This window comes from Mesorhizobium comanense (assembly GCF_005503535.1).
Classification (GTDB): Bacteria; Pseudomonadota; Alphaproteobacteria; order Rhizobiales; family Rhizobiaceae; genus Mesorhizobium; species Mesorhizobium comanense.
This window is the reverse complement of sequence record NZ_SCNN01000023.1, coordinates 1-57,145: the sequence shown is the minus strand read 5'-3', so window position 1 is coordinate 57,145 and position 57,145 is coordinate 1. Positions and strand designations below refer to the sequence as shown.

Annotated in this window: 52 protein-coding genes and 1 pseudogene (1 of these 53 cut by a window edge); 46 read left to right on the top strand and 7 right to left on the bottom strand. The window is 64.2% G+C overall.

From position 1 onward, the window contains the following. The 14 genes from FFS37_RS28635 to FFS37_RS28565 all read left to right on the top strand — a co-directional run. Positions 1-459 carry the 3' portion of an ABC transporter ATP-binding protein gene (locus FFS37_RS28635; RefSeq protein ID WP_137934330.1) on the top strand. 309 nt of this gene lie to the left of the window's left edge, so 459 of the gene's 768 nt are visible here — the last part of the coding sequence; the start codon falls outside the window, past its left edge; it ends in the stop codon at positions 457-459. Then, complete coding sequence (locus FFS37_RS28630; RefSeq protein WP_137934329.1) at positions 452-1,468, top strand: ABC transporter substrate-binding protein; 1,017 nt, start codon at positions 452-454, stop codon at positions 1,466-1,468. Before FFS37_RS28635 ends, FFS37_RS28630 begins: the two co-directional genes overlap by 8 nt. Positions 1,469-1,749: 281 nt before the next feature. Then, positions 1,750-2,361, top strand: coding sequence for a methyltransferase family protein (locus tag FFS37_RS28625; protein WP_232375797.1), 612 nt, complete (start codon positions 1,750-1,752; stop codon positions 2,359-2,361). Positions 2,362-2,854: 493 nt separating this feature from the next. Next, complete coding sequence (locus FFS37_RS28620; RefSeq protein WP_137934327.1) at positions 2,855-3,466, top strand: hypothetical protein; 612 nt, start codon at positions 2,855-2,857, stop codon at positions 3,464-3,466. Positions 3,467-3,836: 370 nt separating this feature from the next. After that, positions 3,837-4,001, top strand: coding sequence for a DUF3309 family protein (locus FFS37_RS28615; RefSeq protein ID WP_064983672.1), 165 nt, complete (start codon positions 3,837-3,839; stop codon positions 3,999-4,001). A gap of 409 nt (positions 4,002-4,410) precedes the next feature. Further along, complete coding sequence (locus FFS37_RS28610; RefSeq protein ID WP_137934326.1) at positions 4,411-5,136, top strand: GntR family transcriptional regulator; 726 nt, start codon at positions 4,411-4,413, stop codon at positions 5,134-5,136. A gap of 3 nt (positions 5,137-5,139) precedes the next feature. Further along, positions 5,140-6,183 carry an ADP-ribosylglycohydrolase family protein gene (locus FFS37_RS28605; RefSeq protein ID WP_137934325.1) on the top strand — a complete coding sequence of 348 codons (1,044 nt, stop codon included), beginning with the start codon at positions 5,140-5,142 and terminating at the stop codon, positions 6,181-6,183. Continuing rightward, the gene (locus tag FFS37_RS28600) at positions 6,180-7,163 is read left to right on the top strand and encodes a PfkB family carbohydrate kinase (protein WP_137934324.1); all 984 of its coding nucleotides are present in this window, start codon (positions 6,180-6,182) and stop codon (positions 7,161-7,163) included. The genes FFS37_RS28605 and FFS37_RS28600 overlap by 4 nt, the downstream gene beginning before the upstream one ends. Before the next feature lie 39 nt (positions 7,164-7,202). Then, positions 7,203-8,264, top strand: coding sequence for an ABC transporter substrate-binding protein (locus FFS37_RS28595; protein ID WP_137934323.1), 1,062 nt, complete (start codon positions 7,203-7,205; stop codon positions 8,262-8,264). 67 nt (positions 8,265-8,331) lie between these two features. Further along, entirely contained in the window at positions 8,332-9,198 is an 867-nt protein-coding gene (locus FFS37_RS28590; RefSeq protein WP_137934322.1) for an ABC transporter permease, read from the top strand. Next, the gene (locus tag FFS37_RS28585) at positions 9,198-9,986 is read left to right on the top strand and encodes an ABC transporter permease (RefSeq protein ID WP_137934321.1); all 789 of its coding nucleotides are present in this window, start codon (positions 9,198-9,200) and stop codon (positions 9,984-9,986) included. The genes FFS37_RS28590 and FFS37_RS28585 overlap by 1 nt, the downstream gene beginning before the upstream one ends. Continuing rightward, entirely contained in the window at positions 9,986-11,050 is a 1,065-nt protein-coding gene (locus FFS37_RS28580; RefSeq protein ID WP_137934320.1) for an ABC transporter ATP-binding protein, read from the top strand. Before FFS37_RS28585 ends, FFS37_RS28580 begins: the two co-directional genes overlap by 1 nt. Before the next feature lie 227 nt (positions 11,051-11,277). Beyond that, entirely contained in the window at positions 11,278-12,528 is a 1,251-nt protein-coding gene (locus FFS37_RS28570) for an aconitase X (protein ID WP_137934319.1), read from the top strand. Then, on the top strand, positions 12,525-12,959 hold the full coding sequence (locus tag FFS37_RS28565; RefSeq protein WP_137934318.1) for an aconitase X swivel domain-containing protein: 435 nt from the start codon (positions 12,525-12,527) through the stop codon (positions 12,957-12,959). The genes FFS37_RS28570 and FFS37_RS28565 overlap by 4 nt, the downstream gene beginning before the upstream one ends. Positions 12,960-13,194: 235 nt before the next feature. Here FFS37_RS28565 and FFS37_RS28560 read toward each other — a convergent pair whose 3' ends face one another. Both FFS37_RS28560 and FFS37_RS28555 read right to left on the bottom strand, forming a co-directional pair. Next, entirely contained in the window at positions 13,195-14,280 is a 1,086-nt protein-coding gene (locus FFS37_RS28560) for a siderophore-interacting protein (RefSeq protein ID WP_137934317.1), read from the bottom strand. Between the two features lie 2 nt (positions 14,281-14,282). Further along, on the bottom strand, positions 14,283-16,406 hold the full coding sequence (locus tag FFS37_RS28555) for a TonB-dependent hemoglobin/transferrin/lactoferrin family receptor (RefSeq protein WP_137934316.1): 2,124 nt from the start codon (positions 16,404-16,406) through the stop codon (positions 14,283-14,285). 181 nt (positions 16,407-16,587) lie between these two features. Between FFS37_RS28555 and FFS37_RS28550 the strand changes: the two genes are divergently transcribed. After that, positions 16,588-17,535, top strand: coding sequence for a heme/hemin ABC transporter substrate-binding protein (locus FFS37_RS28550; protein WP_137934315.1), 948 nt, complete (start codon positions 16,588-16,590; stop codon positions 17,533-17,535). 8 nt (positions 17,536-17,543) lie between these two features. On the opposite strand, the gene FFS37_RS28545 is transcribed toward FFS37_RS28550, so the two are convergent. Continuing rightward, entirely contained in the window at positions 17,544-18,572 is a 1,029-nt protein-coding gene (locus FFS37_RS28545) for a LacI family DNA-binding transcriptional regulator (protein WP_137934314.1), read from the bottom strand. 346 nt (positions 18,573-18,918) lie between these two features. Here FFS37_RS28545 and FFS37_RS28540 point away from each other — a divergent pair, with 346 nt between their 5' ends. The 14 genes from FFS37_RS28540 to FFS37_RS28470 all read left to right on the top strand — a co-directional run bounded on the left by FFS37_RS28540 (position 18,919) and on the right by FFS37_RS28470 (position 33,286). Continuing rightward, positions 18,919-20,532, top strand: a complete 1,614-nt coding sequence (locus FFS37_RS28540) for an extracellular solute-binding protein (RefSeq protein ID WP_137934313.1) — start codon at positions 18,919-18,921, stop codon at positions 20,530-20,532. Positions 20,533-20,613: 81 nt separating this feature from the next. Then, a complete protein-coding gene (locus FFS37_RS28535) occupies positions 20,614-21,474 on the top strand; it encodes a carbohydrate ABC transporter permease (protein WP_137934312.1) in 861 nt (286 codons plus the stop codon). Then, positions 21,471-22,427: a carbohydrate ABC transporter permease gene (locus FFS37_RS28530; protein WP_137934311.1), complete on the top strand. Its 957-nt coding sequence runs from the start codon at positions 21,471-21,473 to the stop codon at positions 22,425-22,427. Before FFS37_RS28535 ends, FFS37_RS28530 begins: the two co-directional genes overlap by 4 nt. Further along, positions 22,424-23,518 carry an ABC transporter ATP-binding protein gene (locus FFS37_RS28525; protein ID WP_137934310.1) on the top strand — a complete coding sequence of 365 codons (1,095 nt, stop codon included), beginning with the start codon at positions 22,424-22,426 and terminating at the stop codon, positions 23,516-23,518. The genes FFS37_RS28530 and FFS37_RS28525 overlap by 4 nt, the downstream gene beginning before the upstream one ends. 202 nt (positions 23,519-23,720) lie before the next feature. Continuing rightward, positions 23,721-24,797, top strand: a complete 1,077-nt coding sequence (locus tag FFS37_RS28515) for an ABC transporter ATP-binding protein (RefSeq protein WP_137934308.1) — start codon at positions 23,721-23,723, stop codon at positions 24,795-24,797. A gap of 35 nt (positions 24,798-24,832) precedes the next feature. Next, positions 24,833-25,918, top strand: a complete 1,086-nt coding sequence (locus FFS37_RS28510; RefSeq protein WP_137934307.1) for a Gfo/Idh/MocA family protein — start codon at positions 24,833-24,835, stop codon at positions 25,916-25,918. A gap of 55 nt (positions 25,919-25,973) precedes the next feature. Then, a complete protein-coding gene (locus FFS37_RS28505; protein ID WP_137934306.1) occupies positions 25,974-26,888 on the top strand; it encodes a sugar phosphate isomerase/epimerase family protein in 915 nt (304 codons plus the stop codon). Positions 26,889-26,940: 52 nt separating this feature from the next. Beyond that, positions 26,941-27,885, top strand: coding sequence for a sugar ABC transporter substrate-binding protein (locus FFS37_RS28500; RefSeq protein WP_137934305.1), 945 nt, complete (start codon positions 26,941-26,943; stop codon positions 27,883-27,885). Positions 27,886-27,928: 43 nt separating this feature from the next. After that, positions 27,929-28,948, top strand: coding sequence for an ABC transporter permease (locus FFS37_RS28495; protein ID WP_137934304.1), 1,020 nt, complete (start codon positions 27,929-27,931; stop codon positions 28,946-28,948). Then, on the top strand, positions 28,945-29,727 hold the full coding sequence (locus tag FFS37_RS28490; RefSeq protein WP_171026467.1) for an ATP-binding cassette domain-containing protein: 783 nt from the start codon (positions 28,945-28,947) through the stop codon (positions 29,725-29,727). The genes FFS37_RS28495 and FFS37_RS28490 overlap by 4 nt, the downstream gene beginning before the upstream one ends. Positions 29,728-29,737: 10 nt before the next feature. Further along, the gene (locus tag FFS37_RS28485) at positions 29,738-30,919 is read left to right on the top strand and encodes an aldose 1-epimerase family protein (RefSeq protein WP_137934302.1); all 1,182 of its coding nucleotides are present in this window, start codon (positions 29,738-29,740) and stop codon (positions 30,917-30,919) included. 82 nt (positions 30,920-31,001) lie between these two features. Continuing rightward, the gene (locus FFS37_RS28480) at positions 31,002-32,084 is read left to right on the top strand and encodes a fatty acid desaturase family protein (protein ID WP_137934370.1); all 1,083 of its coding nucleotides are present in this window, start codon (positions 31,002-31,004) and stop codon (positions 32,082-32,084) included. Positions 32,085-32,113: 29 nt separating this feature from the next. Continuing rightward, positions 32,114-32,425, top strand: coding sequence for a MocE family 2Fe-2S type ferredoxin (locus FFS37_RS28475; RefSeq protein ID WP_137934301.1), 312 nt, complete (start codon positions 32,114-32,116; stop codon positions 32,423-32,425). 60 nt (positions 32,426-32,485) lie between these two features. Next, positions 32,486-33,286: a 3-methyl-2-oxobutanoate hydroxymethyltransferase gene (locus FFS37_RS28470; protein ID WP_137934300.1), complete on the top strand. Its 801-nt coding sequence runs from the start codon at positions 32,486-32,488 to the stop codon at positions 33,284-33,286. 6 nt (positions 33,287-33,292) lie between these two features. Here FFS37_RS28470 and FFS37_RS28465 read toward each other — a convergent pair whose 3' ends face one another. Together FFS37_RS28465 and FFS37_RS28460 are read right to left on the bottom strand one after the other, a co-directional pair. Next, positions 33,293-34,228, bottom strand: a complete 936-nt coding sequence (locus FFS37_RS28465) for an ROK family protein (protein WP_171026462.1) — start codon at positions 34,226-34,228, stop codon at positions 33,293-33,295. 5 nt (positions 34,229-34,233) lie between these two features. Then, a complete protein-coding gene (locus FFS37_RS28460) occupies positions 34,234-35,091 on the bottom strand; it encodes a cupin domain-containing protein (protein WP_171026461.1) in 858 nt (285 codons plus the stop codon). A 105-nt stretch (positions 35,092-35,196) separates the two neighbouring features. Between FFS37_RS28460 and FFS37_RS28455 the strand changes: the two genes are divergently transcribed. From FFS37_RS28455 to FFS37_RS28435, 5 genes are read left to right on the top strand one after another with little or no spacing between them, the layout of a single operon-like run. Beyond that, positions 35,197-35,832: a TetR/AcrR family transcriptional regulator gene (locus FFS37_RS28455; RefSeq protein WP_137934297.1), complete on the top strand. Its 636-nt coding sequence runs from the start codon at positions 35,197-35,199 to the stop codon at positions 35,830-35,832. A 14-nt stretch (positions 35,833-35,846) separates the two neighbouring features. Beyond that, complete coding sequence (locus FFS37_RS28450) at positions 35,847-36,968, top strand: ABC transporter substrate-binding protein (protein WP_137934296.1); 1,122 nt, start codon at positions 35,847-35,849, stop codon at positions 36,966-36,968. Continuing rightward, complete coding sequence (locus FFS37_RS28445) at positions 36,965-38,065, top strand: ABC transporter ATP-binding protein (protein WP_137934295.1); 1,101 nt, start codon at positions 36,965-36,967, stop codon at positions 38,063-38,065. The genes FFS37_RS28450 and FFS37_RS28445 overlap by 4 nt, the downstream gene beginning before the upstream one ends. Then, complete coding sequence (locus FFS37_RS28440; protein ID WP_137934294.1) at positions 38,062-38,907, top strand: ABC transporter permease; 846 nt, start codon at positions 38,062-38,064, stop codon at positions 38,905-38,907. Before FFS37_RS28445 ends, FFS37_RS28440 begins: the two co-directional genes overlap by 4 nt. After that, positions 38,907-39,683, top strand: coding sequence for an ABC transporter permease (locus FFS37_RS28435; protein ID WP_171026460.1), 777 nt, complete (start codon positions 38,907-38,909; stop codon positions 39,681-39,683). The genes FFS37_RS28440 and FFS37_RS28435 overlap by 1 nt, the downstream gene beginning before the upstream one ends. A gap of 22 nt (positions 39,684-39,705) precedes the next feature. On the opposite strand, the gene FFS37_RS28430 is transcribed toward FFS37_RS28435, so the two are convergent. After that, positions 39,706-41,187, bottom strand: coding sequence for an HAL/PAL/TAL family ammonia-lyase (locus FFS37_RS28430; RefSeq protein WP_137934292.1), 1,482 nt, complete (start codon positions 41,185-41,187; stop codon positions 39,706-39,708). After that, entirely contained in the window at positions 41,184-42,185 is a 1,002-nt protein-coding gene (locus tag FFS37_RS28425; RefSeq protein WP_137934291.1) for an ornithine cyclodeaminase family protein, read from the bottom strand. The genes FFS37_RS28430 and FFS37_RS28425 overlap by 4 nt, the downstream gene beginning before the upstream one ends. 117 nt (positions 42,186-42,302) lie before the next feature. On the opposite strand from FFS37_RS28425, the gene FFS37_RS28420 reads away from it, so the two are divergent. From FFS37_RS28420 to FFS37_RS28365, 12 genes and pseudogenes are all read left to right on the top strand, one after another. After that, positions 42,303-43,751: a DHA2 family efflux MFS transporter permease subunit gene (locus FFS37_RS28420; protein ID WP_137934290.1), complete on the top strand. Its 1,449-nt coding sequence runs from the start codon at positions 42,303-42,305 to the stop codon at positions 43,749-43,751. A gap of 270 nt (positions 43,752-44,021) precedes the next feature. Beyond that, entirely contained in the window at positions 44,022-45,008 is a 987-nt protein-coding gene (locus FFS37_RS28415; protein WP_137934289.1) for an ABC transporter permease, read from the top strand. A gap of 87 nt (positions 45,009-45,095) precedes the next feature. Next, positions 45,096-46,121, top strand: a complete 1,026-nt coding sequence (locus FFS37_RS28410; RefSeq protein WP_137934288.1) for a sugar ABC transporter substrate-binding protein — start codon at positions 45,096-45,098, stop codon at positions 46,119-46,121. Positions 46,122-46,196: 75 nt separating this feature from the next. Continuing rightward, the gene (locus FFS37_RS28405) at positions 46,197-48,320 is read left to right on the top strand and encodes an ABC transporter permease (protein ID WP_137934287.1); all 2,124 of its coding nucleotides are present in this window, start codon (positions 46,197-46,199) and stop codon (positions 48,318-48,320) included. Beyond that, positions 48,317-49,363 carry an NHL repeat-containing protein gene (locus FFS37_RS28400; protein ID WP_137934286.1) on the top strand — a complete coding sequence of 349 codons (1,047 nt, stop codon included), beginning with the start codon at positions 48,317-48,319 and terminating at the stop codon, positions 49,361-49,363. Before FFS37_RS28405 ends, FFS37_RS28400 begins: the two co-directional genes overlap by 4 nt. Continuing rightward, positions 49,363-50,859, top strand: a complete 1,497-nt coding sequence (locus FFS37_RS28395) for a sugar ABC transporter ATP-binding protein (protein ID WP_137934285.1) — start codon at positions 49,363-49,365, stop codon at positions 50,857-50,859. Before FFS37_RS28400 ends, FFS37_RS28395 begins: the two co-directional genes overlap by 1 nt. A 401-nt stretch (positions 50,860-51,260) precedes the next feature. After that, positions 51,261-51,668 (top strand): carboxymuconolactone decarboxylase family protein, encoded by a 408-nt coding sequence (locus FFS37_RS28390; protein WP_137934284.1) that lies wholly within the window; start codon positions 51,261-51,263, stop codon positions 51,666-51,668. A gap of 159 nt (positions 51,669-51,827) precedes the next feature. Continuing rightward, entirely contained in the window at positions 51,828-52,664 is an 837-nt protein-coding gene (locus FFS37_RS28385; RefSeq protein WP_137934283.1) for a metallophosphoesterase family protein, read from the top strand. Beyond that, a pseudogene (locus tag FFS37_RS28380) lies at positions 52,661-53,848 on the top strand (ABC transporter ATP-binding protein); the annotation flags it as partial. The gene FFS37_RS28385 and the pseudogene FFS37_RS28380, both read left to right, overlap by 4 nt. Continuing rightward, entirely contained in the window at positions 53,812-54,735 is a 924-nt protein-coding gene (locus FFS37_RS28375) for a carbohydrate ABC transporter permease (RefSeq protein ID WP_137934282.1), read from the top strand. The pseudogene FFS37_RS28380 and the gene FFS37_RS28375, both read left to right, overlap by 37 nt. After that, positions 54,732-55,568, top strand: a complete 837-nt coding sequence (locus tag FFS37_RS28370) for a carbohydrate ABC transporter permease (protein WP_137934281.1) — start codon at positions 54,732-54,734, stop codon at positions 55,566-55,568. Before FFS37_RS28375 ends, FFS37_RS28370 begins: the two co-directional genes overlap by 4 nt. A 38-nt stretch (positions 55,569-55,606) precedes the next feature. Beyond that, the gene (locus tag FFS37_RS28365) at positions 55,607-56,872 is read left to right on the top strand and encodes an ABC transporter substrate-binding protein (RefSeq protein WP_137934280.1); all 1,266 of its coding nucleotides are present in this window, start codon (positions 55,607-55,609) and stop codon (positions 56,870-56,872) included. The last annotated feature ends 273 nt before the right edge of the window (positions 56,873-57,145 follow it).

The window sequence follows — 57,145 nt, the reverse complement described above, 5'->3', positions numbered from 1 at the left end:
AAGGCGGCACGGGCGCGCGTCGCACCGCTGTTCGCCGAGTTCGGGCTCGCCGGCTTCGAGCGGCATTTTCCCGCGCAGCTGTCGGGCGGCATGCGCCAGCGCGCGGCGCTGCTGCGCACCGTGGTGCAGGAGCGCGACATGCTGCTGCTCGATGAGCCTTTCGGCGCTCTCGATGCGCTGACCCGTGCGGCCCTGCAACGCTGGCTCGAACAGATGTGGCGGCACCATCGCTGGACGGCGCTGCTGATCACCCATGATGTGCGCGAGGCGCTGTACCTGTCGGACCGGATCTATGTGCTGTCGGCACGACCCGCCCGCATCGTGCGCGAAATCAGCGTGCCGCTGCCTCGACCGCGCGACCCGACCGCTGCCGCTTCGTCGCGGGCCAGCGCGCTCGAGGCGGAGATCCTCGACATCCTGCTCAATCCCCAACCATCCAAAGGACACGACCATGACTGAGATAACGCGTCGCCAGGCCCTGCTGTTTGCCCTTGCCGGCAGCCTGCCGCTGGTTGCCGGAGCGAAGCGCTCCTTCGCGGCGACGCCGAAGGTCACCGTCGCGCTGGATTGGACGGTCAACACCAACCACATCGGGCTGTTCGTCGCGCGCGACAAAGGCTTCTATCGCGAGGCCGGGATCGAGGTCGACATTCTTCCTTATAGCGACACCGGCGCCGGGACGCTTGTCGCCAACCATGTCGCCGACTTCGGCATCAACGGCACCATCAGCCTGTTTACCCAAAGAACCGGCGGGGCCGACTTGAAGGCTGTTTATGCCGTGGTGCAGTCCGAGACCGGCCGGCTAGTCTTCAATGCCGCGCGCAGCGATATCAAAAGCCCCAGGGATCTCGACGGCCTGACCTATGGCGGTTTCGGCAGTGCGTGGGAGAACGCGCTGATCTCGACCATCATCCGCCACGATGGCGGCAAGGGGAATTTCGAGACCGTGACCCTCGGCACCTCCGCCTATGAGGCGCTGGCCAACGGCTCCGTGGACTTCACCCTCGAGGTTTCGACCTGGGAGGGCGTGGAGGCGGAGCTCAAGGGCGTCAAGCAGCGCAGCTTCGTCTATGCCGATTATGGCGTACCGGACGAGCACACGACGCTGATCTCGTCGAGCGAGGCCTATCTGAAGGCAAATCCGGAGCTGGCGGCGGCTTTTGTCCAGGCAACGCGGCGCGGCTATCAGTTCGCCGTCGATCATGCCGGCGAGGCGGCGGCCCTGCTGATCGCCGCCAACAAGGATGCCTTGACCAATCCGGCGTTGATAGATGCCTCGCTGAAGGCGCTCGTCGACGGGCATTTCCTGCGCGGCAAGAGCGGTTCCATCGGCACCATGGATCCGGCCAAGATGGATGCGATCGGCTCCTACCTGTTTGCCACGGGCATCCTGCGCGACGCGGATGCCAAAGCTCTGACGCAACTGCCTGATTTTGGCGGATATTTCACCAACCAGTATCTGGCATGAGGCAGATCCGCGTAGCCCGGTGACAGATACCTTTGATGAGTGCGTCTGACGCCGGGCAGGCAGACACGAAACAGGAGGTTGCGCACGACCGGCGCCGACGCGGCACAGGCCATTTCCACGCGATAGTCGCGATCCGGTCTGCCGGTTAACCGGCCGGCAATGGTTGCGTGCAAAGGTCACTTCGAGGGGATCACGGGGTGCCTGCCTTGCTCACATCAAAAAGTGACGCGCTTTCGCATGCCGACGAAGGCGGAGTTTTCTCCGCCGCGCGAAAACGCGAAATGCTGATCGACCTGCGCGAAGGCTTTTTTCGCGTCTGCGCGCTGGCCTGCGCGGGACTGTTCGTCTACCGCGGCATGTACCAGGTGGTGGAGGATCCCACGCGGATCAATGCCGCACTGGTTGCGATTTCCGAGATACTCACCTTCACTTGGCTGCTTTTGTCGCGGCGCCCGGCAACGCGTGACTGGAATCCGCTTACGGTCATCGTCTCGGTGACGGCCAGTTTCGGGGTTGCCTTGATCAGCCTGAAGCCGGGCATCGCACTCATCCCCGTCTATGTCGCCGCGCCATTGCAGTTCCTGGCGCTCTGGTTCGTCATCTGGGGCAAGATATCGCTGGGTCGCTCCTTTGCCATCCTGCCTGCCAATCGCGGCGTGATGACGGGCGGCGCCTACCGGATTGTGCGTCACCCGATCTATGCCGGTTATCTTGCCGGCCACGTGCTGTTCCTGCTGTCGGCCTTCTCCTTCCACAACCTCGCGGTCTATGCGGTGATCACCTATCTGCAACTGTATCGCATCCTGCGCGAGGAAGCGCTGCTGGCCGCGGAGCCGGAATATCGCGCCTACATGGAACGCGTTCGCTACAGGCTGTTGCCTCGGGTGTTCTGAGAACACCCAGCATATTCTAGAACACCACGATCAAGACGCGGCGGCGATCCGGCTGGCTTCAGGTCAGCCAGCGGCGCATCGAATGGCCTGCTGCCGCGCAAACCCTCTTGCTCCTGCGAGATTTATCCAAAGCATCTCCTTGCGTCCTGTGCATTCTCTGGGATGCAAGGGTTATTGCTGCGTAATTTATGGCTACAATGGTTCTAGAAATGGACGTTGGAGTCGCCCAGCTTCAGCTGTTTCCGACTTTCTCATAAAAATCGTTTTTCCTTCTCAATTTCACATAATACCGATAATTCGGTATTTTCGGCCATAATATTTTTTACAGATATAATATATTTTTACTACTGTTGTTATTTCTGTATTTCTACAACGAATACCATCATTTTTACAATTGAGATCCGCATTGAAACTGAACCTCTTCTGTCGCGTATTTCAGTTCGCAATCGGCTGCATGCCGACTGCCTTAGCGCAACGACAACAGGAGAGTGTTATGGCTTCCATGATCAAAACAGTCGCCAGCGTGTTGGCCGGTAGTGCGATAATCGTCGTTCTTTCGATGCCCGCGAATGCTGCCGGCGGAATTGGCGTTGGTGTAGGCGCCTCCGTCGGCGGCAGCGGCGGCGTCAACGCCGGCGTCGGCGCCTCGGTGGGCGGCAGCGGTGGTGTCAGTGCCGGTGTCGGCGCCTCGGTCGGTGGCAGTGGCGGCGTCAATGCCGGGGCCGGCGCGAATGTCGGCGGCTCGGGCGGCGTCAGCGCCGGGCTCGGCGCCTCTGTCGGCGGCAGCAATGGTGTGAATGCGGGCCTGGGCGCGAATGTCGGCGGGTCGAACGGCATCAGCGCCGGCCTCGGCGCGAATGTCGGCGGCACGGGCGGACTTGGCGTCGGTGTCGGCGTGGGTGTCGGTGGCGGAACCAACCCCAGCAATCCGGGCAATCCGTCGAACCCGAGCAATCCTGGCCACCCGAATCTTCCGGGCGTCGTTGCCCAGATGTCGGGCAACCAGTTGGCCAGGATGAAGAAGCGTTGCGCCGACGTGCTCAGCAGCGAAGGCACCTATGATCGCGACCTGCGCCAGCTCTGCCTGCTGATCGCGCGCCGCTGAGGCCAAGGGTGCCGGAAGGGAAGTGCGGAAAACCAGCCGCGAGGCTTTGAAGCGCACTCTCCTGGCCTCCGGCCGGTTGGAAAGCCCGCCGTTCAGGCGGGCTTTCTGCTACGCCTCTGTTGCGCTTCCGCGACCTTGTTCTCACGCCTCTCTCAACCTGGATGCCGATGGCGGCTTGCCCGGCCGAGGGTATCGCGGGTTGCAATCTTCAAGCTTTTCATCTCGCGGGGCAGGGATTTCCTTTGCCGGCGAAATCGACACATGGCTCCATGACGATTGGAACGGCAGGGCTGCTCGGACGTTCTCGTTTTCGAACATCGCATCACGCGATGTCCAATCGGCGCACCAGCGCATACAGGAGCGGGAAATCATGAGCCTTGGAACAATCCTCATTATCATTCTTGTCATTGCGCTGCTTGGCGGCTTCAGTGGCCTGGGCGGCGGACCGTTCTACGGCACCGGCTATTATGGCGGTGGCGGGCTGGGGCTGGTGCTGCTGATCATCATCATTCTTGTCGTGCTCGGGCGCATCTAGCCGAGTGGTTGCCATGGGCGCTCGCGCTGTCGTGACCACGCGGATGCCGTCGCGCACCGGATCGTGATGAAAGCAGGCAGGCTTGTGATCCGCTGAAGGGCGAGACTCACCTATATTGAATGCGGTCCACACCCCCCGTGGAAACAAGAGGAGAGGGTCCCACCCCTTATCCTCCTCCAAGGCCCGCCCCGGCTTCCCGGAGCGGGCTTTCTTTTTGCCCTAGCATCACGTTGAGGTCCGGCCCGGGCCGGCGTACCCGGAACTCCAGTGAGGCTCCCTGGCTTCGGTTGAGGCTTCTGGCTTCGGTCGGCCGACGTCCATGCCACGCCAGCCTCCGCCACCTCGTTGACAGTGCCGTCTTGCCGATATATTGAACAGGACTATACAGGTTCACTGAACAGGTACGCATATGAAGCGGCGCGCGGTTCAATTGTCTCCCGGCACGGGCAAGCCCGAGCAGATCGCGACCGTTCTCGAACATGAAATCCGCTCCGGCGTTCTCGGCTTCGGCGATCGCCTGCAAAGCGAAAACGAGCTCGTCCAGCGCTTCTCCGTCAGCCGCAACACGGTCCGCAAGGGCCTCGAGGAACTGTCCAGCCGCGGGCTGATCACCACCAAGGTCGGCATTGGTTCCTTCGTCACTTTCGACGGCAAGCCTGTCGATGACGCCATCGGCTGGTCACGGGCGCTCGCCGATGCCGGCGCGAATGCCGAGACAAGGACGCTGCGGCTGGAGGTGATCGAGGATGCCGACCTGGCCGTTCTGCTCGGCATCGAAAGCCCGTTCTTCATCGCCGTCGACCGCGTGCGCACCAACGCCAGCGACGGCCATGCGATTTCCATCGAGCGCAGCCGGCTGCCGTTGTCGCCTGAACTGGAGGACGTGCCGCTGCGCGGCTTGCGTGAAGGCTCGTTGCACCAGACGCTGCGCGGGGCGGGGCTTGTGCCCGACCATGGCGAGGAATGGGTCGACATCGAGATGCTCGACGCCGGCGACGCCGCCATACTGGGATGCCCGCAAGGCACGCCGTTCCTGCGCGGCCGCCGGCTGACGCGCGCGGCTGACGAGCGGCCGATCGAATATGTCACCAGCCTGCTCAATCCCGCCCATTTCGCCCTGCATATGAGGTTTTGAGCGATGCCGGACAATGCAATGCTCGATCGCGCCAAGGGCGCGCTTGTCGGTGGCGCGCTGGGGGATGCGCTCGGCATGCCGACTCAGCTTCTGTCACCGGCCCGCATCGCCGAACTCTACGGCCATGTCGAGGATTTCGTCGCTCCTTTCGCCGAGCATCCGGTGTCGAAAGGCCTGCTGGCCGGAACCATAACCGACGACACCGAACAGGCGCTCTTGCTCGGCCGCATTCTTGTTGAATCGGGCGAGCGCTTCGACCATGCACGCTGGGTCAACGCGCTGCTCGACTGGGAGCGCGAGGTCAAGGCGCGCGGCAGTTACGATCTGCTGGGGCCGTCGACAAAGCGCGCCATCGACGCCATCAACAACGGCGTGCCGGCACAAGAGGCGGGGCGGGGCGGCGACACCAATGGCGCGGCCATGCGCATCGCGCCGGTCGGCATCATGATGCCGCCGGAGCCGTTCGACGCACTCGTCGCCAAGGTGGCGGAAACCTGCCGGGCGACGCACAACACGTCGATCGCGATTGCCTCCGCGAGCGCCGTCGCCGCCGCCGTCAGCCGCGGGGTCGCTGGCGGGGACTGGCGGGCCGCGTCCGACAGCGCGGTTGCCGCCGCAAGGCGAGGGGCAACGCTTGGCCATTGGGTGACCGGCGGCGACATCGCGGCCCGCATCGTGTGGGCGCGGGACCTGGTGCGCGGAAAGGTGGTGAAGGACGCGATCCGGCTGATCACTGACCTCGTCGGCACCGGGGTCGCCAGCCAGGAGTCCGTTCCGGCAGCCTTCGCGGTGCTGGAAGCTGCCGACGGCGATCCCTGGCAGGCCGCGATCATCAGCGCCAATCTCGGTGGCGACACCGATACGATCGGCGCCATCGCGGCCGGCATGGCCGGCGCCTGCACCGGGTTTTCACGCTTGCCGGGGGATCGCGTGGCCGGCCTCAAGGGCATCGACATGGCCGAGGTTCGCACGCTTGCCGCCGATCTTGTCGCGGCGCGGATGGCGACGGCCGGCAAGACGGGTTCTGGCAAGGACGCCGCGGCATGAACGGGCGCCTCGTCCATATCGGCAGCGCGGTGGTCGACTATGTCTACCGCATTGATGCCCTGCCGGCGTCCGGCACGGAAAAGACCGCATCGAGTTATGCGCAGGTCGCCGGCGGCGGTTTCAACATGATGGTCGCCGCGGCCCGCACCGGCATGACGGTGGTGTTCGGCGGCCAGCTTGGCGCCGGGCCGAACGGTGATTTCCTGCGCGCCGCGTTCGCGAGCGAAGGTATCGAGACGCTGACGCCGCCATCGCCTGTTATGGACAGCGGCAATTGCGTCGCCATGATCTCCAGCGATGCGGAACGCACCTTCGTGTCGTGGCCCGGCGCGGAGAGCATTCTCAGCCTCGCCATGATGGCGTCCGTCACGGTCGTGCAAGGCGATTGGGTGTTCGCGTCAGGCTATACGCTCAGCTATCCCGGCAGCCGTGATGCGCTCACCAGCTGGATAGAAGCGCTGCCGGCGGACGTTGCTTTCGTCTTCGATCCGACGCCGGTTGTTTCCGATATTCCGCGATCCATTCTGTCGCGCGTGCTTGCCCGCACCAATTGGCTGAGCTGCAACGCGACGGAGGCCGCCGAAATCGCCGGGCCTGGCGATGTCGAGAGCCTCGCGGCACGGCTTCTGGCCGACCATTGTCCGCAGGCTGCTGGTGTCGTCATCCGCTCGGCCGCCAAGGGTTGCCACATCAGGCTGGCCGGCGGCGCTCAGCAAACCATTCCCGGTTTCAAGGTCGAGGCTGTCGATACCAATGGCGCCGGCGATACCCATATCGGCGCGTTTGTCAGCGCCTTGTCGCGCGCAACGCAGCCGTTCGAGGCAGCGCGCTACGCCAATGCGGCGGCCGCGATTTCGGTGACGCGTCATGGCGGCTCATCGGCACCGACCGATGCGGAGATCCAGACTTTCCTGAGCCAGGCCGACGGTCCTTCGACCGATGTGCCCGGCCAGACACGGAAGGCCCATCAGACAGCCTGACAAAGCCCGGGAAGCGGGCAAACACAGAGAGGAACCAACATGCGCATGCCGAGACTGACTGCTCTCTTGACGGCGACCGCCGTCTTTACCACCGCGCTCACGCTGGCGGCGAGCGCCGCCGAAGTGCATGTGCTCAACTGGAAGGGTTATGGCGCCGACGAGCCCTGGGCAATCGCAGCCTTCGAGAAGGCGACCGGCAACAAGGTCGTCAACGACTTCTTCAATTCCGAACAGGAGATGCTGACCAAGCTCAGGACCAATCCCGGTCTCTACGACGTGGTCATGATCAACGCCGCCTTCAACGACCAGGCGATGTCCGAGAAGCTGATCCAGCCGATCGATACCTCCAAGCTGCCGAACTACGCCGATATCAGCAAGGACAAGGCGGGATCGCCCATGCTCGACCATGACGGCAAGGTCTATGGCGTGCCGTGGGTGTGGGGCCTGACGGCGCTCGCCATCAATGAAAAGTCCTTCGACAAGCCGCCGACGTCGATCGCCGAGATGTGGGATCCCGCCCACAAGGGCCGCGTCGTCATCCGCGACGACGCTGTCGAGGCGGTCCAATTCGGCGCCATCGCCACCGGCCAGAACATCAACGACATCAAGGATATGGACGCGGTCAAGACCAAGCTGACCTCGCTGATGCCGCAGATCAAGACGTTCTGGAGCTCGGAAAACGACTGGAACCAGATGGTCGCCTCCAACCAGATCGATATCGGCACCTATTGGAGCGGTTCGGCCGACCGCGCCAAGACCCATTTCAAACTGCCGGTCTCGCTGGTCATTCCGCAGGAGGGCGCCGTCGCCTGGCTGGATGCCTTCTCCATTCCGGTCGGCTCGAAGAATGTCGCTGGAGCCGAGGCCTTCATCAACTACATGATCGACCCGAAATTCTACGTCGAATGGGTCACCAAGGTCGGCGCCCCCGTCTCGGCCAACACCAAGGCCGTCGAGGCGCTGCCCGAGGATGCCTTCAACCGCAAGGTCATGGGTGATCCGGATGTCGCCAAGCGCATCCAGTTCCAGGCGCCGATCACCGACGCCCAGCGCGAGGCCTATCTTGCGCTCTGGCAGCAGCTCAAGGTCGACGTGAAGTAAGGCTCACGCCCGGACCAGCCGGCGGTTCACGCCGGCTGGTCCTTCCAATCCTGGGGAGGAGGATATCATGGCAGAGGGTGCGGCCGCATCGCGCGGCGGGCTGGGCAAGGCGTTACCGCTGCTGGCGCCGGCCTATCTCTGGCTGACCGTGGCGATCTTCCTGCCGCTTTCGGCCATGGTGTTCTTCTCCTTCATGACCGACCTGCCGCTGACGGGAAAGCCCTGGGCCTTCACGCTTGGCAACTATGCCGCCTTCTTCTCGCAGAGCCTTTACCTGACGCTTCTGCTGGCCTCTCTCAGGCTCGGTCTGGAAGTGACGCTATGGTGCGTCGTCATCGGCTATCCCGCGGCCTATGTGCTGGCCAAGGTGCTGAAAGGGCGCAGCCGCGAGGCGATCTTCCTGCTGGTCATCCTGCCATTCTGGTCGAACGGGCTGGTGCGCATCTTCTCCTGGGCCATGGTGTTGCGCGAAGGCGGCATCCTCGACGCCGCGCTCAACGCCGTGCTGCCGTTCAAGATCAACATCGATCTCATGTATTCCTATCCTGCCGTGATCATCGGCCTGGTGCACTCCTACGTGCCCTACATGGTGCTGACCTGCTACCTCACGCTGCAAGCGATCGACGACTCGCTGATCGAAGCCGGACGCTCGCTCGGCGCCTCGCGGTTGCAGGTGCTGAAGCGGGTGATCATTCCGCTGTCGATGCCGGGGCTGGTGGCCGGGGCCGCTCTCATCTTCGTGCCCGTCGTCGGCTCGTTCATGGAGCCGCGCATCCTCGGCGGTCGCACTGGCACCTTCTACGGCACTGTCATCGAGGACCAGTTCGTCGCCGTGTTCAACTGGCCGCTGGGAGCCGCGCTGTCCTTCATCCTGCTGGCCGTCGTGCTGGTCATCCTGGCGGTTGCATCGCCGGTGCTGCGGAGGGCCGCCTGATGATGACCACCCGCATCCTCGAATGGCTGGGCCGGATCTATGTCTGGCTGCTGCTCGCCTTCCTCTATCTGCCCATCATCATCATGGCGCTGATGTCGTTCAACGCCTCGCCCTTCTACCAGCTGCCATTCGAGTGGACGACGGACTGGTATGCTTCGCTCTGGCAGAACGACCAGTTGATCTCGGCCACCTGGAACAGCCTCAAGATCGCGGTCATCACCACCATCATCTGCGTCGTGCTCGGCACCACGGCTTCGCTGGCGCTCTTTCGCTATGAATTCCGCGGCAAGAAGCTGTTGCAGGCGCTGCTGTTTCCGCCGATTGCCATTCCCTGGCTGATCACCGGAACGGCGATGCTGATCTTCTTCTTCGGCGTCGGCATCGGGCGGGGGCTGTTCGCCATCCTGCTTGGCCATGTCGCGCTGGCGCTGCCCTATGTGATCGTCGTCGTCTCCGCTCGCCTGCAGACCTTCGCACCCGAACTGGAAGAGGCGGCGCGCTCGCTCGGCGCCAATCAGTGGCAGGTGACCAACCGGGTCACGCTGCCCTGGATCATGCCGGGCGTCATCGCCGGCGGGCTGTTCGCCTTCGCCGTTTCGTTCGACCAGTTCGTCGTTTCCTACTTCCTGTCGACGCCCGGCCAGACGACGCTGCCGGTCGAAATCTACGCCGCGATCCGCAAGGGCTTCACGCCCGAGATCAACGCGGTCTCGACCATCATCATTGTCGTATCGATGGCGCTGATGCTGCTCACGGCGCGCTTCTTCAAATTCGGCGGAGAGAAATAATGGCCGGCGTCACGGTATCGAACGTCTCGCGCAGCTTCGGTGCGCACAAGGCGCTGGACGATGTGTCCATCGATTTCGCCGACGGCGGCTTCTACGCGCTGCTCGGGCCTTCGGGCAGCGGCAAGACCACGCTGCTCAGGCAGATCGCCGGCTTCGATTTTCCCGACACCGGCCGTATTTCGATAGGCGGCGAAAGCGTCGAGCGCGTGCCGGTCGAGAAGCGGCGCATCGGCATGGTGTTCCAGAACTATGCGCTGTTTCCCAACATGAGCGTCGCCGACAATGTCGCCTTCGGGCTCTCGGTGCGTGGCGAGGCCAAGACTGTCATCGCGACGGAAGTGCAGCGCGCACTCGACCTCGTGCAACTCGGCAAACTCGGCGGGCGCAAACCGCACCAGCTCTCCGGCGGACAGCGCCAGCGCGTGGCGCTGGCGCGCGCAATCGTCACCAAGCCGCGCGTGCTTTTGCTGGATGAGCCATTGGGCGCGCTCGACAAGGCGCTGCGCGTCGACATGCAGATCGAGCTGAAGCGCATCCAGCGCGAGATCGGCATCACCACCATCTTCGTCACGCACGACCAGGAGGAAGCGCTGACGATGAGCGACCGCATCGGCATCCTGCGCGACGGCCGGCTGGTGCAGGAAGGGCCGCCGGAAGAAATCTACGATCGTCCGAAAAGCGAGTTCGCAGCCACCTTCCTCGGCGACGCCAACATCTTTCGCGGCGACGCGACTGGCAATGGTATCCGGCTGGCGGATGGCACCGCGATCGCGGCGGGGGTCGGTGACAGGCTTGCGGCGGGTGCCAAAGCCAGTTGCGCGGTTCGCCCGGAGCGCATTCGCATCGCCACCGATGCAGGAACAACGGATAGCAACATCAACACGCTGAAGGGCCAGGTTTCCAAGCGCATCTTCGCCGGCAACAACAGCACCTATTTCGTCGACCGCGCCGGCCAGACGTTGAAGGTCATCGTCCAGAACACCGGCGCAGACCTGCTGGCGGAAGGGCAGGATGTGGTGCTGCGCTGGTCGCCGGAGAGCACGGTGTTGATTGCGGCGGGCTAGGCACAAATTGGGAAGTTGGCGCTCTGTCACACCCCTCTCTGTCCTGCCGGACATCTCCCCCGCAAGGGGGGAGATTGGCCGTCATCTCTGCCTTCGCAAATTTTCGACGTTGCGGGAAGAGCTGCCGCGCTTACGCTGCTGATCTCCCCCCTTGCGGGGGAGATGCCCGGCAGGGCAGAGGGGGGGTGCTGTCCCTCCGTCCGATCGAGCAAGGGGCTGGAGTGTCCATGGCCTTGGAATTGACCACCCACGACCAATCCATGCTCGACGGCGGGCAAGGCCCATCCGCGGCCGCTGCCATGAAAATCCTCGTCGCCTTCTCCAACGCCGTCGGTGCGAACAGTCTGCTCGACATATCGGGCGCCCATATCGATGGCTGCCTGTACCACGGCAAGGCCGGACTCGATTTCGTCGAGCGGCTGGTCGAGGGCGGCGGGCGTGTCCAGGTGCCGACAACGCTCAATGTCGGTTCGTTCGACCTCATCCATCCCGGCATGGTAAAGATGCAGGTTGCGGAGGAAGTGCCGGCGCGGCGGCTGATGAAGGCGCATCTGGAGCTCGGCTGCCAGGCGACCTTCACCTGCGCGCCCTACCAGACGCGGTTCCGGCCGCAATTCGGCGAGCAGATCGCCTGGGGTGAATCGAACGCCATCGTCTTCGCCAATTCGGTGATCGGCGCGCGCACCAACCGCTATGGCGATTTCATCGACCTGTGCTGCGCCATGACCGGGCGTGCGCCTGCGTGGGGCCTGCATCTCAGTGAAAACCGGCGCGGGCGCATTCTGTTCGAACTCGATGAGGCTGCGCATGAACCGAACGACAGCCTGTTCGTCGGTGTCGGGTTGATCGTCGGACAGGCCAACGGCGACCGCGTTCCGGTGATCGCGGGACTACCGCAACCTCGCGACGAGGACCAGTTGAAGGCACTGGGCGCGGCCTCCGCGACGACCGGGGCTGTGGCGCTGTTTCATGCCGTTGGCATCACGCCCGAGGCCGCAACTCTCGATCAGGCGTTCCAAGGTCGCGCGCCGGAAGAGACGATCCGCATCAAGCGCGCCGACATCGATCAGGCGCTGGCCAGGCTGTCCGCAGTGCCTGATGGCGCGCCGCTTGCCGCAATATCCCTGGGCACGCCGCATTTCTCGCATGAGGAATGGATGCGCCTGTTGCCGATGTTGCGCGAGGTCGCGCCGGGCAGGGGAATCCCGATCTACGTCAACACCGGGCGTGCGACGCTGACGCGGCTGCGGGATGAAGGCGCGCTCGATGGCATGGAGGCGTTCGGCCTGATCCCTGTCGCCGACACCTGCACCTATGTCACCTCGATCCTCGAAAATCTCGATGGCGTTGTCATGACCAATTCCGGCAAATGGGCGCATTACGCGCCGGGCAATATCGGCGTGACGGTGGCGTTCGCCGAGATGAAGGATTGCATCCGCTCGGCCGCCGTTGGGCATGTGGTGCGGGGCGCGGCATGACGCAATCGCTGGAAGCATTTGAAAGAGCTGGCAGCTTCCAACTGGCCGGGGAGGCGGAGGGCGAGGCGCTGGTGTTTTCGCACCCGCTCAGCTTCTGGGGTGGCGTCGAGGCCGAGACCGGCGAAATCATCGATCATTCGCATCCGGGGCTGGGGCGGAACGTCGCCGGCAGGATTCTGGTCATGCCGAGCGGGCGAGGCTCGTCCTCATCATCTTCGGTGTTGGCGGAGGCTATCCGCCGGGGGACGGCGCCGGCCGGCATTCTGTTGGAGCGGCCGGACCCGATCCTGGCGGTTGGGGCGATCGTGGCAGAGTTTCTTTACGGGATCAGCATGCCGCTGGTGGTGTGTGATATTGCAGGGATTGTTTCCGGCGACCGGGTTGTGATTGGTGTTGGCGATAATGGTGGGGCGGTTGTCAGAAGGGCGTAGGGAAATCTCGGAAAGTCAGCGCCGCCCCTCATTGTCCTGCCGGACATTTCTCCCCGTATAGTGACGGGGAGAAAGACGCTCCCGCCGCTCATTTCGCCAATGACCAGCGCAGCAGAAAAGAGCGCCAGTGTTGCGGCCAGCCCCTTCTCCCCGTCACTATACGGGGAGAAGTGCCCGGCAGGGCGATGAGGGGCAGCGCTGACGTTTCTCAATTCACGCGCTCACCTTACGCGCTTCACCCCGCCATCAACCCTGCCGCCCCACGCCGCCAGTAGGCAGCTGCCAACGTCTGGTCTCGGCCGAGGCCGAGCGTGTCGCGCCAGTATTCGCGTATGGTTTTGGCCGCTGCCGCTTCCGCCGCGAACCAGCCGACGGCGGAGACATCCTCAGGCCACTGCACCGAGCGCACAGCCTCGGCCAGCAGCCTGTCCTCGCCCGCCGGTACGCCGTCCCGTGTCAGCCAGTGCAGTTCAATGCCGGTGGCATTGTTGATCTCCTGCTTTTCGCCTTCGTCCGCGATCTCGACGAAGGCGACACCCCTTGTCTCGGCGGGAAACGTTTCCAGCATGCGCGCCAATGCCGGCAGGCCGGTTTCATCCGCGCCCATGACATACCAGTCCGCCTGGCGCACCGGGCGACCGACCGGCCCCATGATGCCGACCTTCATGGCCGGCGCCGCCTGCATCGCCCAGGCCGAGCCGACGCTTTCGCGGGGATGGACGAGGAAGTCGACATCCATGATCCCCTGCGCCACGTCGAGTGCACGGATGGTGTAGACGCGCGCAACCGGTCGCCTGTCGTCCGCCGGCCAGACGGGCAGGCCGCTGGCGCCCAGAACCGGCCAGAGCGGGTCGGGCACGTCTCTCGTGGGAAAGAGCATGCGGATATGCATGCCGCCAAACTTGGCGAAGCGGCCGAGATCCTCCCCGGCAAAGCTGATACGGCGCATATGCGGGGTGAGGTCGCGGACACCGGTGACGGTCATCTCGCGGAACTGGGCAAGGTTGGTCTCACCCGAAAGATCGCCGGTCCATACGATCTCAGGGCTTTCCGCCTTGGCATGGACCTGCACCGCCGTGGCGAGCAGATCCTTGATGCGCGCGAGGCCGTCGCGATCGGCGGCGTTGGCGCGCATCACCAGGCGCTCCATGTCGATGGACGCGCCCCCGAAGGCGAAGCGGAAATCGATGCGCTGTCCCTGATGCGACGCATCGGCCTCGAAGCTTTGCAGCCGGTCGGTGATGCTGTCCATGTAATCGGGCAGATGCCGCAGGTTGAGCCGTGCCTCGCAGGCGAGTTCACGCATCGATGTCTGGCTCATGCTTATCCTCCGATCCTGCCGGTAATCGCCACCTTGAAGGTGCGGCCCTTGCCCTGTTCCGTGGCCGCCGAGGTCGACCAGGCGCTTTGCGGGTCGGTGTAGGCGGTGTTGAAGACGTTATCGACGCCGAAATCGACTTTGAGATTGTCGTTGACGGTCCAGTTGGCGAAGACGTTGACGAGCTCGAAGCCGGGATCGACGACGATCGGGTTGGAGAGGCTGGTTCGGCGGGTGCGGGTGATCTCGCCGATGCTGAGATACTGTGCACCCACGGTCAGCTTGTCTTCCAGCATCCGGAAGCCGACCGTGGCCGAGAAACGGTCGAGGGGCGTGTTGTTCAGCGCCTGGCCGGAATAGATGCCGCTGACAACCTTGGCGTCGATCAAAGCACCCGAGAGGTTGAGGAAACCCCAGCCGTAGTCGTAGACGGCCTCGGCCTCGATGCCTTTCAATCGGGCATCGCCGATGTTGATCGCCGTGCGTGGTGTGACGGTCAGGTTGGTTTCGATGTAGTCTTCGACGTCCGTATGGAAGACGTTTAACTTGGCACGAACACGGTCGCCCGCCGTCAGTACATCGTCATACTTGACATTGATGCCGGCTTCCCAACTCTTTGCCGTTTCGGGTTGCAGCAGAAGGTTGGGCCGGTAGGCGTCGGTGCCGCCATGCGCACCGCCGCCACGGAAGACGTCTTGAAGCCCTGGCGCGCGGTAGCCCTCGGAATAGGTGCCGTAAAGCTGGAAGCCCTCGAACGGGGTGACGCCGACGGTCAAGCGCGGCGACCATCGGTCGCCTGAGATCGAAGCCTCCTGAGGCGACGGCACGCGCGTCTCGCCATCCAGCGTATAGCCGTCATAGCGCAGGGCCGTGATCACTTGCAGCCAGTTCTCGTAATCGCCCTGCCACTGCAGAAAGCCGCCATAGCCCTGCTGTTCGCCGGCGCCGAAATGCGCGGCTTCAGACGAGCCTTCGAGGTAGTAGTAATCCATGCCATAGGTCAGCATATGGGCGATGCCCCAGGCGTCGAAACGTGACGAGTTCCTGGCGTTGAGGCCGGTCGTGGCGACGTCGTAGAAGCGGAAAGTGCCGATCGAGTTGGTCGGCCACACGTGCGTCTGCTCGGCGCGGGTGCGGTTGTGATAGGCATTCACGCTGAGGTCGATCAGGTCGCTGTCGTCGGGCTTCCAGGTGTAGGCGGCGGTATAGGTCTGGTTGGTGGTGTTGGCGTCGTAGCGGCTCAGCGTCGCCGAGGGCGATCCGCTCGAACCGCTGATGATGTCGTTGTAGCGCTGCAGGATGGCGCCGAGCTTCAGCTCGTGGCCATCGGCGGGGCGCAAGGTGGTCTTCAGGTAGCCGCTGGTCACTCGCTCACCGGTCCAGGGCACCGTGGCGCCTTCGCCGTCGGTATAGCTGTCGCGGTTGCGGTAGATGAGGTTGCCGATGATGTCGGCGTCCTCGTTGAAGCGGTAGGCGCCCGTCGTGCTGGTGGTGAAGCCGTCACCATTGCTCTCATAGCCGAGCTTCTCGCTAAGGGCCCAGTTTTCACCCGGCTTCAGGAAGTCGCCCGCGTCCTTGGTCTCGAAGGAAACGACGCCGCCGATGCCGCCGGATCCATAAGCGTTCGACACCGGGCCGCGAATGACGGTGGCGTCCTTGATCAGGTCGGGCTCGACATAGAAGGAGCCCGAACCATGGCCGACGCGCCAGTAGTCCTGGCGGGCGCCGTCAAGCGTCACGACGACGCGGCCATATTGTTCGAGCCCGCGTATGTTGATGGCGGTGGCCGGATCGTCGCCATTCATCGAGGCGGCGACGCCGGGCGTGGTGCGAAAGATGTCGGCGGCGGTGTCGGGCTGGATGCGATCGAGTTCATCCTGGTCGACGGCGCTGATGGCGGCCATAGAATCGATGACTGGGGATTTGATCATCGTCGCCGAGATGGTGATGACGTCGAGCATGGTCGCCGGCTGGTCCTTTGTGGTGCTGGCGGGTGCCAGGCGATCGGCCTTGGCGGCCTTTTTCTCCGGCTCCTGTTCCTGCGCGCTGGCGAAAGGCGCGGCGCAAAGGCCGAGCACGAAGGCGAGCGCGGTGCTGGCCATCAAGGTCGTGTTTTTTGTGGTTGTCATGCAAAGCCCCCAAGCAAAGCAAACTGCTGGCGGTGGCTGAGAGGCCCTGGCTGGCATGATTGGAATCCCGCGGCCAGGACGGCCGGGGCAGGGGTCACATATTAAAACATGATGACATGAGTCAACTTTAAATTTATAGGCCAAGCCGTCTTCGAAACGGGTTTGGGCAAGGAGCAAAAATATGGCTGGCAGTATGGGCGGGCGCAGGCGGAGGTCATGGTTCGGGCCGGGCGGCATGGCCGCCATGCTGCTTCTGACGCTGTCGGTGTTGGCGCCGTCCTGCGGCTTCAAGGCGCAAGCCGCCGAGACCGTCACCGATGCGCTGGGACGAACTGTCGCGCCCGGGCCGGCGACGCGAATCCTGACGCTCGGGTCCGACGTCACCGAGATCGTGCATGCGCTCGGCGCCGGCGAGCGCATCATCGCCGTCGACCGGGGCAGCAAGTATCCCTTGGAAGTGGCCGGGAAGCCCAATGTCGGCTATCGCCGGCAGCTTTCGGTCGAAGGGGTGGCGGGGCTGCGTCCGGATCTGATCCTGGCCGCCGAGGACAGCGGGCCGCCGGCAGCGGTCGAGGTGCTGAAGTCGCTGGCGATCCCGATCGTTTTCATCCCGCAGGACAACAGCGGCGAAGGCATAGACCGCAAGATCACCCTGATCGCCGCCTCGCTTGGGCTCGAAGACAAGGGCAAGGCTGTTTCCGCCGGGGTGCTCGGTGCTTTTCAGGTCGCCGCCGATCTCGCCGCGAGAGTCCCGCCGGAGCGGCGCAAGAAGGTGGTGTTCTTCCACGGCCTGGTGAAGCTCAGTGCGGCAGGTGCCGGTACGTCGGCCGATGCCATCATCCGCTATGCCGGCGGCCTCAACCCGATGGATGTGGTGCAAGGCTACAAGGCGGCATCGGAGGAGAAGCTGGTGGAGATGGCCCCCGACGTGATCCTGATGATGAGTGACGGCAAGGGCGGCCCGACGCCGGAGCAAGTGTTCTCCAACCGCGCGCTGGCGGCGACGCCCGCGGCCGCCAGCAAAGCGCTGATCGTGCTCGACGGTGCCTACATGATCGGCTTCGGTCCGCGAACGGCGGACGCGATCCGCGACCTGGCAAAGGCGCTCTATCCGGAAAGCGTCGATTAGGCCCGCAGTCAGATCTCCGGAATGTTCTCCTTGAAGATCACCTGCAGCCTGGGTTGGTGCAACTCATAGGGCAGGCCCCTGACCTCGTGTGCGAGGATGTTGAGCGCCTCGCGCGCCTCCACGCGCGGGTTCTGGTCGATGACCGCGTCGAGCGTGCCGTCGAGCAGCAACTCCTTGGTGCCGTCCGTCACCTCGTGGCCGAGGAAGACCATGGATTGCGCACGGCCACGCTCTTTCAGCGCGCGCGCGATGCCGGTGTTGCCGGCGCCGACATTGTAGATCGCGGCAAGGTCGGGGTGCCGCTCCAGAAGCGCTGAAGCCTCGGAATAGGCCTTTTCGCGGTCGTCGAGCATTTCGCGCATCTCGACGATTTCCAGATTGGGCGATTCCTCGGTCAGTATGTGCCGGAAGCCCATCTCGCGCTCCTCATGGCCGCGATAGGACAGCGAGCCCGCGAACAGCGCCACCTTTCCGGGACGTCCCGAACCCATGAAGCGGTTGAGAAGATAGCCGGCCAGCCGTCCGGCGGCACGGTTGTCGATGCCGATATAGGCGACCCTCGGCACATGCAGGATGTCGGAAGCGATGGTCACCACCTTGACGTCGCTGGCCGACAGCGAGCGGATCGCCTCGCGCACCGTCGGATGGTCGAGCGCAATGACGCCGACGCCTTGCGTCTGGCCGCGCAGATCCTGCAGCAGGCGGGCAAGGCGATCGGGATTGAAGCCTTCGATGGTGGCGATGTGGACATCGAGATCGGGACGCGCCAGGGCCTGCGCCTCTATCTGGCGATGCAGCATCTTGATGAAGGAGTTGGTGCCGGCCGGCAGGGCGAAGTCGAGTCGGATGACCTCGCCGGGCGCGAGCCGCGGCGGCGCCCCGTTCGGATTTTCGGCGATATAGCCAAGGCGCTGCGCCATTTCGAGCACGACCTCGCGCGTGCGCGCTCGGACCCCTGGGCGGTTGTTGAGCACACGGTCGACGGTGGCGGCGGAGACACCGGCTTCCCTGGCTATGTCGGTAAGGGTCGAACGCACCGTCTTTCACCTCCTCAACGCGTTGGCATCGTGCAAGGCCGGTGGAGACTGATCCCCACCCTTCGCGATTCTGATGGGAAATGATGTATCCGGCCTTGGCCGATACGCAAGCCGTCGGGCTAAATCACAGAGATCGGCGAAGCCTTGCCGGGTTGGGGAGACGTATTTTCCATCAATTTCAGGCAGCGGGAGTCGAATATGGACCTTGATATCAATCACTTGCAGGCCTCATTGCGATGTTGTGAGGTATTTTGATTATTTATGATGTTGACAGCCTTCCGATCCTGCCGTCAATATCCCTCATGGGCTCGTGGAGGAAACATTGGGCCCTGAGGGAGGAATTCCAATGTCTGATATGATCCGCATCTCGCGGCGCCGATTGCTGGCGTCCGGAGGCAAGGCCGCGATGTTCGTGGCCGCCACAGGTATCGCACCCCAGTTCATCCGCCCCGGCCGCGCCTTTGCCGCCGACGCACTGGCGCCGGGCATGATCGGCGGGCCGACCGGTTTCGAGGGGGCCGAACGCTATCAATACGGTCCGGACACGCCGGAAGGCCGCGCGGTCGAAGCCGCCAAAGCGCTCAAGGGCGCCGGCAAGGCGCCGGCCAGGATCGTGCTCGGCCTGTCGGACGGATCGATTGGCCAGCTTACGCAGCCTTTCCCGGCCGGCGCGCCGTCGATCAAGGAGCTGTGGGAGAAAGAAACCGGCATTCCGATCGAAATCGTCGGCCTGCCGAACGGCCAGGAATTCACCAAGACGATGCAGGATATCTCCACCAAGGGTGGAGCCTACGACATCTATTCGACCGAGTGGAACCGGCTCGGCGACCTCGCCGAGACCGGCGGTATCGCCAAGCTCGATGACTTCGTCGCGCAGTACAAGCCTGAGTGGGATGATCCCAAGACCGGCTATGTCGACGGGGCCAAGGGTGTATCCCTGCTCAACAAATACCGTGGCTCGAACTATGGCGTGTCGCTGGACGGCGACTTCCAGACCTGGGTCTACCGCACCGACCTGTTCGGCGACGAAGCGGAGAAGAAGGCGTTCAAGGACAAATACGGCTACGATCTGGCGCCGCCGAAAACGTGGAAGCAACACAGCGACGTCGCTGCCTTCTTCCAGCGTCCGGACAAGGGCCTGTTCGGCTCGACCGACCTGCGCAACCAGGGCTGGGGCTACACCAACTGGTACCAGCGTTATGTTTCGATGGCCTCGCCCAACCAGTTCCTGTTCGGCGATGACGGCAAGCCGCTGATCAATTCCGAACACGGCATCGCCGCCACCAACGAATATGTGGAATCACTCGTCCATCATTCGCCCGACGCCATCTCGTGGGGCTGGCCGGAGCAGTACGGCAATTTCGCCAAGGGCGGTGCCGCCATGACCTGCGCCTTCTCCAACCTGCCGAAGTTCCTCGACAATGCCGGCAACAAGGATTCGGCTGTCACCGGCAAGATCGGCTCCATGCTGCCGCCCGGCCGTGAGATCGACGGCAAGCTGATCAGCCGCTCGGTGCTGTGGTTCTCGCTGACCGGCATGGTCTCGTCGCAGTCGAAGAACCAGGAGGCGGCCTACCTGCTGCTGCAGTGGCTGGGCTCGGCCCGCATCTATGCCTGGATGAGCGCCAATCCCGGCGGCTATCTCGATCCGTTCCGGCTTTCGGATTTCTCCGACCCGCTGGTGCGCCAGACCTATCACGCCTACCACATGGACGTGGTGCGCGAGACGGTCGCGCGCACGGTGCCGACCATCAACTATCCCGGCGCCACGGCTTTCCACAACGCGCTCGATGAGAACCTCATGGCCTCTTTGACCAAGGCCAAGACGGCAGAGCAGGCGATGGCCGACACCGAGGCCGAGTGGAAGAAGATCGCCCGCCGCATCGGCGAGGACAAACTGCTCGAAGCCATCAGAACCAACAAGGAGGCCTGGCCGACCGTTCTCGATCCGATCAGCTGATCCATCTCCCTGGATCAGGGCCGGAGGGAAGGAGCGAAAGCTCTTTCCCTCCGCATCAACGCCACCAGCAGAAGCAGCCAGATGAAGCGTTCCGTTCCCTTCGAGATATTCCGCTACGCCGCGATCCTCGCGGCGATCGCGGTGACGTTGGTGCCGATCCTTTGGATGGTTTCGATGGCGTTCAAGCCGATCGCCGAATGGTCGGCGACCGGCGCCGACCTGACATGGTGGCCGAAGAACCCGACGCTCAGCAATTTCCAGTTCGTGTTCGGCGAGTCCACGAACAATCTGATCGTGGCGCTCGATCGCACCGCGCTGAAGCCGATCCTGTCATCGCTGCTGTCGGCGGTGTTCGGCACACTGATTGCCATGTCGGCGGGAACGGCGGCGGCTTACGGACTGTCACGCTTCGGCTCCGGCCAGAACCTGCCGCTGGCGCTGATCCAGCTCAGGCTGTTTCCGCCGATGGCCGTCATGATCCCGGTCATGATCATGTGGTCGTTCCTGAATTTCACCGACAGCTGGTGGGGGCTGGCGCTGATCTACGGCATCGTCACCTTGCCGTTCGCCTTCTGGCTGATGAAGACCTTCTTCGACGACATGCCGCGCGAGATCGAGGAAGCCGCCCTGGTCGAAGGCTGTTCGCGGCTGCGCGTCTTCACGCGCATCACGCTGCCGATGATGCGCGCGCCGCTGGCGAGTGCTGCGCTGTTCGTGTTCATCCTCAACTGGTCGGATTACCTGATCGCGTTGCTTCTGACGACGCGCGAATGGGTGACCATACCCGTCTACATGGCTTCGCTGTCGTCCTCGATGACAGGCCAGCTTTACGGCGCCAAGGCAGCGCTTGGGCTCATCGCGGCGGTGCCGCCGGTCATCATGGGCATCGCCATCCAGCGCCACCTGGTGCGCGGGCTGACCTTCGGAGCGCTCAAGCAATGAGCGCGGTGACGGCGACGATTTCGGAGGACGAGATGGACGCGCGGACAAAGCCGGCCTTGCGCGACGAAGGCGCGCGGCTTGGCTTCCGGCTGACCCTGCCGGCGCAGATCCTGGTGCTCTTCATCTCGGCCTTTCCGCTGTTGATGCAGCTCTACATCAGCGTCACCGACTGGTCGCCGCTCTCCGGCCTCGGCTGGTGGAACGCCTGGGAGATGTGGAACAGTTTCGCCAACTACACCGATCTCGCCGCCGATGCCCGCTTCTGGAGCGCGCTGAAGCGCACGGCGATCGTCATGGTCGTCTGCGTGCCGGCGGAGTTCCTGCTCGGCCTCGCGCTGGCAACACTGTTCGCCGACGACTTTCCGGGCAAGCGCATCTTCTATTCGATCCTGCTGATGCCGATGATGGTTGTGCCCGCGGTCGCCGGCTACATGTTCTTCATGCTGTTCCAGTCGGGCGGCCCGGTGAACGACATCCTGTCGACCATCACGGGTACGCCCGTCACCATCGCCTGGCTGTCGGACCCGACGCTGGCCTTGATCGCGGTCATGATCGCCGACATCTGGCAGTGGACGCCGCTGATGTTCCTGATCCTGCTTGCCGGGCTGGTCGGCGTGCCAGAAGACCAGATCAAGGCGGCGACGCTGCTTGGCGCCAATCCCTGGCAGCGCTTCACCACCATCGTGCTGCCGAAGATGAAGACCATCATCATCATCGCGCTGGCGATCCGGGTGATCGAGAACTTCAAGATCTTCGACACGCTCTACATCATGACCGGCGGCGGCCCGGGCGTCGCGACCGAGACGATCTCCGTCTATATCTACAAGGTCACCACGCAGGATCTGATCTGGGGCTATGTCGCGGCGATCGCGCTCGCCATCCTGATCGCGCTCTCCATCGTCGCAGTTTTCGCCATGAAGCGCATGGCGCGGGCGAGGCAGGTGCCGGCATGAGCGCCATTCACCTCAAGAACCTAGTCAAGACGTTCGGCGATTTCACCGCGCTGAAGACCATGGACCTCGACATAGCCGACGGCGAGTTCATGGCGCTGCTCGGACCCTCGGGCTGTGGCAAGTCGACGACGATGAACATGATCGCCGGCATGGAAGAACCGACCAGCGGCAAAATCCTCTTTGGTGAGCGCGACATGGCCGGCGTGCCGATGGGCCGGCGCGGCGTCGGCTTCGTGTTCCAGAACTACGCGATCTTCACCCATATGACAGTGCGCCAGAATCTCGCCTACGGGCCGAGAATGCGCGGCGCCGCGAGAGCCGAGATCGACCGGCGCGTCGGCGCGATCGCCGAACTCCTGCAACTGACACCGCTGCTCGACCGCAAGGCGGACCGGCTGTCCGTCAACATCCTGCAGCGCGTGGCGATCGGCCGTTCGGCGATCATGGAGCCGGCGATCTTCCTGCTCGATGAGCCGCTGTCCAATGTCGACGCGGCCTTCCGGGCGGTGATGCGCACCGAACTCAAGCAATTGCAGCGCCAGTTCCGGCAGACCATGGTCTATGTCACCCACGACCAGCTCGAAGCCATGACCATGGCCGACCGCATCGCGGTCATGGACCACGGCGTGCTGCAGCAGGTCGGCACGCCGCTCGAGGTCTACAACAATCCGGCCAACGTCTTCGTCGCCCGCTTCATCGGCGCGCCCGGCATGAACCTGATCAAGGGCAGGCCGTCGGAAAGCGATCGCGGGCTTGTCGTCGATCTTGGAGCGCTGGGTGTTTCGCCGCCGTTGCCGGACGACCTCGCGTCCGCCCTGCGCGGTGCGCGCGGCGACGTGCTCTACGGCTTCCGGCCCGAGCAGGTGGCGCTGGCGCCGGACGGGCGTGGGCTCGCCCTGCCGGTCACCTTCGTCGAGCGCATCGGCGCGCGGACTATCGTCCATCTCGGCGAAGGCGAGGGCGCGGTGAAGGCGGTCTTCGACAATGACGTCGGGCTCGCGATCGGGCAGACCGCGATCGTGGCGCCGGAAGCGGCGTCAGTGCGCCTGTTCGATGCATCGACCGGCCGCGCCATAAGGGCGGGAGGCTAAGATGTTGGCCCAGCAGTATTTCGCCAAGTCGGCGCTGCCCCTCACCCTTACCCTCTCCCCGCATAGAGACGGGGAGAGGGGGCGTCAGCGTTGGAGCGCTTCCCTTCTCCCCGTCGCTCTACGGGGAGAAGGTGCCGGCAGGCGGATGAGGGGCGGCGCCGGCGCTTGCTGCCTGTCAACGACCCGTGGAGCAGCCTGAGCCATGGCCAACATCGTCTTTCGCAATGTGACCAAACGCTACGGCGGCACGCTTGCCGTCGACGACGCTTCGTTCACGGTCAACGACAACGAATTCTTCTGTTTTTTCGGGCCGCCGCTGTCGGGCAAGTCGACGATCCTGCGCCTGGTGCTCGGGCTGGAGACGCCAGACTCAGGCGAAATCCTGATTGGCGGCAGGCCGGTCAACGCGGTGTCGCCGGCCGAGCGCAATGTGGCGATGGTGTTCCAGAACCTGGCGCTGTTCCCGCATATGAGCGCGCGCGACAATGTGCGCTTCCCGCTGGTCGAGCGCAAAGTCGCCGAGCCTCAGATCGAAAAGCGCGTCGCCGACGTCGCCGCCAAGCTGCATATCGGTCACATCCTGCACAAGCCGCCGGCGCAGCTTTCCGGCGGTGAGCGGCAGCGCGTGGCGATCGCACGCGCCCTGGTTCGCGATCCCAACGCCTATCTGATGGACGATCCGATCTCGGCGCTCGATGCGCGGCTGCGCGAGGAGACGCGCGTCGAGCTGAAGCGTATCCAGCGCGAACTCGGGAAGACGCTGATCTATGTCACGCACGACCAGGAAGAGGCGATGTCGATCGCCGACCGCATCGCCATCCTTGACAATGGCAGGATCAGGCAGATCGGCGCGCCCGCGGAGATCTATGACCGCCCAGCCAGCACCTATGTGGCGCGGCTGCTTGGCTCGCCGGTCATGAATATCCTGAAATCGGTTCGTGGAGAGGGCGCCGTAGAAGCCGCCGAAGGCAGGATCCGGATTGCCGACACGGCAGCCCCCGTCGATGCCGTCGAGATCGGGCTGAGGCCGGAGGATATCAAGGTCAGGCCGTGGCCCGTTGATGGAAAAGACGATCGCGGCCAGGGCCGCCCGGCGCTTGTGTTCGAGGTCGAGCCGCTTGGCGGCTATACCGTGGTGACGCTCGCCGCCGGACAGGCGCGGCTGAAGGCCCTGTTGCGCGGCCAGCCCGACATCAGGCCGGACGCGATGGTGGCGATATCCTGCGAGCCGGGACGCGTGCATTATTTCGGACAGAGCGGGGGAGCGCTGGCACGATGACCGCGGCCGCGAGGACAGAGTTTCGGGAGGAAGACATGACAGGCAAAGGCTTCGAGCCGGACGTGAAGGTCCGCACGAAAGAATACCGGATCGGCTGCGTCGGCGCCGGCATGATCATGGCCGAGTGCCATCTGGCCGCCTACAAGGAGGCAGGGTTTCCGGTGGTGGCGATCGCCTCGCGCACCAGGGCGAATGCGCAGAAGGTGGCCACACGCTGGGGCATCCCGACGGTGCACGACACGCCCGAGCAACTGATCGAGGACACCAATGTCGACATCATCGACCTTGCCTTTCCGCCCGACCAGCAGCCGGCGCTGATCCGCCATGCGCTGAAGCAGAAGCACATCAAGGCGATCCTGGCGCAGAAGCCCCTGGCGCTGTCGGTCGAGGAGGCCGTCAGCCTGCGTGACGAGGCGGCGGCATCCGGCAAGATTCTCTCGGTCAACCAGAACATGCGCTACGACCAGTCGATGCGGGTCCTGAAGCAGATCATGGACAGTGGCGCGCTGGGCAACATCGTCTTCGCGCAGATCGACATGCATGCCATCCCGCACTGGCAGACCTTCCTCCAGGGGTACGATCGGCTCACGCTCGCCAATATGAGCGTGCATCACCTCGACGTGCTGCGCTTCCTGTTCGGTGATCCCGACGAGATCACCACGCTGACCCGCAAGGATCCGCGCACGACATTCGATCATTCCGACGGCATCACCGTCTCGACGCTGCGCTTCCCCTCGGGCGTGTTTGCCGTGTCGCTGGAGGACGTCTGGTCCGGCCCGCGTCAGGAAGGCTACAAGGACGACCAGCACATCAACTGGCGTGTCGACGGCACCAAGGGCGTCGCCAAGGGCACGATCGGCTGGCCGACGGGCGCCGCCTCGACACTGACCTACGCCTCGGCCGAGACGACCGGCGGCGAATGGGTGAGCCCGAGCTGGGAGACGATGTGGTTTCCGCATGCCTTCATCGGCGTCATGGAGCAGCTGCAGCACGCGGTGAAGACGGGCACGCCGCCGGCGCTGTCCGTCGCCGACAACGTCAAGACCATGGCGCTGGTCGAAGCGGGATACCGGTCGATGGCCTCGGGCCGCACTGTCAGGCTTTCCGAAATCGCCATCTGATCACCCCAACCGAAACACCAGACAACTGAATCGCTTACAGGGAGGAATTCACATCATGATGCAGGCAGGTATTTTCACGGGCTATTTCCCGTACGGCCTCGAAGAGACGGCGAAGAAGATCCGCTCGCTCGATTTCAATACGGTGCAGCTCGACCTGCATTTTAGGGATGTCGACCTGTCGGCCGGGCAGATCACCAAGGACAAGGCCAAGAAGGTGCGCGACGTCTTTCGCGACCACAATCTGCCGATCTGCTGCGTGTCGGGCTACACCAACATCATCCATCCCGACAAGGCGGAGCGCGACAGGCGCGTCGGTTATCTCAAGGAGATCATCCGCAACGCCCGCCATTTCGGCAGTCCTTACGTGATCTCGGAGACCGGCACCTACAACACCGAATCCGACTGGGTGCATCACCCGAAGAACAAGACCGAGGAAGGTTTCGAGGAGTGCCGCAAGGTGATCGCCGACCTTGCCCAGACGGCCTATGACCACGGCGCGGTCTTCCTGCTTGAAACCTATGTCAACAACGTTGTCGGCTCGGTCGAGGAAACGGTGCGGATGTTCGCGCAGGTCGATCATCCCGGCCTTGGCCTGCTGATGGACCCGACCAACTATTTCGAGACGCACAACATCGACAGGATGGACCAGATCCTGAACCAGGTGTTCGACACGCTGACCGACAAGATCAAGATCGCTCACGCCAAGGACGTCAAACGCTCGGGCAGCGACAAGTCGGAAAAGCATGCCGATATCGGCGACGACAATGCCATGGAGAGCCATACGTTCCGCGGCGTCGGTGAAATCGAGCTGCCGGCGCCGGGCCTCGGCTCGCTCAACTACGACCTCTATCTCCAGCGGTTGGCGCAGAAGCATCCGAACATCCCCGTCATCATCGAGCATCTGGCCGAGGACGATGTGCCGCGCGCCAAGAAGTTCCTCGACGGCAAGTTCCGCGCCAACGGTCTGTGATGGCCGCCGCGTCCCCGGTGTGGTGGCGCGGCTCCAACAAAGGGAGGAAAGAATGTTGAACATCGCTTGGAAATTGGCGGCCGCCGCGACAGTGCTCGCCGGCGTCGTCCTCGGCACGGCAGCGCAGGCGCAGGATGGCAAGAAGACCTTCTACCTGCTTTCGCATGGCGGCCCGTCCGACGCTTTCTGGATCGACTGGAACGCGGGCGCGACAAAAGCCTGCGACCAGCTCAAGGTGACCTGCAAGATCTCCTTCAGCGGCGGCGACATGGCAGCGCAGAAGGAGGCTTTCAACTCGGCATTGGCGGCCAAGCCCGACGGCATCGCCACCACCTCGGCGCAGCCCGGCCTGTGGACCGAGGAAGTGAAGGCGGCCAAGGCCGCCGGCATTCCGATCGTGTTCTTCAACACCGACGATCCGGCGACGGGCCGCCAGGCCTATGTCGGTGCCGACCTCAAGGAGGCCGGCGCGATCTGGGCCAAGTACCTGGTCGACCACAAGATGGTGAAGCAGGGCGACAAGGTGTTTCTGCCGGTGGAAGTTCCCGGCGCCAGCTATCAGCAGCTGGAAACCGAGGGCATCGCCAGCGTTTTCGATCCGCTGGGGATCAAATACGACGTCGTCGATTGCGGCACCGATCCGGCCGGGATCATCGCCAAGATGACCGACTATATGGTCGCCAACAATCCGCCGGCGATCATCGCGCTGGGCGATTCCGTTGCGGCCAGCGTCAAGCGGGTATTCGACGGCGCCGGCGTGCCGGCCGGCAAGATCCCGGTCGTCGGCTGGGGCAATTCCAAGGAGACGGCGCAGGCCGTCAAGGACGGCTTCGTCAACGCCGCCGCCTGGCAATACCCATCGGCGCAGGGCTTCATGCCGGTGGCGCTGCTCGGCCTCGCCGCCTCGGGCGAGCCGATCGGCTACGACATCCACACTTTCGGTCTCTACGACGCCTCCAGCGTCGACCCGATCCTGAAGCTCTACGACAAGAAATGAGAAAGCCAGCGCCCGCCGTGAAAGCGGCGGGCGTCTTTCAAGCATGGTCCATTCCGTCATGACAATTGCCGCAGAAGACGATGCGCCGCGAGTGAAGGGCAGGTCCAGCCTGCTGCGCTCGCCGCAATTCTCCTCCTTCATCATCCTCGTCGTCCTGCTGGCGGTGTTCGCTGTCGCCGACGCCAATTTCCTGTCGCCGCTCAACATCTCCAACATGATGGCGTTCCTGCCCGAGCTCGGCATCATCGCGCTCGGCATGACGCTGCTGTTGACGGCCGGCGAATTCGACCTGTCCGTCGGCGCGGTGTTCGGACTGGCGCCGGTGTTGGTAATGCTTCTGGTGCAGAATGGCGGGTGGGATATCGGTGTCGCCCTTCTGGCCGGGCTTCTGCTCTGCATCGCGATCGGCGCGATCAATGGGCTGATCGTCACCAAGATCGGCATCTCCTCCTTCCTTGTGACGTTGTCGATGCTGCTCGTGGTGCGTGGCGCCGCCCTCTACATCACGCAAGGGTTTCCGCTGAAGTCCTGGGACCAGCCCGGCTTCTTCGTCACGCTGCTCGCCGGCAGCTTCAATGTCGGCTCGTTCCGCTTCTACACCTCGCTATGGTGGTTCATCGGCCTGTCGCTGTTTGCGATCTACATCCTGCGCTACGCCAAGCTCGGCAACTGGATCAGCGCCATCGGCTCCAATCGCAACGCGGCGGTGGCGCGCGGCGTGCCGGCCGATGCGGTGAAGATCTGGCTGTTCATCGCGACCTCGGTGCTGGCCGGCCTTGCCGGCATGATCAGCGCCTTCCGCATCTCGGCGGCCTCGCCGGTGGCTGGCACCGGCTATGAGCTGGAGGTCATTGCAATGGTGGTGGTCGGCGGCACGGCGCTGACCGGCGGGCGCGGCACCATACTCGGCACCATCGTCGGCGCACTGATGCTGCGCGCCATCCGCAACGGCATCGTGCTGATCGGCGTGCCGGGGCTGGCCTACAACATCTTCGTCGGCCTGATCATCCTGGCCATGCTCATTCTGCACGCATTGTTGCAGAAGAACGCCGCAAGGAGCTGACGATGGAGGTGCTGCGGCTACAGAACCTGCAAAAATCCTTCGGCAGCGTACGCGCGCTGAAGAATGCCTCGCTGACCCTGCGGGAAGGCGAGGTGGTGGCGCTGCTCGGCGACAATGGCGCCGGCAAATCGACGCTGATCAAGGCGATCTCGGGCGTGTTCCCAATCGACCGCGGCGATATCTATGTGCGCGGCGAAAAGGTTTCGATCCGCTCGACCCGCGATGCGATGGACCTCGGCATCGAGACCATCCACCAGGACACGTCGCTGGCGCCGGATCTCAGCATCGCGCGCAATCTTTTCCTCGGCCGCGAGCCGGTCAATTTCGGCTGGCTCGGCGTGTTCGCACCGCTCGATCTGGCCAAGTTGCGCAAGGCTGCCTCAGAGCTGCTCAAGCGCGTCGGCATTTCGAAGAAGCTCGACGCCGATGCGCTGGTCTCGACGCTGTCGGGCGGCGAGCGCCAGTCGATCGCCATTTCGCGCGCCATGCAGTTCGCCGCCAAGGTCATCATCCTCGACGAGCCGACCAACAATCTCGGCGTCGAGGAAACCCACGGCGTGCTGCGCTTCGTCAAGGAAGTGCGCGATGCCGGCCATTCGGTGCTGCTCATCACCCACAACATCCACCACGTGTTCCAGGTCGCCGACCGCATCGTCGTCATGCGGCGCGGCGAGATCGTCGCCGAACAGACGGTCGCCGACACCGACCTCTTGACCGTGGAAAGCATCATCACCGGCGCCGACATGTCGGCCCTGCTCAAAGAGGCGAGGGCAAGGTGAGGGGCGTCGCATGGTAGAGCTTTACGGCAAGAGCCTGTCGCGGCGGCAAGTGGCGGAACGGTCCGGCATGCTGTCGCAATTCGCCGGCGTGCGGCTGATGACGCTGGGCGACGGCGTCGAGCGCGGTATCCGCATGCTGGAGTTCCGCACCGGTTCGGGCCTGCGCTTCACCGCGCTGGTCGACCGGGCGCTCGACATCGCGGATTGCGAGTACAAGGGCCAGGCGATCGGCTGGCATTCGCCGAGTGGTTTCCGCAATCCCGCGCTGCATGAGTATGAAGGGGAAGGGGGGCTGGCCTGGGCGCGCTCCTTCTCCGGCCTGCTCGTCACTTGCGGCCTCGACCACATATTGGGCCGCGAAAACGTGCCGGCTGGAAACTACAACTACCCCGGCAAGAGCACCGTGGTGCATTCGCTGCACGGCCGCGTCGGCACCATTCCGGCGCGGCTGACCGGCTATGGCGAACGCTGGGAGGGCGACCGCTGCGTGCTTTGGGCCGAGGGCATCGTCCAGCAATCGGCGGTATTCGCAGAGGACCTGCATCTCATCCGCCGCATCGAGGCCGATGTCGGCGGCAACGAGATCCGGCTCTGTGACCGCGTCGTCAATCGCGGCTTCAACCGCACGCCGCATATGTATTTCTACCACGTCAATGTCAGCCATCCCTTGCTCGACGAGGGCGCGCGTTATGTGGCGCCGATCCGCGACGTGGTGTGGGCCGGCCATGCCGGTGAGCGCTACGAGGCGCAGAAAGTCGGTTACCGCACGGCGCCGGCGCCAAGGATGGGCTTCAGCGAGCAGGTCTGGCAGCACGAGATGGGCGCCGGTGCCAACGGCGAGGTGCCGGTCGCGGTGATCAATGACCGGCTTGGCCTCGGCTTCGAAGTGGTGACCCGCAAGGACCAGCTGCCCTGCGCCTATCAATGGCAGAATTTCCAGGCTGGGCAGTATGCGCTGGGCATCGAACCTTCGACCCATCATGTGCTCGGCGATCTCGCCGCGCGCGAACGCGGCGAGATGATCTGGCTGGAGCATGATGAAGGCCGGTCTTACGATGCCGTGTTTCGTGTGCTTGACGGCGCCGGCGAGATTGCTGAAGCCGAGGGCAGGATCGCGGCTATCGCGCGCCAGCCCGGGCAGGATTATCCTCAGCCGTCCGGAAACTTCCCAAGACTGACGGGCAGGGCATGAGCGTATATTTTCAAAGCAAGCCCTCCGGCCGGCGGACCGGATTGCCAGCGATGCATAGAGATTGGAGGTCGCTGTGACGACGATGGCAAGAAAACGCGACTACAGCCTGGTCGGCGAAAGCACCCGACGGGCGATCGAGACCGGGCTCGCCTCGGCCGAGTGGTATCATACCGACGTGCCGCGCAAGGCGATGAAGGAGCTGATGCAGCGCTCCGATGGTCCGGCTATCCGCGACACCATCATCTGGATCGCCGCGATCCTGGGCTCGGCCGCCGGTATCGTCTGGTTCTGGGGCACGTGGTGGGTGGTGCCGTTCCTGTTCGTCTATGGCGTGCTCTACGGCTCGTCGAGCGACTCGCGCTGGCACGAATGCGGCCACGGCACGGCTTTCCGCACGCGCTGGATGAACGACGTCGTCTATCACATCGCTTCGTTCATGCTGATGCGCAATCCCGTACAGTGGCGCTGGAGCCATGCGCGCCACCACACAGACACGATCATCGTCGGCCGCGATGCCGAGATCGCCGTCATGCGGCCGCCGGACCTGTTGAAGGCCGGGCTCGCCTTCACCGGGATTCTCGACTTCCGCTATTCGCTGCCGACGCTGGTGCGCCAGGCCTTCGGCAAATTGTCGGACGACGAGAAGAGCTACATTCCCGAGATGGAACTCAACAAGGCTGTCGTGGCGGCCCGCTGGCACGTCGCCATCTATGTCGCGACGATCGCGCTTGCGATCGCCCTGCGTTCATGGATACCGCTGGTGCTGGTCGGCCTGCCGCGCCTCTACGGCACCTGGCACATGGTGACGACGGGCCTGCTGCAGCATATCGGGCTCGCCGACAATGTCGTCGACCACCGGCTCAACACGCGAACCGTCTACATGAACCCGATCAGCCGGTTCATCTACTGGAACATGAATTATCACGTCGAGCATCACATGTTCCCCATGGTGCCCTACCACGCGCTGCCAAGGCTGCACGAACTGATCAAGCACGACCTGCCCGAGCCGAATCTATCCATGTGGCACGCCTATCGCGAGGTTTGGCCGGTGCTGCTCAGGCAGCTGAAATACGAGGATTTCTATCTCAAGCGTGAATTGCCGCCGACGGCCAGGCCCTATCGCGGCGAATTCCATGAGGTCGACATGTCGGCGGCGGCCGAATAGCGGTCGCGCACGATTGCGGGAGAACGAGAATGGCCGACTGGATCGAGGCGTGCGCGGTGGACGATGTCGAGGAAGAAGATGTCATCCGCTTCGACCATGACGGGCGAACCTTCGCCATCTATCGGTCTCCCGACGATGAATTCTTCGCCACCGATGGTTTCTGCACCCACGAGAAGACGCATCTCGCCGACGGGCTTGTCATGGACGACATCATCGAATGCCCCAAGCACAATGGCCGCTTCAACTACAAGACCGGCCAGGCCAAGGGCGCGCCGGTCTGCGTCAATCTCGCGACCTATCCGGTGAAAGTCGATGCCGGCAAGGTGATGATCCAGATCTGAAGTGCGGCAGGATCAGCCCAGCCGGCGCCGCGACAGCCAAGCAGACATGAGGAGTTTTTGATGAGCCGAAAGAGACCGACCGTAGCCGACCTGCGCGCCATGAAGGGCAAGCGCCAATTGACCATGCTGCGCGTGCTGACGCTGGACGAGGCGCAGGCCGCCGAGCGGGCAGGGGTCGATATCGTCTCGGTGCCGCCCGAACTGGTGCTCAACCCCGAGTACCGTGATGCCGCGCCCAGCCTGTTCACCATGCCCGGCGAAAACTTCTTCGAGATCGGTACGGCCGACGACTTTGTCCGCTGGGCCTTCCGGCTCTACAAGGCCGGGGCTGACGCGGTCTATTGCAGCGCCGGCTACGCCACCATCAAGCGGATGGCCGACGATGCCATACCGGTCATTGGCCATGTCGGCCTGATCCCCTCCCGCGCGACCTGGACCGGCGGCTTCAAGGCGGTCGGCAAGACCGCCGAGACCGCCATGCAGGTTTTCGAGGCGGTGAAGCAGCTCGAGGCGGCAGGCGCCATCGGCGCCGAGATCGAGGTGGTGCCGGTGGAGGTCGCCAAGGCGATCTCGGAGCGCACGCCGCTGATCATGCTGTCGATGGGCGCGGGCACGGGCTGCGACGCGCAATATCTGTTCGCCGAGGACATTCTCGGCACCAATCGCGGCCACATGCCGCGCCATTCCAAAGTCTACCGCAACTTCGCCGCCGAGTATGACCGGCTGCAGGCCGAACGGGTGGCGGCATTCTCCGAATATGTCGCCGACGTCAACAGCGGCGCCTATCCCGAGGACAGGCACGTCGTGCACATGGACCCGACCGAGCTGCGGCTGTTCCTGGACAAGGTCGGCGCGAGATAGAGACGGTCAGGAGCGTGCGGCAGCGGAGGCTGGCGAGACCGCGAAGGCGGGTCTCGGCGCCAGCGCCGCACCGATAAGCCCGGCCTGATTGGAGAGCGCCGAACGCAGCACGGGAACGCCCTTGGCCGGCTGATGCCAGACATGCTGCCTGACGGCGGCAACCAGATTGTTCCAGTAGGGGCCGGAATCCGCGACGACGCCTCCGCCGATGATGATCGCTTCGGGATCGAGCGTGTTGACGAGCAAGGCGAGGGCCGAGCCCAGGACGCGACCACCGGCGGCCAGCACGGCGATGGCATCCTGCGAGCCCGATCCGGCCGCTGCCGTCAGTTCATGCACGGCGTTGACCTGCAGACCCCTGCGCTGCGCCAGCGCAACAAGGCCCGAGCCGCCGCTGACCTCCTCGACCAGCACGGAGCCGGCCATTTCCGGCAGGCTGAGATCGACCGGGCTCATGCCGAGGCTGTAAACCCAGCCATGCGCGCCGACATAGCATTCGGCGCCGTTCATCAGCACGCTGGCGATGCCGGTTCCGGCGTTGACATAAATCCAGTGACCACGTCCCCGGCCATGCCCGAAAAGCGCCTCGGCGCTGGCCGCGGCGCGGATATCGGAATCGACCGCGACGTCGCCGAAATCATGGAAGGCATCGCGGATCTGCTGCCGGGTTATGTCGATGCGATGGCTGCTGGCGATCTCGCCGTCGCGGTCGATCAGTTCGCAGATGCCGATGCCCAGCGGGCGCGGCTTGTCGAAACGCTCCGCCATCCGTGTCGCGGTGCTGGCGATGTCCTCCAGAAACGCCGCGCCGGTCCTGCCGCGCGGCGGCGTTGGCACAAGCGTGCCGTGCAGGACCGTGCCACTGCCCCGGTCGACGATGCCGATGGCAGTCTTGCTGCCACCGATATCAACGCCGATCGCAATGTCCTGAGAGGCGCTCACCGCTTTCACTGCCGCTGCAGATAGTGCGGCGCGACACCGAAGACGAACACGGCCGGCTCACCGCCCATGTTCCAGTATTGATGCGCGGTTCCGGCCGGGGTGAAGAAGCCGTCGCCGGGGTGGAGTTCGAACCAGGTGCGGCCTTCATTCTCAGGCACGTGGACACGCAGCACGCCCGACGTGACATAGAGGCACTCGTCGCCGCCATGTTTCTGCGGCAGTGACGGGCGCCCCGACATGACGGTGGTGCGGCCGACGGTGAGCTGGTCGGTCGAGGCGAACAGGCCGGTCAGCACGCCCTGGTCGGCGCCGTCGAGTTCCCACAGCAGGTCGGCCTCGCGGATGACGCGCATGGTCGCCTTTTCCTGTGCCCTGGCCGAGGCCATCGGCCAATCCCCGATCAGTTCCTTGCGCTGGTAGATGGAGTTTTCGACATAGGGCCGCGACTTCGCGTAGGGGTTCGACGTGCCGGTCGAGGGCGGTGGCGCGAAATATTCGAGCACCTGCAACGGTTCGTCGGACAGGCTGAAGCCGTGATGCCAGGTGTCCTTGCGAAAGAAGATCGCCTCGCCCTTTTTGGCGACGTGCACTTCGCCGGTTTCGGGATTGGCCGAGCCATAGGTGCCGCTCAGCACATAGAGCACCTCGTCGGCGCCGAACACGGTGGGGCGGTCCTTCGAGTGCCGGAAGGCGCCATGCGGCGGCAGCCCGAACACCAGCTGATGGATCTTGTCGGTCGAGGCGTAGATGTAGTCGTCGACGAAGCCGGTGGCCTCGTCGCCCCACAGGAAGCGCGTCACGCTCTGGTACGGAATCTCCGTCGCTTCGGTGAATGTCGGGCGCGGGGATTTCTTGTAGCTCATGGCGCGGCTGCCTCTCGAATTATGCGTTGACATTGATTATGCGTTGACATTGAACTGACTGGTCAGTACAAAAATCATGTACCGGCCAGTCAGGAAAAACGCAACATGAAAAATGACAAGCCCAAGCGAAGCACGCGGGACCGCATCCTGGACGCGGCCGAGATCGTGGTGGAGAAGGATGGCGTCAGCAGCCTGACCTTCGACGCCGTCGCGGCGCAGGCTGGCGTCAGCAAGGGCACGACGCTCTATCATTTCGGCAGCAAGGATGCGCTCGCCCAGGCGATGATCGAACGCTTCGTCATGCGCTTCGATACCGCATGGGCCGAAGCCATCTGCGACGACCAGGACACGCTGGGGCGCAACACGCGGTCCTATGTCGTTGCCACGCGCCATGGCGAAGCGATCACCGGCAAGGCGTTCAGCAAGGTCAACGGCGCCATCACCGCCGCGCTCGCCAATTTTCCCGAGAAGGTGGAGATCGTGCGCCAGCAGGGCGCCCGCCATCAGCGCGCCATCGAGGCCGACGGGCTCGATCCGGTGCTCGCAACCATCATCCGCATGGCCAATGACGGCATGTGGTTCGCCGAGAGCTTCAATCTGATGCGCTACGACGAGGACCTGAAGGATGCCGTGGAGCAGCGGCTTCTGGCGTGGACGCGCGGCGAGGGCCTGCCGGGCCAGATCCCGGCGCGCCGGGAGGAGGCCGCTTCCACGGCGAAGGCCCCGAACAAGAAAAAATAAGGAGAGGAACCGACATGACGAAACTGGATGAACTGTTTTCCCGCGTGCGCCTCGACCGAAGGTCGCTGCTTGCGGGCGCCGCCGCGACGGTGGCGGCTGGCACCCTGGCCGGGTCGCGAGGCGCAAGGGCCGCGACGACGCTGAACTGGATGGGCTGGCAGGGTTATGACACCGCGCTGAAGCAGGGCACTTTCCTGGCCGACAACGGTATCGACCTCGCCACCACCTACATCGCCGGCAATGAGGAGATCATCACCAAGCTGCAGGCCGGCGGCTCCGTCGACCTCGCCACCATCTATTTCGGCCATGTCCCGATCATGGTCGGCGCCGACCTGATCGAGCCGATCGATGAAAGCCTCGTGCCTGACCTGGCCAAGATCTTCCCGCGCTTCCTCGATGTCGATTCGATCCGGCACGACGGCAAGCTCTACGCGGTGCCCTTCACCTGGGGAACGCTGCCCATGGTCTATGATCCGGCCGCCATCCCCGACGCGCCGACCTCGTGGAAGGATTGCCTGAAGGACGAATACAAGGGCAAGGTGGCGCTGACCGACGACATTTCGGGGCTGATCTCCACCTGGTCGCAGATCGTGACGGGAACCAAGACGCCCACCCGGCTGACGACGGCGGAACTGAAGGAGACGGTCGACTTCCTGATCAAGATCAAGAAGGAACATGCCCGTACCTTCTCGCCAAACTATGGCGAGGCGACCGACCTGTTCGCGCGCGGCGAGGTGGTGATCTCGGCCATAGGCTGGGACGCGCAGGTCGGCTTCGCCGACAAGAAGGGCAAGAAACTCGCCTATGTGCTGCCCGGCGAAGGCGCCATGGCCTACATGGACACGATCGTCATTCCCAAGAGCGCGGCCAACCGCGATCTCGCCTACAAGGCGCTCGCCCAGGCGGTCTCGCCCAAGGCGCAGGCCGTGCTCGCCGCCGAACTGACGCAGGCTGTCGTCAACGGCGATGCCGTGGCGCTGGTCGATGACGCCAATCGCGCCATCTATCAGTACGGCAATCTCGACAAACTGCTCGAACGCGCCAAGTTCAATCCCTTCTGGCCGGCCGAAAGCGATGGCACGCACGCCACGTACGATCAGGTCCAGGACGAATACCAGCGTTTCCTGCAAGCATGAACATCGATGTCCCGGCAGGCGGGGAGGCGGCCAAACCGCCTCTCCTGCGCGTTTCAGGGGTAACCAAGCGCTATGGCGCGGCCGTTGCCCTGCATCCTATCGATCTGGAAGTCCGGCAAGGATCGTTCACGGCGATCCTGGGACCGTCCGGCTGCGGCAAGTCCACGCTTCTGCGTCTGATCGCCGGCTTTGCCGAGCCGAGCACGGGCAAAGTCGAGATCGGCGGCCGCGACGTGACCAGACTCGGCCCGGAAAACCGGCCGACCAACATGGTGTTCCAGGGCTATGGCCTGTTCCCGCATATGAGCGTGGCCGAGAATGTCGGCTTCGGCCTGTCGATCGCCCGGCGGCCGCGCCCGGAAATAGATCAGCGTGTCGCCGAGGCGCTGCGGCTGGTCCGGCTGGAAGACTTCGCCAGCCGCCGCATCAGTGCTTTGTCCGGCGGGCAGCAGCAGCGCGTGGCGCTGGCGCGGGCGCTGATCATGCGGCCGCTGATCCTGCTCCTGGACGAGCCGCTCGCCGCGCTCGACCTGAAGCTGCGCCAGGCCATGCAGACGGAGCTGCGCCGCATCCACCGCGAGACCGGCGGCACCTTCATCTTCGTCACCCATGACCAGAGCGAGGCCTTCTCGCTGGCCGATAACCTGATCGTCATGAATGAGGGCCGCATCGAGCAGGCCGGCGTGCCGCAGGACGTCTATATGCGCCCGAACACGCTGTTCGTTTCGCAATTCGTCGGCGACACCAACATCCTGCCCGGCATCCGGCGCGGCGACCATGTGGAACTGGCCCTTGGCGCGCGCTTCTCCTCTCCCGGCCGGCAGGGCCAGACAACTTTCGTGCTGCGGCCCGAAGCGCTGCGGCTCGACGCGGCGACGCCGGCCGGCAGCGCGCCCGAGGGGACGGCCCTCCGCTGCACGGTCGAGGAGATGCTGCTGCTGGGCGGGGAGGCGCGCGTCACCTTGTCGATCGGCAATGGCGAGACACTTGTGGCGCGGCTCAGCGACCCGCGTGACGGTGAGGCGTTTCGGCCAGGCATGACAGTGACGGTGCGCTGGGCCGACAAAGCGCTCAGCGAAGTCGGGGTGGCGGCATGACCGGCTGGCCGCGCGCCCTGCGCCGCGGGCTGGCGCTGTTTCCGGCCTTCGGCATCCTGACCGGCCTGTTCTTCGTGCCGATAGCGCTGCTGTTTGCGGTCAGCTTCTGGTCGGTCAAGTCGTACAGGCTGGTGCCCGGCTTTTCGCCCGACGCCTATGCAAGAACCTTCTCGTTCTACGGGCCGCTCTTCATCTCGACAATGCTGATCGCGGCCGCGGTGGCGCTGCTGTGCGTGACGGTCGGTTTCGTCTTTGCCTATGGCGCGCGTTTCCGTTCCGGGCGTTATGGCGATCTCTTCATCCTCGCCACGATGATCACGCTGTTCGGCGGCTATCTGGTCAAGATCTATTCGTGGAAGGCCATTCTCAGCGCCAACGGCATCCTCAACTCCGCGTTGATCTGGCTTGGCCTGGTCGACGCGCCGGTCACCTGGTTCATCTTCAACCGCGGCGCCGTCATCGTGGCGCTGGCGCATTTCCTGCTGCCCTTCGCCATCCTGCCGATCTACTCGGCGCTGCGCAACGTGCCCGACATCACGCTGGAGGCCGCGCGCGATCTTGGTGCATCGCCGTGGGCGACGCTGGTCAGGGTCGTGCTGCCGCAATGCAAAGCGGGTCTCGTCGCCGCCTTCGCCATCTGTTTTCTCAGTGCCGCCGGCGACTATGTGACGCCGATGTTCCTCGGCGGCGGCAGCGGCATCATGCTCGGCCAGTTCATCGTCAGCGAATTCTCCACGCGCTTCAACTGGCCGGTGGGGGCGGCGATGTCGTTCTCGCTGATGGGGGTGTCGGCGCTGGTCATAGCGGCGGTATGGCTGGCGATCGTGGGGAGGCGCGGGTGATGCGTATCGGGTCTTTCGCCTGGCCGCTGGTGATGGGGCTGCTGTCGGCCTTCCTGCTCGGGCCGCTGGTGCTGGTCGCCGTCTTCTCGTTCAGCTCCAACGCGCTGATCAGTTTTCCGATGGGCGAGCTGACGCTGAAATGGTACCGCGACCTCCTTGCCAATGCGGATTTCCATGCGGCTCTGACCAATTCGCTGGCCATCGCGCTGCCGGTAGCACTCATCTCGACGGTCACCGGCACGCTCGCCGCCTATGCCTTCGCCGAATGGCGCACCCGGCTTGGCCTGCCGCTGCTGGCACTGCTCGGCCTGCCGGTGCTGTTGCCGCCCTTGGTCATCGCCATCTCGCTGGTGGTGCTCTATGTGCGCTGGCTCGGCCTGCCGCTCGGACGCCCGGCGGTCATCGGCGGCCATGTGCTGGTGACGCAGCCGCTGGTCGCCGCCGTCATCGCCTCGCGCATGGCGAGCTTCGACTTCACTGTGCTGGAGGCCGCGAGGGACCTCGGTGCGAGCCGATGGCAGACCTTCTGGAAAGTGACGCTGCCGCAGATGCGGGCGGCGATCGTGGGCGCGGCGCTGATCGCCTTCGCGCTGTCGCTGGACGAATTCATCATCGCGGTTTTCACGATCGGCGGCGGCAACACGATCTCGACCTTCGTCTGGGGCAAGATCAAGACCACGCTCGACCCCTCGATCAACGCCATCGCAACCATCCTGTTGCTGATGACGATCGGCCTGACGCTGATCGCGCTGCGGCTGACGCGCTACCGGGGCTAGCAATCCAGGTGGGAATGTAGGTCTATGCCTGCCAGTTCCCACCGATAAGCGCCGCATGGAGCGCTTCGGCGTCGACGCCGAGCGGACGGTCTTCTCTGAGGGAAGGGAAGAGCGTCCGGATCGCGGTGTGCACGGCTGCCGTGCGTGGCGCCAGCGTCGATCCTTCACGCAGGTCGACGGCCTGCGCCGCGGCCATCAGTTCGAACGCGATCAGCCGCCGCCAAAGAGCGATCATGTCAGTGCATTTCGCAACGGCGAGGGGCGACTGGGTCGCGTGATCCTCGACGCCTTCCGAAACCGGCAGGAAATCGAGCATCACCGGATTGGCCTTGTGGCGGATGGCGGCCAGGATCGACGTCGCCGTCTTCTGCAGCGGCACGAAACCGGCTGAAGCGCCGCCGACCGGTGACAGATATTTGGGCAGGCCGTTGCGGCCGGATCCGGTGAGCTGGATGAAACGGGCCGTCGTCGCGGCAGCGCATTGCGCGATCGCCAGCCCAAGCGTCTCGAAGGCGAGCGAAAGTCCGGCGGTGTGGAAATTGCCTGTCGATATCACCACGCCGTCCTCGCCCAGCACCAGCGGATTGTCCGCGGCGGCGTTGAGCTCGATCTCGACCGCATTCCTTGCCTGATCTATCGCGCCGATCAGCGCGCCATGGATCGAGGGCATGCAGCGGATCGACAGCGGATCCTGGATAGTGGTCGGCGCGGGTGCGTCTTCGCGGGCCAGAAGGTCGTGCAGGGCCTTGGCGGCCTCCTGCTGGCCGGAGGCGGGGCGCGCCATCTGCAGGCGCGGATCGAGGATGGTGCGGTTGGCGCCGATGCCTTCCATGGTCAGTGCGCCGGCCTGATGCTGCTGGGCAATCGCCGACAGCGCATCCGTCACCGCGAGCGCGCCGTTGCCTGCCGAGAAAGCGGACGCGTTGATCAGCGACAGTCCGTCCTTCGGCGCGAGCGCGATCGGGGCGAGGCGCGCCATCATCAGCGCCTTGGCCGCCGGCATGCGCCGGCCCTGATAGTCGGCTTCGCCTTCGCCGATCAGCAGCCGCGCCAGCGCCGTCATCAGAACGAGGTCGCCAGCGCCGATCGAGCCCAGCGAGGGCATGACCGGATGCACGCCGGCATTGAGCGCTTCGACCAGCGCCACGAACACGGCGGGCGAGAGCCCGGAGCCGCCGGCCGACAACATCGCCAGCCGGGCGAGCATGGTTGCCCGCACCGCCTCGACCGGCAAAGCCTCGCCGACAGCGCCGCTGCGGCCCTCCAGCAACTGGCGCTGGAAAGCGCTGGCGTCACCCTCGACCGATGTGCCGAGATTGGCGCCGAGCCCGGTGTTCAGGCCGTAGATCTGCTGGCCGGACGCCGCGGCCTGGTCGAGAACTTTGCGCGCCCTTTCAAGCCTGCCGATGACATCGGGGCCGATTTCAACCTTGCGGGCTTCCCGCGCGACGGCGGCCACATCGCCGGTGCTTACACCGGCTCCGGTGAGGACGAGCGGGCTCATGCGAAACGCAGCCTCTGGCCGATGCCTTGCGCCTGCGCCTTGGCCAGCATGGCCTTGCCGAGCGCGATATCGGACAGCGACAGGCCACGATGCCAGAACAGGATGGTTTCGCCGTCGCTTTCACGCCCGGATTTGAGACCGGCGGCGATCTGGCCGAGCTCGGCATGCAGCGTCTTTTCGCTGAGCCGCCCGGTCTCGACATGGGCGCGCAGCGAGCCGAACTTGCCGCCCTTGCACTGGCCCCAGTCGTCGACCACCATCTTCTGCATGATGTCGGTCAGCGACAGTTCCACCGCGCTCATCGTGCCGTAGGGAACCACCAGCGCGCCGGGCTTGATCCATTCCGTCTTCAGCAAAGGCGTGGGTTCCGAGAGGCGCGAAGCCTCCACGACGATGTCGGCGCCCTCGACGCAGCTTTTCCAATCGCCGACCGCGGTGACCTTCTTGCCGAGATCGGCGGAGAGTTTGGCGGCAAAGCCGTCGCGGCTTTCCGGGCGGCGCGAATGGACGCGGATCTCGTCGAAATCGAAGAGATGGTCGAGCAGGCGAACGTTCCAGTAGGCGGTGCCGCGCGCGCCGATATGGGCGAGCACCTTGGAATTCTTGCGCGCCAGGTGCTTGGCGCCGATCGCGGTGACGGCGCCGGTGCGCATATCGGTGATGACGGTGGCGTCGAGAATGGCGCGCGGCGTGCCGGTGCGCGGATCGAACAGATTGAGGATGCCGAATTCGGAGGGCAGGCCGTGCAGATAGTTGTCGACATAGTCGCCGACGATTTTCACGCCGGCCGCATCGAGCGGGGCGACATAGCCTCGAAGCACGTTGAAATGGCCGTGAAAGGAAGGGTCCGGCTCGAGGTGGACGCGCGGCTCGATCACGGTCTGGCCCTTGCCCTGCGCGACGAGCCCGGCCTCCACGGCGCCGATGATCTCGGCATCCGTCATCGCAAGGGCTTCGATGTCGAGGGCGTTCAGGTAGTCGATATAGATGGGCTTCATGCGTGCACGGTTCCTCGGGAGCCCCCGATCCCTCCATAACAGGCAAACAGTCGACACGAAAGTTTGTTGGACAATCTATGGACTGAACCAGCCGAATGCTGTTCAACCCGGTTCGCCATGGCAGTTGTTTCCGAAGACCAGACCGCGTCCCAGCCGATAAAGACCGAGACTGAAGCCAATGCGCGGCGCGTGGCGCTGATCGTCGCCATCGCCTTCTTCATGCAACTCCTGGATTCGACGATCATCTCGACATCGCTGCCGCAGATGGGCGCTTCCTTTGGCGTGCCGGCGGTGGCAATGAGCATCGGCATCACCGTCTACATGTTGACGATGGCGGTGTTCGTGCCGCTGTCCGGGTGGCTGGCCGACCGGTTCGGCGCGCGCAACATTTTCCTGGTGGCGATCGCCCTGTTCACGCTGGCCTCGCTCGCCTGCGGTGTTTCCAGGGACCTGACCGAATTCGTCGCCGCACGGGCCGTGCAGGGGCTGGGCAGTGCGCTGATGACCCCGGTCGGGCGCATTCTCGTCCTGCGCAATGCATCTAAATCCGAGCTCCTCAACGCCACGGCACTGATCACCTGGCCGGCGCTGTTCGCGCCTGTGGTCGGGCCGGTGCTGGGCGGCTTCATCACCACCTACCTGTCCTGGCACTGGAACTTCTTCATCAACATTCCGCTTGGACTGATCGGGCTGGCGCTGGTCGGCCGCTTCATTCCCGGTGACCGCGAGGCCGACGCCAAGCCGCTCGACTGGCCGGGGTTCTTCCTGACCTCGCTCGGGCTCGCCTGCCTGCTCTATGGCCTCGAACGCATCGCGCATCCGGAGGACGGCCTGCTGCCGACCGCAGCCCTGCTTTCCGCGGGCATCGCCATCGGCTTCATTGCCGTGCGGCATCTCTACCGGGCGCCGCATCCGCTGCTCGACCTCTCGTCTTTCAAGGTGCAGACCTTCGCCATCTCGACGCTGGCCGCCGGAACCATCTTCCGTGTGGCGATCAACGCCACGCCTTTCCTGCTGCCGCTGCTGTTCCAGGTCGGTTTCGGCCTCTCGCCGGTCGATGCCGGCATGATGATCCTGGCCTATTTCCTCGGCAATCTCGGCATGAAGACGGTGACCACGCCGACGCTGCGCCGTTTCGGCTTCCGTTCGGTGATGATCGTCAACGGCATCATCGCGTCGGCGTCGATCATGGCTTGCGGAGCGATCTCGCCGCAGACACCGCAAGCGCTGGTGATAGCGCTGATGCTGATCGCCGGCCTGTCGCGTTCGATGCAGTTCACCGCGCTCAACACGCTGGCCTTCGCCGATATAGCCGCGCCGCAACGCAGCTCGGCGGCGACGCTCTCCTCCATGCTGCAGCAGGTGGCGATGCTGTTCGGGGTCGCGGTGGCGGCGGCGATCCTCAACCTGTCGCAGATCGTAAGGGCCCAGCCGGCGCTCGACCTCGTCGATTTTCGAATCGCCTTTCTCGTGATCGGGGCCATCGGCCTCGTCACGTCGTTCCGTTTCCTGGCCTTGCCGAGGAGCGCCGGCGCCGAGGTTTCCGGGCACGGCGCTCGGAACTGAAAATCGGCTTTCCGGGCTGATCGCAGGGTTAAATTCCGCCTTGTGCTTTCGGCTTGGTGCGGTGTGTTCGCAGATGCGCCCGATCCCGAAAACAATTGCCAAAAACGCAGGAGTTTCCGGGCATTGCGCCAGTTTTGGCAATCGATGCGTCCACTCCAGGAATCCTGCCGACGGACAGCTTTTTGAACGCGGATTCATTTGACGAAACGGCGCTGAGCCGATTAGCTTTCCCTCAGGGATGGCAGCGCTGCCATCGGGGTGAAGCAGACAATGAACGCGATCGGCCGGCCGAGTTTCAGGAGCCTGAACCAGGAAGGCATTGTCTTTGCCATAGCGGTCGCGCTGTTTGCCGCCGCCGCGATAGGCCTGCCGGGTTTCCTCACCGCCGACAACATTGTCGCCATCGTGCGATCGGTGTCGGTGCTGGGCATTCTGGCGCTGGGCATGGCGGTCGTCATCATCGGCCGTGGCATCGACCTGTCGGCGGTGGCGATCATGGCGATGTCGGTCGCGTGGTACCTGCAACTGCTGAACACGGGAACGCCAGACGGGCTCGCCTTCGCCTATGTGCTGGTGGGCGTGCTCGCCATCGGCCTGCTCAATGGCTTTCTCGTCGCCTATGCCGATGTGCCGGCGATCTTCGTGACGCTCGCCACCGGCTCCTTCGTCTTCGGCTATGTGCGCTCGCAGCTGATCACGCAGGACGCGGTGCCGGTGCCGCAGGGCCATTGGGTCGAACTGCTCGGCGGCCTGCGCTTCCTCGACATTCCGGTCGAGGTGTTCGTCTTCGCGGGGCTTGCCTTCCTGTTCTTCCTGTTCCTGCGCTACACCAAATGGGGCCGCTACATCTATTTCGCCGGCGACAATCCGGTTGCTGCCCGTAACATCGGCATTCCGGTGCGGCCGATGCTGGTGCTGCGTTATGTGCTCTCGGCTTTCGTGGCGCTGATCGCCGGCCTTTTGACAGCCGCCAGCCTGCATTCGATCAACACGCGCGTCGTCAATTCGACGCTGCTCTACGACATAGTGCTGGTCGCGGTGATCGGCGGCATCGGCCTGTCGGGCGGCAGGGGCGGGGTGCGCAACGTGCTGGTGGGAGCCGCATTGATCGGCATCCTGCTCAACGCCATGACAATCATCGACATTCCGCTGCTCTACCAGAACCTGATCAAGGCGGCGATCCTGCTCGGCGCCATCATCGTCGACGGCATCATCAATCCCCGCGACGAACAGACTGCGCAGCAGGGCGACATTTAGAGCAGATGGGCCAGCCCATCTGCTTGGGGGTACCCGGAGCGATCACGACGATCGGCCGGCAATGAAAACCGAACCAGAGGACGTGACATGAAACTGATCAGAACATTGATGGCCGCGGCCACGGCGCTCGCCGTTACCGCCTTCGTGGCGCCGACCTTCGCGGCCGACGATCCCGGCCCGGCCGCCTACGCCAAGGCGCTCAACGGCAAGCGCGTCATGCTGGTGCCGCTGGCGATGGGCTTCGACCTGGCGCAGGGCTGGGCACACTATCTGAAGAAGGAAGTCGAAGGCTGGGGCGGCACGTTCGAGACGCGCGATCCGAACTGGGTCGTCGATGCCGGCGCGCAGGCCATCACCGACGCCATCTCGTCCGATACAAGGCCTGATGTGCTGATCATCCACGCACCTGACCTGAACTCCTATTCCAAGCTGATGAAGAAGGCACAGGCCGCCGGCACCTATGTGATCCTGGTCGACAATCCGGCCAATTTCCCGGCCGACGCCTTTGTCGGCAGCGACTGGGATCGTCTCGGCCAGCTCGAGGCCGAAGCCGCGATCAAGGGCTGCGGTCCGAACTCCTCGAAGAAGATCGGACTGGTGCAGGGCGACCAGGCGAACTCTTCGAGCCTCTATCAGTATGCCGGCATCATGAAGGTGCTGGACAAGAATCCCGACTTCAAGGTCGTCGCCAAGCCCGACTCCAACTGGGATGCGACCACCTCGCGCAACGTGACGACGACCATGCTGCAGCAGAACCCTGATATCTGCTCGATCATCGACTTCTGGGATGGTGACGCCACCGGGGCGTCCGCGGCGATCCGTGACGCCAAGCTCGATGGCAAGGTGTTCCTGGTCACCACCGGTGGTGGCGAAAAGGCCGCCGACTGCGACAAGCTGGCCGATGGCACGTATGGCGCCGTGGTGATGACCGACCTCGCCCGCCAGTCGGGCGACATGAACGCCATCATCAAGTTCCTGCTGCAGAGCGGCCAGCCGGCCGGCACCTCGCACACCTACATCTACACGCTGGAGAAGGCGACGACCAAGGCCGACCTCAAGCCCGACAGCTGTTGGGATCTCAAGGCGCTGCAGGCCGAAGCGGCGGCGAAGTAAGCCCCGCCGTCGAATAGACTCCACGAGGTGGCCGGATCAGTTCGGCCGCCTCTTTCTCTTGAGTAATGGCTGCCGATGTCCTTTCGTGAACGCCTTCAGTCCTGGCGCTACAATCTCGTGCCCGACCATCTGGTTGGCGAGATCCTGACCAAACGCTGGACCGACAACGCTATCCCGTTCCTGGCGCTGGTGGCGACGCTCGGCGTCTTCGGCTCGGTCATTCCGGGCTTCTTCAAACTTTCCTCGCTGCAGGAATCGACCCGCCAGCTCGGCGAGTTCTCGATGGTCGTCACCGGCATGACGGTGGTGATGCTGGGCGGCGGCATCGATCTTTCGGTCGGCTCGATCTTCGCGCTGTCCTGCTTCTCGGCCGTCTATGTCTTCTTCATTCTGGAACAGTCGATCTGGCTGGCGCTGGTCGCGGCGCTCGCCACTGGCCTCATCTTCGGCGCCATCAATGGCTACCTCGTCGGCTATCTCCGTCTGCGCGCTTTTTTGACCACGCTGGTGACTTTCATTTTCGGGCGGGCGCTGTTCGACATACTGGTGACGACCTACGCCGCCGATGTCCAGCTTTCCCAGGCAAGCTCGGATGTGCTCGACTTCATCGGCGACGGCACGTTCTGGGGCCTCTCGGTCTCGGTGTGGCTGGCCATCATCCTGGCCATCGTCACGCATATCGCGCTGACGCGCTCGCGCCCGGGCTGGCATGTGCTGGCCGTGGGCGGCTCCAGGCGCTCGGCGCACAATGCGGGTATCCGCGTGCGCCGCACCGTGTTCATGACCTATGTCTTTTCCGGCTTCTGCGCCTCCATCGGCGGGTTCCTCATCGCCTGCCGGCTGAGCGGGGCAGGGCCGGGCACCGGCCTCAACCTGGAGATCATGGCGCTGACGGCGGCGGTGGTCGGAGGCGTCAGCCTGGGCGGCGGGCGCGGCTCGGTGGTCAAAGGGCTGATGGGCGCCATCATCGTGCTGACCATGACCAACGGGCTGATCCGGCTGGGCTACGGCACCGGTACCAACCAGATGGTGCTCGGCATCATGCTGGCCGTCGCCGTCACAATCGATATCCGCTGGCTGAAGAACCGCCACAAGGTCCTGAACGAGGTCTATGTCGCGCCCGTCTATCTCAAGATGGGCGAGACGCAGTCGGCCGTGCCCGGCTCGGGCACTCCTTACCAACTCGACAACCGGCTGTCGGTGGCCGACCATATCGGTCTTGGAGAACTGGAAGGCCCCGAGGACGTCATCCTCGATCGCGACGACCATCTCTATTGCGGCACGCGCCATGGCGAGATCGTTCGCTTCTTCGCGCCGGATTATGTCAGGTCGGAAGTCTTCGCTCATATCGGCGGCTTTCCGCTGGGGCTGGCCTTTGACAAATCGGGCAACCTGATCAGCTGCGTCGGCGCCATGGGGCTCTATTCCGTCTCGCCGGAGCGGGAGGTGAAACGCCTGTCGGCGGAGACATCGCGCTCCTGGACGTCGATCGTCGACGATGCGCGGCTGCGCGATCCCAACGACTGCGACATCGCGCCTGACGGCCGCATCTATTTCACGGACTCGACCAAGCGCTACGATGCCCATGACTGGGCGCTCGACTCGATCGAGAACCGGGCCACGGGGCGGCTGCTGGTCTACGATCCCAGGGATGGCTCGACGAAGACGCTGCTCGACGGCTACCGCTATACCAACGGCGTGTGCATGGCGCATGACGGCAAGTCGCTGTTCTTCGCCGAAAGCTGGGCCTGCCGGGTGCACCGCTACTGGCTGGAAGGGCCGAAGGCCGGCACCGCCGAATGCGTCATCCGCGACATGCCGGGCTATCCCGACAACATCAACCGCGCTTCCGACGGCAATTACTGGATGGCGTGGCTCGGCATGCGCACGCCGAGCTTCGACCTGTCGCTGCGCCATCCCGACATGCGCAAGCGCATGACGCGCCGGCTGCCGCAGGACGAATGGCTGTTCCCCAACATCAACACCGGCGGCGTGGTGAAGTTCAACGAGAAGGGCGGCATCGTCGAGGCCATGGGAGACCTCTCGGGCGCGGCCCATCCGATGGTCACCTCCATGCGCGAGCACAAGGGCTATCTGTTCGTCGGCGGCATCCTCAACAACCGCATCGGCCGTTACAAGATTGCGGGCGCCGACCCGGACTGGACCAGCCCGGCTTCCTACTGGGGAGCAAAATCATGATCCTCGATCCGATCCTTGATGTGTTTCGCGGCAAGGCGGTCACCATCCCGCCGCTCGACGGCGCCTTCCGGCCCAACACGCGGCTCGACGATGCGCCAGCATTTGCCGAGCTGATCGAGCCGGACAATCTGCTGGCTTCCAGAGACAGGTTGTTGGCCTCCAGCGGCAACGCCCTCTATTCGATTGCTGCCGGCGTCGCGCCTGTCGTGGTCGAGACCTTTCCATCTGCGGTGACGGCGCTGGCGTTGTCACCATCGGGCGAACTCACGGTGGGGCTCGAAACCGGCAAGCTGCTGATCTCGGGCAAGGAAGTGTCGCTGCCGGCTGGTATCCGGTGCATCACGGCCTTGGCCTATGCCGAGGACGGCGCGCTGTGGCTGGCCAATGGTTCGGCCGAGCATGCACCGTCGCAATGGGCGGCCGATCTGATGACGAAAGGCGCGTCCGGTTCGCTTTGGAAACGCGATGCGGCGGGCGGCGATTTCCGCAAGCTGGCCGGAGAACTTGCTTTTCCCTATGGGCTGCACCCCATCGGCGGCGACGTGCTGGTCAGCGAAAGCTGGCGCCATCAGCTGGTCCGCTTCGGCGCAGCAGGCAGCGGCACCACGATCCTGGCACATCTGCCCGGCTATCCCGCACGGCTGTCGCCCGCGAGCGATGGCGGCGCCTGGCTGGCCCTGTTTGCACCGCGCAACCGGCTGATCGAGTTCGTGCTGCAGGAAACGCACTACCGGCGCGATATGATCGACCAGGTGCCGCCGGCTTACTGGATAGCTCCGGCGCTGGCCTCCAGCCGCAGTTTTCTCGAACCGCTGCAATGCGGCGGCATCCGCACCATGGGCATTCACAAGCCGTGGTCGCCAAGCCGCTCTTACGGGCTGGTGGTCAGGCTCGACCAAAAGATGCAGCCGCAATTCAGCCTGCACAGCCGCGCCAACGGCACGCGCCACGGCATCTGCAGCGTGGCGGACAGGGATGGCAAGCTGTTCATTGCTTCGAGGGGCGGCGACTGCGTGCTGGCCATCGACACGGGAGCTCTCTGATGGAGCCGATCGTTCGCCTGGAAAACGTCACCAAAAACTATCGCGGCGTGCCCGCGGTGAAGAATGTCACGTTCGATCTGCGCAAGGGCGAAATCCACGCCCTGCTCGGCGAGAACGGTGCGGGAAAATCGACGCTGACCAAGATCATCGCCGGTGTCGTCGAGGCCACGTCAGGCAGGATGTTCCACAACGGCCGCGAGATCGCCTACGCCTCGCCGCACGCGGCGCTCGAAGCCGGCATTGCCATGGTGTTCCAGGAAACCAGCCTGGTCCCGTCGATGACGGTGGCGCAGAACCTCTATCTCGGGACCGAGAAATTCCTCAACCGGCTGCGCGGCACGTATATTTCAGCACAGCAGTTCCTGCAGTCGCTGAATTTTCCGGTTGACCCCAACGCCATGGTGGCCACCCTTGGCGCGGCCAAGCGCCAGATGGTCGAGATCGCGCGCGCGGTGCACCACAATGCCGAGATCATCATTTTCGACGAGCCGACGGCGACGCTGACGCCCGAGGAAAAACGCCACTTCTTCGCTTTGATCCGCCGGCTGAAGGCGGGCGGCGTCTCCATCGTCTTCATCAGCCATGCGCTGGAAGAGGCGCTCGCCATCGCCGACCGCATCACCATCCTGCGCGATGGCGAACTGGTCATCACCGACGACACGGCAGCCTTCGACCGCGACAGGATCGTCGCGGCCATGGTCGGGCGCACGCTGTCCGGCCAGATCTACCGCCAGCGCGACGAGGCGAAACTGCGCAAGGCTGGCAAGAAGGTGCTGTCGGTGCAGGACATTTCGATGAGCAATGTCGTGCGCAACAATTCCTTCTCCATCTTCGAGGGCCAGATCACAGGCGTGTTCGGGCTGATCGGTTCCGGCCGCACCGAGACCTTCAAGATCGTGTCGGGCATCTACAAGCGCGATTTCCTGCGCGGCGGCACGATCGAACTGGATGACAGGCCGGTGCGCTATCTCGTGCCCAGCGAAGCGGTGGCCGACGGCATTGTCTACGTCACCGAGGACCGCAAGAGCGAAGGCATTTTCGAGACGATGGGCATCGCCGAGAACCTGTTCGGCGGCCTGCTGGCGGCGGGCCGCGAAAAGGCCTGGGTGATCAACCAGCAGGAGATGCGGCAGCTTTCGGCGGAATGGACCAGGACGCTCAACATCAAGGCGATCAACGACAATGCGCGCGTGGTCGAGCTTTCCGGCGGCAACCAGCAGAAGGTGGTGATCGGCAAGGGGCTGGTGCAGAAGCCGCGCATCGTCATCTTCGACGAGCCGACGCGCGGGGTCGATGTCGGCGCCATCGCCGAGATCCACCAGATCATCAACCGGCTTGCCGACGAGGGCCTGGCCGTCGTCGTCATCTCGTCCTACTTGCCGGAGATCATGAACCTGTCGGACCGGATCCTGGTGTGCCGGCAGGGGCGGATTGTCGAGGAATTTTCACCGGCGGAGGCGACGGAGGAGAAGATCATGTACGCGGCGGTACATTAGGGCTCTGCTGATGCCGGCGCCTTTTTCGACGTTGCAGAAAGAGGTGGTAAAGTCGCGGCCAGCCCCTTCTCCCCGTCACTATACGGGGAGAAGTGCCCGGCAGGGCGATGAGGGGCGGCGCTGAGCTTGGCGATTGGCTGTCCGCACAAAGGCGCCGAGTCTGTGGCGAGCGGGTGACGCTCGGCAAACCTCCCTGTTCGAAATGTCGGCACTGCCCCTCACCTGCCTGCCGGCATCCTCTCCCCGTATAGTGACGGGGAGAGGGGACTGGTGGTCTCGGGTTTCGCCAATTGTCGGCGTTGCAGAGTGGACGCCAAGGTTGCGGATGGGGGCAATTCAGTCTGCATCACAGATGGTTTAACGAGATTTCTCACACCGTGTTCGAACGAAAGGACCACCCCATGGCCACCACAAAACTCCTCAGCGATACCGAGGTCGATGCGATCCCGGCGGTGAAAGCCGTGTTCGACGATATCAGGGCAACGCGCAAATCCGACTTCGTCAACAATTTCTGGCGCGGGCTGGCCAATGATCCGGCGTCGCTGAAGCGGGTGTGGGAACAGTTGAAGGCGGTGATGGTTGCCGACAGCGCTATCGACCCGCTGACCAAGGAAATGATCTATATCGCGGTGTCGACCGCCAACGGCTGCTCCTATTGTGTTCACTCGCACACGGCGGCGGCGCGCGCCAAGGGCATGACGGACGCACAGCATGGCGAGCTCGTATCGATCATCGGGCTGGCCGGCCAGACCAACCATCTGGTCACGGCGATGCAGATCCCCGTCGATCCGCAGTTCGAGGTGAAGTGAGGCCGCATTTGGTCCTTCACCGCGCCGGCCCTCCACAGGCGCGGCGGGTACATTTGTCCCCATGCTGTTAAGGAAGTGACATGTAAGGGCACTAAGCAGGCCCCATGCGAAGCCGCTTGCTCCTGGTTCTCCGGGGCCGGCTCTCGCGATGGAGCCGGCATGAAAATCGTCCAGATCACAGATACGCATTTCAGCCCGACCAAGCCGCATTTCAACGGCAATTGGGAACCGCTGGCCAGCTGGATCGAGCAGAGCGGGGCGGATCTTGTCGTCCACACCGGCGACCTCAGCGTCGATGGCGCCGATAGGGATGACGACATCGGCTTCTGCATGGATCTGATGCGGGAAATCAGGCAGCCCATGCTGCTGGTGCCAGGCAACCATGATGTCGGCCATCTGCCGGGTTCGCTACAACCCGTCAATGCCGGGCGCCTCGAGCGCTGGCGCCGGCTGGTCGGCCCCGACTACTGGGTCGAGGATGCCGGGATGTGGCGCTTCATCGGGCTCGACAGCCTGTTGATGGGCTTCGAAGACGCCGAGGAAGACGCTCAATTCGAATGGCTGCAAGCGGCGCTGGACAGCCGTGGCGGGCGCCGCGTCGCGTTGTTCGCCCACAAGCCGCTGTTTATCGACAAACCCGGCGAAGGCGATACCGGCTACTGGAGCGTGAGACCCGCGCAACGCCAGCGCCTTTACGATCTGATCGCGGCCCACGATGTCGCGCTGTTCGCCAGCGGGCACCTGCACCGCGCCTGGCAAGGCCTCTACAAGGACACGTCGCTGATCTGGGGTCCGTCCGCGGCTTTCGTCGTCGGCGACATGGAGCGCGACATGCCGGGCGAGCGGCTGCTTGGCGCCGTCATCCACGATTTTGGCGAGGGGCTCGCCAGCGAGATCGTCGCGATCCCCGGCATGACAGTCCATGTCCTCGATGACGTGGTCGAGGAAGTCTATCCGCACGAAGCGCACAAGGTCCGGCGGAAGGTCGCGTCATGAGCGCGCTGTCGCTGCGCGATGTGAGGAAGTCCTTTGGCGGCAACGCCATCCTCAACGGCATCAGTCTGGATGTCGAGCAAGACGAATTCATCGCGCTCGTCGGTCCGTCGGGCTGCGGCAAGAGCACCTTGCTGCGCATTCTGGCCGGCCTCGACCATGCCGACAGCGGCGGCATAATCGTTGGCGGCAAGGACATGGCTCCAGTCGCGGCGGCCGACCGCAACATCGCCATGGTGTTCCAGTCCTACGCGCTCTATCCGCACCTGACCGCCGGCCAGAACATCGCCGTTCCGCTCGCCATGAAGCGGCTCAGCCGCTCGCAGCGGCTGCCGCTGATCGGCGCGTTGCTTCCCGGCCAGAAGGGCATTCGCGCCGGTATTTCACGCGATGTGCGCGAGATGGCGAGCGTGCTCAAGATCGATCAGCTGCTCGACCGCAAGCCGGGGCAGATGTCGGGCGGCCAGCGTCAGCGCGTCGCGCTGGCGCGCGCCATGGTGCGCCAGCCCTCGATCTTCCTGATGGACGAGCCGCTTTCCAATCTCGACGCCAATCTGCGCGTCCATGCGCGCGGCGAGATCGTCGAACTGCACCGCCGGGCCGGCGTGCCGACGCTCTATGTGACGCACGACCAGGCCGAGGCGCTTTCGATGGCCGACCGTGTCGCGGTGATGATCGGCGGCCATCTGCTGCAGCTCGCCGCGCCTGAAGCGATCTACAACGATCCAGCCCATATCGAGGTCGCGCGTTTCGTCGGCCAGCCCAGGATCAACATCCTGCCGGCTGTCGCCGACACCGGCCGTGTCGACTACCAAGGCGTCCGGCTGGCGCTGCTGGAGAAAGTGGCGAATGGCCCGGTCAGCCTCGGCATCCGGCCCGAGTTCGTCAAACTGGCCCCCGATGGACGCAGCGGTCTCGCGGGGCGGATCGAGCGCGTCGAATTCCTCGGCTCGGAGGTGATCGCCCATTGCCGGCTCGATCTGTCCGGCGATGCGGTCGTCGCCAAGCTCGCGCCACATGAGGCGATGGACCTGATCGGCGGCATGCCGGTGGGGGTCTTGCTGCCTTCCGAACAGGCCATGGTCTTTGGCCCCGGAGGGACGGCGGCTGCGCATCGCCAATATGGCCGCCACACCGCAGGAACCGGCCTATGTCTAGCGTCGCGGTTGCGGGGATCGTCCCGGATGCCGCCGCGCTTCACCGGCGCAGCGAAGGCCGCACGGCCTGGCTGCTGGCGACACCGGCAATCGTGCTGTTGCTGCTGTTCGTGCTCCTGCCGGTGGCCGCTGTCGTCTTTCTCGGCTTCACCGATTTCGAGCTCGGCTACGGCAAGTTCCGCTTCGTCGGCTTTGAGAACTACGCGCATCTCTTGAACGACCGCACCTTCCGCAGGTCACTGTGGAACACGTCGGTCTATACGGCGATCGTCGCTCCGGTCTCGATCGTGCTCGGCCTGGGCGTCGCCCTGTTGATCGAGGGCGAGGGGCGGGCGCGCGGGTTCTTCCGCACTGTCTATTTCCTGCCCGTCGCCTCGCTCATCGTCGCCATGGCCACTGTCTGGCAATACATCTTCCATCCCACGATCGGCCCGCTCAACGCGCTGCTGTCGCTTGCCGGCATTCCCGGCCCGAACTGGCTCGGCGCCTCCAACACCGTGCTCTACAGCCTGTCGATCATCGGCATCTGGCAGTCGGTCGGTTTCAACATGGTGCTGTTCCTGGCCGGCCTGACGGCGATCCCGCGCGAACTCTATGCCGCGGCCCATGTCGACGGCGCCAAGTCGGCGCTCGACCGGTTTTTCCTGGTCACCTGGCCGATGCTCGGGCCGACGACGCTGTTCGTCGTCACCATCAGCGTCACCAATGCGGTGAAGGTTTTCGAGACGGTGAAGATGCTGACCGACGGCGGGCCCAACAAGGCGTCCGAAGTGCTGCTTTTCACCATCTACCAGGAAGGCTTCGTCTATCTGCGCGTCGGCTACGCTTCCGCCATGACGGTCGTCTTCCTGGCGATCCTGGTCGTACTGATGTTCTTGCAGTACCGCGTGCTCGACCGGCGGGTGCATTACACATGAGCAACACCGCCATCCCGGCCGGCCGCATCATCCGCTTCGCGCTGCTGTCGCTCGGCGCGCTGATGATCCTTGCGCCCTACATCTTCATGATCTCTACAGCGGGCAAGACGCAGAGCGATATCTTCACCGCCGCGCTGTCGCTCGTCCCCCAGCATTTCTATTTCGCGGAAAATTTCGCCAAGGCGTTCGCCAAGGTGCCGATGGCGACGCTGTTGTGGAACGGCGTCGTCGTGTGCGGCCTGATCTTCTTCTTTCAGGTGTTGGTCGCCATCCCCTGCGCCTACGCCATGGCCAAGCTGAAATTCCCCGCGGCGCGATTGATGATGGTGCTGGTCATGCTCGGCCTGCTGGTGCCGATCCACGCAACGGCGCTGCCGCTCTATGTCGCCTTCGACCGCATGTCTCTGCTCAACAGCTACACCGCGCTGGTGGCGCCGTTCACCATATCGGTGTTTGCGATCTTCATGTTCCTGCAGTTTTTCCGCGCCATGCCCGACGATCTTCTCCACGCCGCGCGGCTCGACGGCATGTCCGAACTCGGCATCGTGGCGCGCGTCATCGTGCCCAATGCCTGGCCGGCGGTGACGGCCTTCGCGATCTTTTCCGTCGTGGCGCACTGGAACGACCTTTACTGGCCGCTGATCGTGGTCAGCAAGCAGGCCTACGCCACGCCGCCCCTCGGCCTGATGTATTTCCGCGCCGCCGAAGCCGGCGACGACTACGGCGCGCTGATGGCCGCCACGCTGATCATCACCCTTCCTCTCGTCGCCGCTTTCCTGCTCGCGCAGAAGCGCTTCGTCGAGGGCATCACCATGACCGGTCTCAAAGGCTGACCGGCCCGAAACCGACTGGCTAACAAGGAGCACCAGAGATGAAGCACTTTTCCAGGATTTTCGCTGCCGCGGCGGTGTCGCTGGCGGCGGCGCTGCCGGCCTATGCCGAGACCACGCTGACCGTCCACTACCCGATGCCCGGCTTCTTCAAGAACGTGATGGACACGATCTCGAAGAAATTCATGGAGGAAAATCCCGACATCAAGATCCAGTTCGCCAGCCCGTCGGCGACCTATGAGGAAGGCATCCAGACCATCCTGCGCCAGGCCGGCACCGACGAGATGCCCGATATCACCTTCATCGGCCTCAACCGCCTGCGCATGCTCAACGAGCGTGACGTCGCCGTCGATCTCGGACCGCTGGTCAAGAAGGACGGCAACATGGCCGAGCAGGGCTTCTCCGACACGATCCTGAAGCTGGCGCAGGTCAACGGCAAGCAGATCGGCCTCGCCTTCGCCACCTCCAACCCGATCATGTATTACAATGCCGACCTGGTGAAGGCGGCCGGCGGTGACCCGGACAATCCGCCCAAGACCTGGGACGAGGTGATCGCGCTCGGCGGCAAGATCAAGGCACTCGGCAACGGCGTCGACGGCATCGACTTCCGCTGGCAGGGCGACGACTGGATGTTCTCGGCGCTTTTGTTCGGCGCCGGCGGCAAGATGCTGAACGAGGATGAAAGCAAGGTCGCCTTCAACGGTCCGGAAGGCGAGAAGGCGGTGGAGATCCTGGAGCGGATGGTGAAGGAGGGCGGCATGCCGGTCTTCACCAAGCCGGCCGGCGAACAGGCTTTCGCGGCCGGCAAGGTCGGCTTCGAATTCCAGACCACGGGCGCGCTGGTCAACACGATCAAGAACGTCGGCGACAAGTTCACGTTGCGGACCGCCAAGATCCCGCTGATCGATCCGGTCAACGGCCATCTTCCGACCGGCGGCAATGCCGTCGTCATCCTGACCAAGGACACGGCCAAGCAGGAAGCTGCCTGGAAGTTCGCGAAATTCGCCGCCGGCCCTTATGGCGCCTCCGTCGTGGTGCCCGGCACGGGCTATGTCCCCAACAACGAGCTGGCGGCCAAGTCACCAGACTATCTCGGTGATTTCTACAAGAAGAACCCGCTCTTCCAGGCCGGCCTCAGCCAGATGCCGCTGATGGTCCCGTGGTACGCTTTCCCCGGCACCAACGGGGTCAAGGTGACGCAGACCATCGTCGACAATCTCTCGCGGATCGTCGACCAGTCGGCCTCGCCTAAGGAAGCGCTCAATGACGCGGCCAGCGATGTCGAAGGCATGCTGCCGACGCAGTAGGGGTTTGTAGTGGCTTCTTCCTTCCCCGCAAGGGACTACGCTTTGCACGCGTCTTTTGTGACTGGCGTGACGGATCGGCGCGAGGCTTGATTGCTACGTGGTTCCCCCAATCCGTCGCTGCTTCGCAGCGCCACCTTTCCCCCCTCCGGAGGGAAAGGAAGGGAGCTTTGCTGGGCGAGCGTTGACGACAAAAAGCCAGGCGCCTTTCCTCTCCCCCGTCGATCGGGGGAGAGGTGTCGAGCGAAGCTCGGCGGAGTGGGGGTCGACCAGCGC

Coding starts and splice junctions, on each gene's coding strand:
- FFS37_RS28505 (WP_137934306.1), top strand. CDS start 25,974: ATGATGCAGGCAGGTATTTTCACGGGCTATTTCCCGTACGGCCTCGAA.
- FFS37_RS28425 (WP_137934291.1), bottom strand. CDS start 42,185: ATGAAGCCCATCTATATCGACTACCTGAACGCCCTCGACATCGAAGCC.
- FFS37_RS28435 (WP_171026460.1), top strand. CDS start 38,907: ATGCGTATCGGGTCTTTCGCCTGGCCGCTGGTGATGGGGCTGCTGTCG.
- FFS37_RS28390 (WP_137934284.1), top strand. CDS start 51,261: ATGGCCACCACAAAACTCCTCAGCGATACCGAGGTCGATGCGATCCCG.
- FFS37_RS28495 (WP_137934304.1), top strand. CDS start 27,929: ATGGTCCATTCCGTCATGACAATTGCCGCAGAAGACGATGCGCCGCGA.
- FFS37_RS28440 (WP_137934294.1), top strand. CDS start 38,062: ATGACCGGCTGGCCGCGCGCCCTGCGCCGCGGGCTGGCGCTGTTTCCG.
- FFS37_RS28560 (WP_137934317.1), bottom strand. CDS start 14,280: ATGAGCCAGACATCGATGCGTGAACTCGCCTGCGAGGCACGGCTCAAC.
- FFS37_RS28365 (WP_137934280.1), top strand. CDS start 55,607: ATGAAGCACTTTTCCAGGATTTTCGCTGCCGCGGCGGTGTCGCTGGCG.
- FFS37_RS28410 (WP_137934288.1), top strand. CDS start 45,096: ATGAAACTGATCAGAACATTGATGGCCGCGGCCACGGCGCTCGCCGTT.
- FFS37_RS28580 (WP_137934320.1), top strand. CDS start 9,986: ATGGCCGGCGTCACGGTATCGAACGTCTCGCGCAGCTTCGGTGCGCAC.
- FFS37_RS28400 (WP_137934286.1), top strand. CDS start 48,317: ATGATCCTCGATCCGATCCTTGATGTGTTTCGCGGCAAGGCGGTCACC.
- FFS37_RS28605 (WP_137934325.1), top strand. CDS start 5,140: ATGCCGGACAATGCAATGCTCGATCGCGCCAAGGGCGCGCTTGTCGGT.
- FFS37_RS28475 (WP_137934301.1), top strand. CDS start 32,114: ATGGCCGACTGGATCGAGGCGTGCGCGGTGGACGATGTCGAGGAAGAA.
- FFS37_RS28415 (WP_137934289.1), top strand. CDS start 44,022: ATGAACGCGATCGGCCGGCCGAGTTTCAGGAGCCTGAACCAGGAAGGC.
- FFS37_RS28515 (WP_137934308.1), top strand. CDS start 23,721: ATGGCCAACATCGTCTTTCGCAATGTGACCAAACGCTACGGCGGCACG.
- FFS37_RS28585 (WP_137934321.1), top strand. CDS start 9,198: ATGATGACCACCCGCATCCTCGAATGGCTGGGCCGGATCTATGTCTGG.
- FFS37_RS28370 (WP_137934281.1), top strand. CDS start 54,732: ATGAGCAACACCGCCATCCCGGCCGGCCGCATCATCCGCTTCGCGCTG.
- FFS37_RS28450 (WP_137934296.1), top strand. CDS start 35,847: ATGACGAAACTGGATGAACTGTTTTCCCGCGTGCGCCTCGACCGAAGG.
- FFS37_RS28455 (WP_137934297.1), top strand. CDS start 35,197: ATGAAAAATGACAAGCCCAAGCGAAGCACGCGGGACCGCATCCTGGAC.
- FFS37_RS28620 (WP_137934327.1), top strand. CDS start 2,855: ATGGCTTCCATGATCAAAACAGTCGCCAGCGTGTTGGCCGGTAGTGCG.
- FFS37_RS28405 (WP_137934287.1), top strand. CDS start 46,197: ATGTCCTTTCGTGAACGCCTTCAGTCCTGGCGCTACAATCTCGTGCCC.
- FFS37_RS28625 (WP_232375797.1), top strand. CDS start 1,750: ATGCTGATCGACCTGCGCGAAGGCTTTTTTCGCGTCTGCGCGCTGGCC.
- FFS37_RS28555 (WP_137934316.1), bottom strand. CDS start 16,406: ATGACAACCACAAAAAACACGACCTTGATGGCCAGCACCGCGCTCGCC.
- FFS37_RS28395 (WP_137934285.1), top strand. CDS start 49,363: ATGGAGCCGATCGTTCGCCTGGAAAACGTCACCAAAAACTATCGCGGC.
- FFS37_RS28550 (WP_137934315.1), top strand. CDS start 16,588: ATGGCTGGCAGTATGGGCGGGCGCAGGCGGAGGTCATGGTTCGGGCCG.
- FFS37_RS28460 (WP_171026461.1), bottom strand. CDS start 35,091: ATGAGCTACAAGAAATCCCCGCGCCCGACATTCACCGAAGCGACGGAG.
- FFS37_RS28595 (WP_137934323.1), top strand. CDS start 7,203: ATGCGCATGCCGAGACTGACTGCTCTCTTGACGGCGACCGCCGTCTTT.
- FFS37_RS28385 (WP_137934283.1), top strand. CDS start 51,828: ATGAAAATCGTCCAGATCACAGATACGCATTTCAGCCCGACCAAGCCG.
- FFS37_RS28500 (WP_137934305.1), top strand. CDS start 26,941: ATGTTGAACATCGCTTGGAAATTGGCGGCCGCCGCGACAGTGCTCGCC.
- FFS37_RS28485 (WP_137934302.1), top strand. CDS start 29,738: ATGGTAGAGCTTTACGGCAAGAGCCTGTCGCGGCGGCAAGTGGCGGAA.
- FFS37_RS28615 (WP_064983672.1), top strand. CDS start 3,837: ATGAGCCTTGGAACAATCCTCATTATCATTCTTGTCATTGCGCTGCTT.
- FFS37_RS28510 (WP_137934307.1), top strand. CDS start 24,833: ATGACAGGCAAAGGCTTCGAGCCGGACGTGAAGGTCCGCACGAAAGAA.
- FFS37_RS28445 (WP_137934295.1), top strand. CDS start 36,965: ATGAACATCGATGTCCCGGCAGGCGGGGAGGCGGCCAAACCGCCTCTC.
- FFS37_RS28590 (WP_137934322.1), top strand. CDS start 8,332: ATGGCAGAGGGTGCGGCCGCATCGCGCGGCGGGCTGGGCAAGGCGTTA.
- FFS37_RS28630 (WP_137934329.1), top strand. CDS start 452: ATGACTGAGATAACGCGTCGCCAGGCCCTGCTGTTTGCCCTTGCCGGC.
- FFS37_RS28480 (WP_137934370.1), top strand. CDS start 31,002: ATGGCAAGAAAACGCGACTACAGCCTGGTCGGCGAAAGCACCCGACGG.
- FFS37_RS28535 (WP_137934312.1), top strand. CDS start 20,614: ATGAAGCGTTCCGTTCCCTTCGAGATATTCCGCTACGCCGCGATCCTC.
- FFS37_RS28540 (WP_137934313.1), top strand. CDS start 18,919: ATGTCTGATATGATCCGCATCTCGCGGCGCCGATTGCTGGCGTCCGGA.
- FFS37_RS28420 (WP_137934290.1), top strand. CDS start 42,303: ATGGCAGTTGTTTCCGAAGACCAGACCGCGTCCCAGCCGATAAAGACC.
- FFS37_RS28525 (WP_137934310.1), top strand. CDS start 22,424: ATGAGCGCCATTCACCTCAAGAACCTAGTCAAGACGTTCGGCGATTTC.
- FFS37_RS28570 (WP_137934319.1), top strand. CDS start 11,278: ATGGCCTTGGAATTGACCACCCACGACCAATCCATGCTCGACGGCGGG.
- FFS37_RS28470 (WP_137934300.1), top strand. CDS start 32,486: ATGAGCCGAAAGAGACCGACCGTAGCCGACCTGCGCGCCATGAAGGGC.
- FFS37_RS28565 (WP_137934318.1), top strand. CDS start 12,525: ATGACGCAATCGCTGGAAGCATTTGAAAGAGCTGGCAGCTTCCAACTG.
- FFS37_RS28375 (WP_137934282.1), top strand. CDS start 53,812: ATGTCTAGCGTCGCGGTTGCGGGGATCGTCCCGGATGCCGCCGCGCTT.
- FFS37_RS28610 (WP_137934326.1), top strand. CDS start 4,411: ATGAAGCGGCGCGCGGTTCAATTGTCTCCCGGCACGGGCAAGCCCGAG.
- FFS37_RS28430 (WP_137934292.1), bottom strand. CDS start 41,187: ATGAGCCCGCTCGTCCTCACCGGAGCCGGTGTAAGCACCGGCGATGTG.
- FFS37_RS28600 (WP_137934324.1), top strand. CDS start 6,180: ATGAACGGGCGCCTCGTCCATATCGGCAGCGCGGTGGTCGACTATGTC.
- FFS37_RS28530 (WP_137934311.1), top strand. CDS start 21,471: ATGAGCGCGGTGACGGCGACGATTTCGGAGGACGAGATGGACGCGCGG.